This window comes from Pandoraea horticolens (assembly GCF_902459555.1).
GTDB lineage: Bacteria > Pseudomonadota > Gammaproteobacteria > Burkholderiales > Burkholderiaceae > Pandoraea > Pandoraea horticolens.
In genome coordinates, this window is the sequence record NZ_CABPSM010000006.1 from 230,687 (window position 1) to 288,357 (window position 57,671).

The following is a 57,671-nucleotide window of genomic DNA, read 5'->3' on the forward strand; positions in this document are numbered from 1 at the left end:
GCGCGCGTGAGCATTAGCAATCCCGCAAGCGTGAGGATCGTTTGCCGATCGATGCGCGCGAACAGTTCGCCGGCGCTCACGGGACGAAACATCTGCAGGATGACGAATCCGGCGAGCAGAATAACCAGCACCCAGTCGCTGCGCACACGTTCGTACGTCGCGCGCAAGATGCGCAAAGTGTGCAAGGCGTGCGTCGTGACGGCACCCCGCGACGGCACCGGAGCGAGGGCGTCGTCCGCTGCCTGCGACGCCGTTGGCTTTGCCTTGCCTACCGGTTCACCGGCGGGTTCGTTCACGGAAAAGTTAGGCAGTAGACCAAAATTACTCGGCACGAATGCGCGCGAGGATACCGTCGAGCGCATCGAGACTGCCGAAATCGATCGTGAGTTGTCCGGCCCCTTTCCGACCGACCTTGATCTTGACGTTCGACGCGAGCAGATCCGACAGCTCGTCTTCGAGACGCGTCACGTCGCGACCGCCCTCTTCCGCCGAGCGACGACGAATGCCGTCGCCCTGCGGCTTCAGCGACGCGTTGACGACCCGCTCGGTATCGCGCACCGACAAGCGCTTATTCACCACTTGATTGGCGAGCGTGATCTGTGTGGCGGCGTCGACGGCGAGCAACGCACGGGCGTGCCCCATGTCGAGATCGCCCGCCAGCAGCATGGTCTGCACCGGCTGCGCGAGATTGAGCAAACGCAACAGGTTCGACACTGCGCTGCGCGAGCGGCCGAGCGACTCGGCGGCCTGTTCATGCGTGTAGTTGAATTCGCCGAGAAGACGTTGAATGCCTTGCGCTTCTTCGAGCGGATTCAGGTCTTCGCGCTGAATGTTCTCGATAAGCGCCATTGCGGCGGCGGCTTCATCGGAGACGTCGCGCACGAGCACCGGCACTTCGGCCAGCCCGGCGATGCGCGCGGCGCGGAAGCGTCGTTCGCCCGCAATAATTTCGTACTTCTCACCATCGACACGACGCACCAGAATCGGCTGCATCAGGCCCTGCGCGCGAATGCTCGCTGCAAGTTCCTGCAATGCCCCTTCATCCATGCGCGTACGCGGTTGATACTTACCGGCCTGAAGACGCTCGAGCGACATGACCGACGGCGCGCCGTCGGCACCGGCTTCGGCCGCGCCGTTGTGGTTATCGGCGTGCGCGCCGAGCAGCGCTTCGAGGCCGCGGCCCAGGCCCTTTTTTTTCAGTGCGTTGGTCTTGGTCGCCATGACAATGCGTTCCTGCGCGATTGCGCCTTACATAGTTTGAATGCGCGCGATCATTTCCGCGCCGAATTGGAGATACGCCTTCGCACCGCGCGACGCGGGATCGAAAACGACACCCGGCATACCGTAGCTCGGCGCTTCGGCGAGTCGCACATTGCGCGGAATGATCGCGTTGAACACCTTGTCTCCGAAGTGCTCCTTGAGCTGCTCCGAGACTTGTTGCTGTAGCGTGATGCGCGGGTCGAACATCACGCGCAACAGCCCTATCACTTTCAGGTCGCGGTTCAGATTCGCGTGCACCTGCTTGATCGTGTTGACGAGATCCGACAGCCCTTCCAGCGCGAAATATTCACACTGCATCGGAATGATGACGCCATGCGCCGCGCACAACCCATTGAGGGTCAGCAACGAGAGCGTCGGCGGGCAATCGATGAGGACGAAATCGTAGGCATCGTCGACCTTGGCGAGCGCTTGCTTGAGTCGCGTGTCGCGGTTCTCGAGCGAGACGAGTTCCACGTCCGCACCGGCCAGTTCGCGATTGGCGGGCAGCACGTCGTAACTCCCCGACTCCGAGCGCTGGCAACTCGTCGTGACATCGGCACCGTCGACCAGCACTTCGTACACGCTCGACTCGAGTGCGGCCTTGTCGATACCGCTGCCCATCGTCGCATTGCCCTGAGGATCGAGGTCGACCAACAAGACCCGCTGCCCGTGCGACGCCAGTCCGGCAGCGAGGTTCACCGTGGTGGTCGTCTTGCCGACGCCGCCCTTCTGATTGGCCACGCAGAAAATTTTCGCCATGCCGATGTAGTCCTCCGAATGCTGCCGTGTTGATGCCATTGATGCAGATGATGCCGGGATTACACCGGTCAGGCGAACCCACCGTACCGCCGGTGAGCCGATACATCCCGCAAATTCGATTTTCTGAGTAAAGCTCAGTTCTTGCGCTGACTGGCCGGCGTCAGATGCGCCGGCGCTGTGCTCAGGGGACGCTCGCCTTCTGGGGCGTCAACACCAGTTTGTCGGTGTCGTAGCCCTGCTTGCGCAACTGGGCACGGACTTGATTCAGTGCATTTTCGTCGAGCGTCGGCGTGCGCGAAAAGATCCAGAGGTACTCGCGGCTTGGCTCCCCAACAGCGGCAAACTGGTAGTCGCCGTCGAGAACGATAACCCAGTAGTTCGCCCAAAGCCAGGGAATCCAGCGTAACCAGTCGGGCGCAAAGGTGACTTTGAAGCGAGCCGTGCCGGTGCCTTGCCCGTCGGTGCGAGCCAGACCGGTGTCGCTGACCCAGGTACCGTCTTCTTTACGGCACTTGTTCGTGACGTCGATCCTGCCGTCCGCTCGTGCCACGTAATCTGCGGTCACGTCCGACGCACATTTTCGCTCGAAGAAATTCGGGTAGCGTGCTATTTCGTACCAGGTGCCGACATATCGCTCTTTGTCGATTTTCGGCACCGGGCGTACACGGGTCGTCAGCGATTCCTGCCCGGACTGCGCCCAGGCGACGGCAGCCACCATCGACAAACCGACCATGGCGGCCCCTATCCAGCGGGTGACGGTATTCATGCCGTCACCTTCACGCGGAGCAAGTGACGCTCGGCGTCGAGAAACGGCACGTTTAACGGCAGGCGTTCGACCAGCGCACAGCCGGCCGGCAGCGCAAGCTCGCTCTCGGCGGCCACGCCTTTCATGGCCCAGAAGCTGCCACCGGGGGCGAGCAGATTGCGAGCCAGCGTAACGAAATCGGACAATTCGGCGAAGGCGCGCGAGACGATGGCATCGAACGGTGCGGGCACTTCTTTGCCGACGACGAGTGACTCGACCCGGCCGGTCACAACGGTCAGGTTGGTGAGTTTGAAGGTCGCGCGGGCTTGCGTGAGGAATGCCGTCTTCTTGTGAACGATGTCGTTGACTGTCACCTGCCAGTCGGGACGAACCATGGCAAGCACCACGCCGGGCAACCCACCACCTGAGCCGACATCAAGCACGCGTGAAATTGGCTCACGATCGAGACGAGGCAGTATCGAGAGGGAATCGAGCAAGTGCTTGATGACCATCTGCCGCGGATCACGGATCGAGGTCATCTGCAACGAGGCGTTCCATTTGGCCAGCAGTGCCTGAAAATCGAGCAGACGGGCCTGTTGCTCGTCGCTGATGGACAGGCCCAGTTGCCGGATACCGTCGGCCAATAACGTGCTCAACTCATTGCCGCCGTTGGTGGCAGCCTTTCGCGGATCAATCATGAGGTCTCCGCGTCAGGCTGCGTGCTGGTCGCCGTCATCGGCGGCAGTGGCATCGGCAGTCGTGTCCTCCGACGCACGGCGGCGTCCGAGACCTTTCTTGAGGTGGATCATCAGCAACGAGATCGCGGCGGGCGTCACACCGGAGATACGCGATGCCTGCCCCAGTGTCTCCGGCCGCTGTGCATTGAGCTTCTGGCGGACTTCGATCGACAGACCCCTGACATCGTTGTAATCGATGCTGGCGGGCAGCACGGTATTCTCGTTGGCTTCCTTGCGCACGATTTCATCGGCCTGACGATCGATGTAGCCCTGATACTTGACCGCAATTTCGATCTGTTCGCGAATCAGGTTGGCCTGCAATGGATCGTCGGACAACTGCCCTTCGGGCGCGAGACGGCCGCCCTGCACGGCCATCAATGCGTCGTACCCGACTTCCGGGCGGCGCAGCAGATCGGCCAGCGAGTACTCATGATCGATGGCCTTGCCAAGCAACGGCACGGAATCTTCGGCCGGGAAGGTCTTCGGATTCACCCATGTGGATTTGAGACGTTCTGTTTCACGTGAAACAGCATCGCGTTTGCGGCAGAACGCTTCCCAGCGAATATCGTCGACCACGCCGAGTTCGCGGCCGATTTCCGTCAGTCGCATGTCGGCATTATCCTCGCGCAGCGACAGGCGATACTCGGCGCGGCTGGTGAACATTCGATACGGCTCGGAGACGCCACGCGTGATCAGGTCATCGACCAGCACGCCGAGGTATGCCTGATCGCGCCGCGGACACCAGGCATCGCGCCCTTGTACCTGCAGCGCGGCATTGATACCGGCGAGCAGCCCCTGAGCGGCAGCTTCTTCGTAGCCGGTTGTGCCATTGATCTGGCCCGCAAAGAACAGACCGGAGATCACACGGGTTTCGAGTGAGCTACGCAGTCCGCGCGGATCGAAGTAATCGTATTCGATGGCGTAGCCGGGCCGCAGGATGTAGGCATTCTCCATACCTTTCATGGAGCGGACGAGTTCCAGTTGCACGTCGAAAGGCAAGCTGGTGGAGATGCCGTTCGGGTAGAACTCGTTGGTCGTGAGGCCTTCGGGTTCGAGATAGATCTGGTGCGACGTCTTGTCGGCGAAACGATGGATCTTGTCTTCAATGGACGGGCAATAGCGCGGACCCACCCCTTCGATAACGCCGGTATACATTGGCGATCGGTCGAGTCCAGCGCGGATGATATCGTGGGTGCGCTCGTTGGTATGCGTGACCCAGCATGGCACTTGGCGCGGATGTTGTTCCGGGCGGCCGAGGAACGAGAACACGGGTACCGGATCGAGATCGCCGGGCTGTTCTTCGAGAACGGAGAAGTCGATGGAGCGACCATCGATGCGGGGTGGTGTACCGGTCTTCAACCGGCCTTGGGGCAACTTCAACTCTTTGAGGCGTGCCGACAAGCTGAGCGCAGCCGGATCTCCTGCGCGACCACCCACGTAGTTGTTCAGTCCGACGTGGATCTTGCCGTCGAGGAAGGTGCCTGCCGTCAACACGACGGCGCGAGCGCGGAAGCGCAATCCGATCTGGGTAATAGCGCCGACAACCCGCTCACCCTCGACGATGAGATCGTCAACGGCTTGTTGGAACAGCCAGAGATTGGGTTGATTTTCCAGCCGGTGGCGGATGGCTTGCTTGTAGAGAAGGCGATCAGCCTGCGCACGAGTGGCGCGGACGGCCGGCCCCTTGGACGAATTCAGAATACGGAACTGAATACCGCCCTCGTCAGTCGCGGCGGCCATGGCACCGCCCAGTGCATCAACCTCTTTGACGAGATGGCCTTTGCCGATCCCACCAATGGAGGGATTGCAGCTCATCTGGCCGAGCGTCTCGATGTTGTGGGTGAGCAGAAGTGTTTTACAGCCCATACGGGCCGAGGCGAGTGCGGCCTCGGTGCCGGCATGGCCACCACCCACCACGATCACGTCGAACTCGGTTGGATAAAGCATCGCAATTTTGCCGCGTGCGGCAAACTCTCTGGATTCGGTAATTGCGGAATTATAGCGGCATTGCGGTGCATCATTTGTAACTGCCGCAGTGTTTCACGTGGAACGTGCGTGGAAAAGTACGGTTTTGGGGACTGTTTCACGTGAAACGTTGAGGGCGGACGAGTTATCCGCGGACTCCACCTCGTCGGAGCGACGGCATTCCACCACTGCTTCCCCGAACACCGGCGTCGCCCTCTCCCACTTCCGGGCGACGAAGATTGCCGGATCGATTGCCCCAGTACAACCATCGAAGCATCGGTAAGTGTGTTTCACGTGAAACGTTGGGGATGAATGGGCTACCCGTGGGCACCGCCACCTCGTCACAGCAACGGCACTCCACCACCACTTCCCCCAACACCGGCGTCGCCCCCTCCCACTTCCGGGCAGCGAAGATCGCCGATACCCTGACTGCGCTCCACTTGAAAGTCGCTCCGTCAGGGCACCGACAATCTCCGCCAGCTCAGCATCCGAGTACAACCATCGAAGCATCGGCAAGTGTGTTTCACGTGAAACGTTGGAGATGAACGGGCTACCCGTGGGCACCGCCACCTCGTCACAGCAACGGCACTCCACCACCACTTCCCCCAACACCGGCGTCGCCCTCTCCCGCTTCCGGGCAGCGGAGATCGCCGATACCCTGACTGCGCTCCACTTGAAAGTCGCTCCGTCAGGGCACCGGCAATCTCCGCCAGGTCGATGCCCGAGTACAAACATCGAAGCATCGGTAAACCTGTTCCACGTGAAACGTTGGGGATGGACGGGATACCCGTGGGAGTCGACACCTCGTCGCAGCAACGGCACTCCACCGCCACTTCCCCCAACACCGGTGTCGCCCCCTCCCACTTCCGGGCAGCGAAGATCGCCGATACCCTGACTGCGCTCCACTTGAAAGTCGCTCCGTCAGGGCACCGGCAATCTCCGCCGGGTCGATTGCCCGAGTACAACCGTTAGCGACGTCCCTTTGTTTCACGTGAAACGTGCCGGAATGCGATGCGTGAACGCCGATGGCCGTAGGACTCCAGAAAAGCAGTGCATCATCCGGCACCGGAGTTTTCCACGGACGAATCTCCATTACGGGAATGGCGGACGACGGACGGTGGGTATCCCAGCGGATTAATGCCACCCCGGGTCGGAAACTCGGACGTTTGAGAAGTGGGGATTGGCGGTGCCCTGAAGAGCGACTTTGAGGTGGAGCGCAGTCAGGGCGCCGCCGCCGGGATCGCGGGATGTGGCGTCTCAAGGCTGCTCGACAACCCACCGTTTCACATGAAATCACGAAACGAAGAATGAAGGACGAAGCCCAAAGCCCCTCCGGATCCCCCCATCGGAGTACCTTATCCACATACACGCACTGCGGTATCCAACCGGCCTTCGGGAATTTGCTTTTCTGTGGATAACCTTAAGCGACTTTTCCTCAAGATTTTCGAGGAAATCGCGCAACCCCTTATTGTGGCGGTGCGCCAAAGATTTTGAATATCCACAACTATCCACAAGCAACTGTGAATAAGTGAGTCCGGCCCATATCGTGAATAAGGCTTTGACGTCACTCTCCAAAAATGGGGCCGGATATCCTCCAACGGATGCACACATGTCCTGGCACAAAAGAAAAAAAGCCCGCCGAACTGGCGGGCCTTTCCGTCAAAGCAGTCTGACAAACAACGCGCGTCAGGCTGCCTTCTTCGCCAACCCCAGATAGGTCTCGATGACTTTGGGATTGCTGGCCAACTCCTGCGCCGGGCCTTCCAGCGCCAGCTCACCTGTCTCGATCACGTAGCCGTAGTCGGCCACTTGCAACGCCGCACGCGCGTTCTGCTCGATTAGCAGCGTAGCCACGCCCGTCTTACGCAAGTCATTGATGATATGGAAGATTTCCTTCACGATCAGCGGCGCCAGTCCAAGGCTCGGCTCGTCGAGCATCAGCAACTGGGGCTTTGCCATCAACGCACGGCCCACCGCCAGCATCTGTCGCTCCCCCCCCGACAGCGTCCCCGCCTGCTGTACACGCCGCTCTTTGAGGCGCGGGAATAGCCCGTAGACTACTTCCATCTGGTCCAGGAAGTTCTTCTCCCCCGCCCGCTTGCGACGGTAGGCGCCGAGCAGCAGATTGTCCTCGACGGTCATTGTCGAGAACAGCTCGCGCTTTTCGGGCACCAGGCACATGCCGCGCGACACCCGGGCTTCGATGGTCAGCGCCGACATCTCATGACCGAGATACGCCACGCTGCCCTTGCTCGACCCGTTGTGCGGCAGCGCCCCCATGATGGCGTTGAGCATGGACGACTTGCCCGCACCGTTCGGCCCGATCACCGTCACGATCTGGCCCGCCTCCACCCGCAGATGCGCACCGTGCACTGCCTCGACTTTGCCGTATGCAACGGCGAGGTCCTTGACCTCAAGAATCGCGTCTGCCATTACTCCACTCCTCCAAGGTACGCCTCGAGCACCGCCGGGTTTTTCTGCACGTCTTCAGGCAGCCCCTCGGCGATCTTCGTGCCGAACTCCATCACCACCAGGTGATCGGTCAGATTCATCACGAAGTCCATGTCGTGCTCGACCAGCAGCACGCTCATCCCTTCATCCTTGAGCTTCCTGAGCAGATCGCCCAGCGCCTGCTTCTCTTTGTAGCGAAGGCCGGCCGCCGGCTCGTCGAGCAGCAACAACGTCGGGTCGCACGCCAGCGCGCGGGCAATTTCCAAAATACGCTGTTGACCCAGCGCCAGACTGCCCGCCTCGTCGTACATATGTGCGCCAAGGCCCACACGCTCGATCTGCATTCTGGCTTCGTTCAACAGCATCGCTTCTTCGTGGCGATCCAGACGCAGCACGCTCGACCACACGCCCGCTTGCGGACGGCGGCGCAGCCCGTTCTTGTCGCGCAGATACGCACCAATCGCCACGTTCTCGAGTACGCTCATGTGCGGCATCAAGCGCACGTGCTGAAAGGTGCGGCCAATCCCGCGCTTGACGATTTCACGCGACGGCAAACGATCGATGCGCTCCCCAAGGAACGAAATCTCGCCCCGGGTGGCTTGCAGCACGCCCGTCACCAGATTGAATGTCGTCGATTTGCCCGCCCCATTCGGCCCGATCAAACCCACGATCTCGCCGGCCTTCACCTCGAACGATACGTCGTTCACCGCGACCAGACCGCCGAACTCCTTGCGTGCCTTTTCGAGCTTGAGCACCACCTCGCCCAGCGCAGGCTTCGCACGATGTCCCAGCGGATCGGCATGCTCCGGCGCCTTTGCGACGCGTCGCGCCGGGAAGATCTTCCCGAAGAACGGCCACACGCCGTCACGCGCGTATTGCAGCAGCAGCACGAGCAGCACACCGAAGACGATGGTCTCGAAATTGCCATTGGCGCCCAGCAGCACCGGCAGAATATTCTGCAGATAGTCTTTGAGCACGGTCAGGATGGCCGCGCCGAGCACCGCGCCCCACACGTGCGACACCCCGCCCACCACGGCCATGAAGAGGTACTCGATGCCGTGGTTCAGGTTGAACGGCGTCGGATTCACGGCCCGTTGCAAGTGCGCGTACAGCCAGCCCGAGATCGCCGCAAGCACGGCGGCATACACGAACACCACGACCTTCATCCACGCGGTGTTCACCCCCATGGCCTCGGCCATGACGCCACCGCCCTTGAGCGCGCGAATGGCACGCCCCGGACGCGAATCGAGCAAGTTCTTGATCGACACCACCGCCAGCACCACGACGATCCAGATCAGATAGAACATCTGACGCCCGCTCGCCAGCTCGATGCCGAACAGGTTGATGGTCGGGATGTCGTTCAGGCCGTCGTACTTGCCCAGGAACTCGAGGTTGCCGAACAGGAAGTACAGCGCCAGCCCCCAGGCAATCGTGCCCAACGGCAGGAAGTGGCCGGACAGACGCATGGTGATCGCACCGATGACCAGTGCCGCGGCTGCCGTGATCGCCACGCCGACGATCAAACCCAGCCACGGCGATGCACCGTAGGCGGTGGTCAGATACGCGGTGGCATACGCGCCCAGGCCGACGAACGCCGCCTGTCCGAACGACGTCATGCCGGCCACGCCCGTGAGCAAAACGAGGCCGATGGCCACGATGCTGTACAGGCCAATGTAGTTGAGCAGCGTCACCCAGTACTCAGGCAAACGCACCGGCGCAGGCAGGACCGGCAACACGGCCAGCACTACCAGGAAAATCAGGAAGTATTTGTTTTTCATTCTGTGGTCCGCCCCGGCTTATTCCTCGTCTTCTTCCACATGCTTGCTCGTGAGCGACAACCACAGCAGCACCGGAAGGATCAGCGTGAAGACGATGACCTCTTTGTATGCACTCGCCCAGAACGACGAATACGACTCCAGCAGGCCCACCAGAATGGCCCCCAGCGCTGCGACCGGATAGCTCACCAGACCGCCGATGATGGCGCCCACAAATCCCTTCAGGCCGATCAGGAAGCCCGATTCGTAATAGATGGTCGTGATCGGTGCGATCAGAATGCCGCACAGCACGCCCAGCACCGCCGCCAGCGTGAACGCCAGCCGACCGGCCTGCACGGTGCCAATGCCCACCAGACGCGCGCCCAGCCGGTTCACGGCCGTGGCTCGCAGGGCCTTGCCCGAGAGCGAGCGGTCGAAGTAGAAGTACAGCGCCAGAATCATCACGAGCGAGACGCCCAGCACCCACAGGCTCTGACCCGACACCATCACCGAACCGATGTTGAAGCTCGCGTCGGAGAACGCCTGCGTGCGCGAGCCTTCGGCCCCGAACATCACCAGCCCCAGCCCCGTGAGCGCAAAGTGCACCCCCACCGAGACGATCAGCAGCAGCAGCGTGCTCGCCTCGGCCAGTGGCTGATAAGCCAGGCGATAAAGCATCGGCCCCATCGGCACGACCAGCAGCAGCGTAATCGCAATCTGCACGAGCATCGGCAGTGTCATCGTCGCCAACGCTTTGACGACAAAGAACACGGCGATCGGAAACACCAGATATTTGCCCGCAAGCACCGGCATCAGGCGGCCCGCCAGCTTGCGACGCTCGCTATGACGCAACACGCCAGCCGTCTCCACGACGAACGTGCATACGCCCATCGCCACGAGCAACCAGCTCGTGAGCGGAAACTTCTGGGTTTGCAGTGCCGCCAGCGTAAGCGCGCCATACGACACGAACTCACCCTGCGGAATGAAAATGACGCGGGTGACGGAGAACACCAGCACGAGCGCCAATGCCAGCAAGGCATAAATCGCACCCGTAGTGATGCCGTCCTGCGCCAGGATGGCTGCAATCGAAAGATCCATGCTCCTCTCACTTCGTTTGAGTACTTCTTGAACCGGCTGGCGAGACAGCCGGTGTGATGCACGACGCGGCACGCGGCCACCCCGTTCCCCTTCACATCGATACACCCCGCACGATCCCCGTGTCGCAGCGCAGCGAATTATGAATTGTATAAATGGTTATGCATTGGTAAAACCCGGGCGACTACTGAGTCGGCGAAATCTTGTCTCCTGCTATTTCGCCGTCTACACCGTCCTGCCTGCCGCGCCTGACTCGGCGCGCCCCGCATCACCCGCTCCTGCTCAACACTGCTGCTGGCGACTCTCGACGCCCATCCTCGCTGCATCGGGCACGATGCCTACCCTTCCGCCACCGGCTTGCGACGGCGACGCGCCTTGGTCGGCAACGACGGTGCTTCTGCCAGCACTTCGGGCGGCAACGCCTCACGTACGACGTCGAGCAACCGGTAGATTTCGGCGAGCGTGTCGCGCCCAACCTTGTCTTCCAGGTAGCGATAACGTTCCTCGACCAGCGGGCCGAGCTTCTTGCACAGTGCGCGGCTCGACGGCGTGAGCGACACCATCACCCGTCGCTGATCGGCGGCCACGCGACGGCGCAAAATGAGGCCGGAGACCTCCATTCGCTCGAGCATGCCCGACAGGCTCGGACTGAGAATGCAGCACTCGCGCGCGACCTGTCCGATTTCCATTTCCCCGGATTCGCTATCGTTGACGGCCCGTATGACACGCCATTGTTGTTCGGTGATGTCGTAACAATTGAGCAAGGGCCGGAACAGCCCCATCACCGCTTCACGCGATTGCAGCAATACCAGAGATAGATTGCGGTGTTCGAATTCACCCGTCATGGATTTACGCTCGAAAGGATCGCCTGGTCAGCCCCCGGGCTGTGGCGATCAGGTTGGGACAATACGGCCTCTCGTGTGCCGCTCGTTTCGCATGTCCTGCCGTCTCTTTGCGAAGCGCGAAATTACCACGCGCTCAAAAAAAACGGGCGCGAACGCCCGTTCTTCCGGCCCGATCGGTCCGACCGGGCGCAGATACCGCAGATACGACAACGGGGCATGCCAGCGTACTACTGGTGCTATAGGCAGCCCCGACCCGTATCAGTTCGCCAATTTCCACTTGCCGTCGACGATTTGCACCATCACGCGCGAGCGTTGATCCAGACCGTTGTGGTCGTTCTTGCTCATATTGAAGATACCGGCGGTGCCCGGCATGTCCTTCACGTTCTCCAGCGCCTCGCGCAGCGCGGCGCGGAATTCGGCCGTACCGGGCTTGGCCTTCTTCAGCGCCACCGGAATGGTCGCCTGCAACAGCAGACCGCCGTCCCATGCGTGACCGCCGAAGGTCGAGATCGAACCAGCGCCGTAAGCCTTCTCATAAGCCGCCTTGTATGCGGCGGCCGACTTCTTCACCGGATTGTCGGCAGGCAGTTGCTCGACCACGAGCAGCGGGCCAGCCGGCAGATACGTGCCTTCGCAGTCTTTGCCGCAAACGCGCAGGAAGTCGTTGTTGGCCACGCCGTGGGTCTGATACAGCTTGCCCTTGTAGCCGCGCTCCTTGAGCGTGCGCTGCGGCAACGCCGCCGGCGTGCCCGAACCGGCGATCAGCACGGCGTCCGGGTTCGCGCCCATGACCTTCAACGCCTGGCCCGTCACCGACGTGTCGGCACGGTTGAAGCGCTCGTTGGCCACCACCTTGATCTTGTTCAGATCGGCAGCCTTCTGGAATTCCTTGTACCAGCCTTCGCCGTACGCATCCGAGAAGCCGATGAACGCCACGGTCTTCACACCGTGATCGGCCATGTGCTTGGCGATGGCGGTGGCCATCAGAATGTCGTTCTGCGGGGTCTTGAACGCCCACATACGCTTGGCGTCGACCGGCTCGACGATGGCGGCGCCCGCGGCCATCGAAATCACCGGCGTCTGCGTCTCGGCAGCCACGTCGACCATCGCCAGCGAATTCGGCGTGACGGTCGAGCCGAGCACGGCGTCGACGTGATCTTCGGTGATCAGCTTACGCATGTTCTTGACGGCGGTCGTGGTGTCGGTCGCGTCGTCGAGCACGATGTACTGCACCGACTGGCCGGCGATCGTCTTCGGCATCAGCGCAATGGTGTTCTTCTCGGGAATACCCAGCGAAGCCGCCGGGCCGGTCGCCGACAGCGACACGCCAATCTTCACTTGAGCGTTCGCAACGCCCGCGGCAAGCATCATCGCCGATGCCATGCACAGCAACTTCAATTTCATTTGGGTCTCCTCACAAAAATTTCGAATTCGTTTTTTTGACATTAACCGACCGCTCAGTCGGTAAATTGTCGCCCATCTTACGGGCACCGGTGCCTTCTCGTAAAGTGCGGTTTCCCCACATGTGGTTTCGACCGCATCTGCCCTCGACGCACCAGCCTTCCTTATTGCCCGAACCTGCCGGAACGCCGCCGGCCGCCCTGCGCGATCTTCACGATCCCGCAATCCCATCTCACGCGCGCAGAAACGCGTCGTAGCCGGTCTTCACGATCAGCACCGCGAGAACGCACAGGAACATACGCCGCACGAAGCTCACCCCGTGCTTGAGCGCTAGGCGGCTACCCACCTGACTGCCGAGCACGTTCATGATCGCCATGCCGAGGCCGACCTGCCACCACACGTGCCCGCCCATGCCGAACAACAGCAGCGCGGCGAGGTTGGTCGCCACGTTCACGATCTTTGACGACGCCGACGCGTTGATGAAATCCTGCCCGAACAGCCGGACAAACAAGAATACAAGGAAGCTGCCCGTACCAGGACCGAAGAAACCATCGTAAAAGCCGATGGCGCCGCCCACGGCAATGGCCATGAGGGTCACCCCTGTCCCGCCCTTCACAGGGGCGTGGACGGTCCCGAAATCCTTCTTGCGCAACGTGTAGACCGCCACCCCCGCGAGCACGAACGGCAGCAGCTTGCGCAGCACGTCGGCGGGAATATGAGTGACGGCGTACGCACCGCAGAACGAGAACACGAACGCCGCGATCGTTGCCGGCACCAGAATGGCCCAGCGAAGCTGGATGCCGCGCGCGTAGCGCAACGCGGCGGACGCCGTGCCCCAGATGCCGGCCATCTTGTTGGTACCGAACAGCACCGGCGGCGCGGCGTTCGGGAAGACGGCAAAAAGCGTCGGCACGGAGATCAGTCCGCCGCCACCGACCACGGCATCGACCAGACCGGCGAGGAACGCCCCGCCCGCGAGCATCACCAAGTCGGTCAGCGCCCAGCCCATCAACATACATTCCCCGCACGGGCCGTACCGGCCATACAGACGATACAGGCCATAAGGACCACACAGACCCTTCGCACTTGCGACGGCCACCGGGGGAAGTCACCGGCCAGAAAGCGCGAGTGCGCGCATTGCGGAACGTGAAGCGTGCTAGACATACGACTGCGACTACCGGGTAATCGTAATGGCCAAATGGAACGAGCCGAATGAATGAGATTGACACCCCAATGGAATTGACCGAATTGGACGACACCATCGAAAGCGCACAATGAAACGGCGAGCATAGCGTCTTTAGGCCGCATTGCGCGAATTTAAGCGACGCAATTCTCGCGATACGGCGTGAATCGCGCGTAAAACACTGTGCAAAGGGATATCGTGCAGACTGCCGGGCTCCGGCGGCTGGTGGCCTCGTGCCGAGACGAAGCGCAATATAAAAAGCGCTGTTGGAGCATTCTCCAACAGCGCTTCCTTTTTGGCGGTGCGCGTTATCGCGCTTATTGTCTCCTCGTTCCTCGCCCCTATATCCTGCTGTGACGCGAACTAGGGGAGAGAATAAAGGAGCACCCGATGCACCACAAGTCAGCATTTACCCCTACGAATTAGCTTTTTTCCGACATTCATGCGCCAAGGTGATAAGCGGACGCCCCAAGCCGGTGCGTCCGCGCCTTTATCACGACGGTTGCGAGATGGTCCGGAAGAACCGGCTGCGCGCCACCAGTTCGCCCACCAGACCGCGCCGGAAGGCCAGCACGCAGATGATGAAGATCGCGCCGATAACGATGGTCACCGACTCGCCAAGCGTCTGGAACCAGGGCACGCCGGTAACCGTCGCGAGCCAGTTGCCGATATCGCCGAGTTTGTTCTCCAGCACGATGATCACCACCGCGCCGACAACCGGCCCGAGCATAGTCCCCAGACCGCCCACGAGCGTCATCAGGATCACCATGCCCGACATGGTCCAGTGCACGTCCGTCAGCGTCTCGAAGCCCAGCACCACCGTCTTGGTCGACCCGGCCAGTGCCGCCAGCGTCGCCGAGAGCACGAACGCCAGCAGCTTGAAGCGATCGACGTCGTAACCCAGCGAAATTGCCCGCGGCTCGTTCTCCTTGATCGCCTTGAGCACCTGACCGAACGGCGAGTGCACAATGCGCATGATGAGCAGGAAGCCCAGCGCACAAATGGCCAGCACCACGTAGTACAGCGTGAGGTCGGAATCGAGCGGCAGCACGCCGAAGAGACTGCCGCGCGGCACGCCTTGCAGGCCGTCTTCGCCGCCCGTGAACGGCGCTTGCAGACAGAGGAAGTACAGCATCTGCGCCAGTGCCAGCGTAATCATCGCGAAGTAGATCCCCTGGCGTCGAATCGCGAGCAGGCCAATGACAAGGCCCAGCACCGCCCCGGCGATCACCCCCGCGAGAATGCCGATCTCCGGAGTGAATCCCAGATTGCGGATGGCGTAGCCGGTGATATAGCCTGCGCTGCCGAAAAACGCCGCGTGGCCGAACGACAGCAGCCCCGTGAAGCCCAGCAGCAGATTGAACGCGCAGGCGAACAGCGCGAAGCACAGCACCTTCATGACGAAGACCGGGTAGGCGCCGGCGAACGGCGCGACGATCAGCGCGAGCAGCAGAAGGGTATAAAGCACCCGTTGTTGCGTCTGTTGTTGCATGGTTCTGCCCCTTACTTTTGTTTGCCGAACAGCCCAGCCGGGCGCAGCAGCAACACGATCACCATGATGACGAACACCACGGTCGCGGACGCTTCCGGGTAAAACACCTTGGTAAAGCCTTCGATCACGCCGAGCATCAGACCGGTCACGATCGAGCCCATGATGGAGCCCATGCCGCCGATCACGACCACCGCAAACACGGTGATGATCATCGACTGCCCCATGAGCGGCGAGATCTGGATGACCGGCGCGGCGAGCACCCCGGCGAACGCGGCCAGCGCGACACCGAAGCCATACGTCAGCGTAATCATAAGCGGGACGTTCACACCGAACGCTTCCACCAGCTTCGGGTTCTCCGTGCCGGCACGCAGATACGCCCCGATCTTCGTCTTCTCGATGACGAACCACGTCAGGAAGCACACGATGAGCGACGCCACCACCACCCACGCACGGTAATTCGGCATGAACATGAAGCCGAGGTTGGTGGCGCCGGAGAGCGCCTCGGGGGCGTCGAAGGGCTGGCCCGACACGCCGTAGATCGAACGGAATACGCCCTCGAGCACGAGCGTGATGCCGAACGTGAGCAGCAGGCCGTACAGGTGATCGAGTTTGTAAATCCAGCGCAGCATGGTGCGCTCGATGACAATGCCGATGACGCCTACCACGAAGGGGGCGAGAATCAGCATGACCCAGTAATTGAGGCCGAGATAGTTGCCGCCCATCCAGGCAAGCATGGCGCCCAGCATGAACAACGCGCCGTGCGCGAAATTGATCACGTTGAGCAAACCGAAAATCACCGCCAAGCCGAGGCTCAGCATGGCGTAGAACGAGCCGTTCACCAGTCCCAGCAGCAGTTGGCTCAACAGCGCCGGCAGGGGGATGCCTAGAAATTCCATCGAAATCGATTCTCTGGGAGAAAGGTCGCGACGGGACACACGTCCCGCCGCTTTCGTTGCATCGCTTTCAGATCGCGCCGATTACTTCGGGAGCTTGCAGGTCGATTCCGCCTCGGTGGTGAAGGCCTTCTCACCCGGAATCGTGGCCACGACCTTGTAGTAGTCCCACGGCGACTTCGATTCCGCCTTCGACTTCACCTGCATCAGGTACATGTCGTGGATCATCGTGCCGTCGCGGCGGATATAACCCTTGCTGAACATGTCGTCGATCTTGATCTTGTGCAGTTGCTCCATGACCTTGTCGGCATCGGTGGTGCCGGCGGCCTGCACTGCCTTCAGATAGGTCGTCGCTGCCGAATAGTCGCCGGCCTGCAGGCTCGACGGCATCTTCTTCATCTTGTCGAAGTAGCGCTTGGCGAAAGCACGGGTCTTGTCGTTTTTATCCCAGTACCAGCTATCGGTCAGGTACATACCCTCGGTGTTATCCAGACCGAGCGAGTGAATGTCGTTGATGAACACGAGCAGACCGGCGATCTGCATCTTGCCCTTGATGCCGAACTCCTTCGCGGCCTTGATCGCATTGATGGTGTCGCCACCGGCGTTAGCCAGGCCCAGCACCTGCGCGCCCGACGATTGCGCCTGCAGCAGATACGACGAGAAGTCGGACGCCGAGAGCGGGTGACGTACCTGCCCCTTCACCGTGCCGCCGTTGGCCTTGACCACGTCGGCCGTTGCCTTCTCCAGCGCGTGACCGAACGCATAATCGGCCGTCAGGAAGAACCACGACTTGCCGCCCGCCTTGACGACGGCCGAACCCGTGCCGCGTGCGAGCGCGACGGTATCGTAGGCGTAGTGCACGCCATACGGCTGGCACTGGTCGTTCGTCAGCGCATCCGAACCGGCGCCCACGTTGATGTAGACCTTCTTCTTCTCGGCCGAGACCTTGTTCATCGCCAGACCGGTACCCGAGTTGGTACCGCCGATGAGCATGTCAACGCCGCCACGGTCGAACCATTCGCGCGCTTTCGACGCCGCAACGTCCGCCTTGTTCTGGTGATCGGCGGTGACCAGTTCGATCGGCTTGCCGAGGACCTTGCCGCCGAAATCGGCGATGGCCATCTTGATGGCTTCCGCACCACCTTGCCCGTCGATATCGGTGTACAGGCCCGACATATCGGTAATGAAACCGATCTTCACCGTATTGCCATCGGCATGGGCCTGCGAGGCCATTGCCGCAAAACCGAACGCCGCCGCAACGGCCAACGCCTTCATCCGCATCGTCATCTTCGTCTCCTTCGTGGATTTGATCGCCTGGGTCCATCGCCCGGAACGCGTGTGTGCGCCGGGTAGCTCACCTCATACGCCCAACAACTCGTGCAGCACCGGCATCTTCGTCTCCAGCTCCTGAGCGCCGAAGCGCTCCACGATCTTGCCGTGCTCCATCACGTAGAAGCGATCGGCCAGCGGAGCCGCAAAACGGAAATTCTGTTCCACCATCACGATGGTGTAGCCCCGCGCCTTGAGCGTGGTAATCATGCGCGCCAACGTCTGCACGATCACCGGCGCAAGACCTTCGGAGATTTCATCGAGCAGCAGCAGGTTGGCCCCCGTGCGCAGAATGCGCGCCACGGCCAGCATCTGCTGTTCGCCACCGGACAAACGCGTGCCCTGACTGTGACGCCGCTCTTTCAGGTTGGGGAACATGTCGTAGATCTCGTCGAGCGACATGCCTTGCCCGCCATCGTCGCGACGATTCCCGCTCACGCCGATATACGGCGGCAGCAGCAGGTTTTCCTCGCACGACAGGCTCGCGAAAATGCCGCGTTCTTCGGGGCAATAGCCTACGCCGTGGTGTGCAACTTTATACGTCGGCAAGTGAATCGTTTCTTCCCCGCCGATGCGAATCGACCCCTGACGCTGTCCGGTCAGGCCCATGATGGCGCGCAGTGTCGTGGTGCGTCCGGCGCCGTTACGCCCGAGCAGCGTGACGACCTCGCCACGCCCCACCGTCAGATCGACGCCATGCAGAATGTGCGATTCGCCGTACCACGCCTGAAGTCCTTCGACTTCCAGTGCCGGTACGTTCGAGCCTCCCTTCCCACTACCGTTGCCGCCTCCATTCCCGTACATAGCCGTCCTCACCCGTGGGCTCCCTGCATTTCGCCGTCCGCGGTGCCCATATAGGCTTCCATCACCTGCGGATTCTTCGAGACTTCGTGATACGGGCCTTCGGCGAGCACCTCGCCGCGCTGAAGCACGGTGATGGTGTCGGAGATACCCGCGATCACATTCATGTTGTGCTCGACCATCAGAATCGTGCGACCTGCCGACACTTTCTTGATGAGTGCGGTGACACGATCGACGTCTTCGTGGCCCATACCTTGCGTGGGCTCGTCGAGCAACATTAGTTCGGGCTCCATAGCAAGTGTGGTTGCAATTTCGAGCGCGCGCTTGCGGCCGTACGGCAGCTCCACGGTGAGCGTATTGGCGAACTCGGTAAGACCGACCTCGGCGAGCAGTTCCATCGCACGGGTGTCGAGCTTGCGCAATGTGCGGTTGCTGCGCCAGAAGTGGAACGCGGTGCCAAGGTTGCGTTGCAGACCGATGCGCACGTTCTCGAGCACGGTGAGGTGCGGGAACACGGCAGAGATCTGAAACGAGCGGATGATGCCGCGACGCGCAATTTGCGCCGGCGCTTCGCGGGTGATGTCTTCACCGTTGAAGGTAATCGCTCCCGCGCTGGGCACCAGGAATTTGGTGAGCAGGTTGAAGCAAGTGGTCTTGCCTGCGCCGTTCGGTCCAATGAGCGCATGAATGGTGCCGCGTGCGACGCGCAGGTCGACCCCGTTCACGGCGGTGAAGCCACGAAACTCTTTCGTGAGTCCGCGGGTTTCGAGAATGTAATCGTTGTTCGCCATGTCTCCTGCCACATTCCTGGTTGGCGGTGCGAGGCCGTCAAGCGCCACGGCACCATCGTCTGTGACAACCGCAAGGCAGGCAGACGCGCGATGGTCGGCGTCGTCGGCGAGATGCCCCACGTCCCGCATATGGTGCCGAATTCTTGGTTCGGTCGCACATAGGGAAACGTTATTGTGTGTGGTTTGCTGCAACGCGATCATTGGGATTTGCACTTAGCTTCGCATCCTCCGAAACACGCATGCTCACTCGTGTTGCAGTACGTTCGATGGCACTACCCGGAGGTGCCACAAGCCCTTATGGCAAAAGGCTTTTGCGGCACACGCAAATGTGCGCCCGATAGCTTTTGGCGATGGCCTCGCGTCGTTCGCGCAACCGACATTAGGTATTACTACGTAAGTTTTAGCGCCGCGGTCCGGATTTCCGGAAGGCGCGCGGTCATGGCCGTGGCCGGAACCTGCGCTTCTCCTTGAACGGCGAAGCGCAGGCACGGTCGATATCGCGTTCGCTCACTGCCCGGCTTTACGCCCCGCCCGAATCATGTCGCTCGCCCGCTCGGCGATCATGATCGTCGGCGAGTTCGTATTGCCCGACGTAATCGCCGGCATGACAGAGGCGTCGACCACGCGCAGGTTCTGCACGCCGCGCACGCGAAGCTGTGCATCGACCACCGCATCGGGATCGTCGGCGCGTCCCATGCGGCAGGTGCCGACCGGATGGAAGATCGTCGTGCCGATCTCGCCCGCCGCGCGCATCAGTTCTTCGTCGCTCTGGAACGACGGACCCGGCAGATACTCACGCGGCTCGTAACGCGCAAATGCCGGTGCCCCCACGATGCGACGCGTCAACCGGATGGCATCCGCCGCGACACGCAAGTCCGCTTCCGTCGACAGATAGTGCGGAGCGATGTTGGGCGCGACGCGCGCATCCGGCGACGTCAGATGCACGTTGCCGCGCGACGTCGGCCGCAGGTTGCACACCGACGCCGTGAACGCGTTGAACTTGTGCAACGGCTCGCCGAAGCGCTCAAGCGACAACGGCTGCACGTGGTACTCGAGATCGGGCCGCGCCACGTCCTCCCGACTGCGGGCGAACGCGCCCAATTGCGACGGCGCCATGCTCATCGGCCCACGCTGCGCAAACGCATATTGCATGCCGATCTTGAGCTTGCCGAACAGACTGTTGGCCGTGAGATTCAGTGTCGTGACACCGCGCAGTTTGTACACCGTGCGCAGTTGCAGATGGTCCTGAAGGTTCTCGCCCACGCCCGGCAGATCGGCGACGACATCGATACCGAAACCGCGCAGCCGCTCTGCGTTGCCGACGCCCGAGACTTCGAGCAGATGCGGTGAATTCACAGCCCCCGCGGCGAGAATCACCTCGGCACTCGCGAGCGCCGTGAAGTCTTCATTGCCGCCGCGATACACCACGCCGGTGCAACGTGTGCCCTCGAACGTCAGGCGACTCACACTCGCCCCCGTGATGACGGTCAGATTCGGACGCTGCATCGCCGGACGCAGGAAACCCTTCGCCGCACTCCAACGCACGCCACGCCGCTGATTCACTTCGAAATAGCCAATGCCGAAGTTCTCGCCGCGATTGAAATCGTCCGTTCTGGGAATGCCGATCTGCTCGGCGGCATCGGCAAACGAATCGAGCACGCGCCACGACAAACGCTGCTTCTCGACGCGCCATTCGCCCCCGCCACCGTGAAATTCGGTACCGCCCTTGTAATGATCCTCGCTGCGCTTGAACAGCGGCAACACGTTGTCCCAACGCCAGCCGTCGTCACCGGTCGCGTCGGCCCACGCGTCGTAATCCTCGCGCTGACCGCGCATATAGATCATGCCGTTGATCGACGAACTACCGCCCAGCACCCGCCCGCGCGGATACGCGAGCGAACGGCCGCCAAGGCCGGCTTCCGCCTGCGTGCGATACAACCAGTCCGTGCGCGGATTGCCGATGCAATAGAGATAGCCGACGGGGATGTGAATCCAGTGGTAGTCGTCCTTGCCGCCCGCTTCGAGCAGCAGCACGTTGACGTCGGGGTCCTGCGTGAGGCGATTGGCCAGCACGCACCCGGCCGAGCCGGCCCCCACGATGATGTAATCGAAGCGCTCATGCTTCGCTGCCTGCTTGCTCATTCCCGCATGTCTCCGTCAATGGCGCGGCACTCGCCATGGTGCGGTGCCGGCGCGGGTGCAGCACCCGACTGGGGTGGACTGCCGCCCACCGCTTCAGGTTCATTTTGTCAGCGCTGCCCGAATATCAGCATCGCTCATGTTTCATACCCCGAATCCCTCCTGCCCGCGACACGCTCAACGACACGCGCGCCGGTAAAGACCAAGCGTACTGCGGCACACCAGCACAAGCCAATGAGAAATTATCAAAAGCAATATAAGATCCGCTTATATTGCTCGTGACCCTCCACCGGGTAACGATTGCTGATTGCTAACGGTCGTCCCATGGAACTCGCCCATCTTCGCGCCTTCGTCGCCATCGCTCACGAAGGCAACCTTACCCGTGCCGCTCAACGGCTGCATCTGACGCAACCGGCGGTCAGCCTTCAGGTCAAGGCGCTTCAGGAAGCGCTGCGTCTGACGCTCTTCGCGCGCACGGCGCAGGGACTGGCCCTCACCCGCGACGGACAAGCGCTGTTGCCGCTGGCCGAGCGCATGCTCGCCGCACTGAGCGATCTTCAGCAGGCCGCCGGCGCGCTACGGGAAACGGTGCGCGGACGATTGCGTATCGGCACGATCCTCGATCCCGAATTCACCCGGCTGGGCGCGTTTCTCAAGCGTCTGGTCGAGTCGTATCCGCACATCGAGACGGCGCTGCGCCACGGCATGTCCGGCTCGGTGCTTCAGCAGGTGGGGCGCGGCGAACTCGATGTCGGTTTCTATCTCGGCCGCCCCGACCCGGCGCGCTATCACACCATCACCCTCACGCCGTTCTCGTATCAGGTGCTCGCGCCCGCCGGCTGGCGCGAGCGGGTGGCCCGGCGCGGATGGCGCGACCTCGCCGCACTGCCCTGGATCTGGACACCGCCCGAATCCGCTCACCACCGTCTGCTGTCGGAACTGTTCGGCGCGCTCGGGGTGTCGCCCACCCGAGTTGCGGAAGTGGATCAGGAACTGTCGATGCTCGATCTGGTGAAGTCGGGCATCGGGCTATCGCTCGTACGCGACTCGATTGCGCTGCGCGAGGCCCGCGCCCACGGCCTGGTGATCGCCGACGGCGTGAGCGTGCCGACCGAACTCACGTTCGTCACGCTGGCCACGCGGCGCGACGAACCCGCCATCGCCGCCGCCCTGCAATTGGTGGCGGCCGTATGGGCCTGAGCGATCCCGCAACGGCCGGTGTGCGCCGGCATCTCCTGCCTCGCGTCACAATTCCGGCGCATAATCCATGCCTGCTCAGGCCTTCCGTTCACGGCATTCGAAATGGCCGCTCTCCCCGCAATTCATTCCCACGTCATGGCACGTCACCCCCGTGCTGCCATGCCGGAACCGTACTAAAGCTCTAGAATTCAAATCTCTCTTCGAGGAGTCGATCATGTCTGTGAGAATGGAACGCGATACTTTCGGCGAAATTGCGGTGCCCGCCGATCGTCTGTGGGGTGCCCAAACGCAGCGCTCGCTGCAAAACTTCAAGATTTCCACCGAAAAAATGCCGCGCGAACTCGTGCGCGCGCTCGCTCGCGTGAAACGCGCCGCCGCTCAGGTCAACAAGGACCTGGGCATGCTCGACGCGAAGAAGGCCGACGCCATCATCAAAGCTGCCGACGAAGTGATCGATGGCCAGCATGACGACGAATTCCCGCTGGCCGTGTGGCAGACCGGCTCGGGCACGCAGTCGAACATGAACATGAACGAAGTGCTTGCCAATCGCGCCAGCGAACTGCTTGGCGGCGTGCGCGGCGAAGCGCGCAGCGTGCACCCCAACGATGACGTGAACAAGGGCCAGTCGTCGAACGACGTGTTCCCGACGGCCATGAGCGTGGCCGCCCTCGACGCCCTCGTCAACCATCTCAAGCCCAACGTCGGCCAACTGCGCGACACGCTCGCCGCCAAGGCTCACGCCTATGACGACATCGTCAAGATCGGCCGCACCCACCTTCAGGACGCCACACCGCTCACGCTCGGCCAGGAAATTTCGGGCTGGGTCGCGCAGATCAATCACGGCCTGAAGCACGTCGACGACGCCCTGCCCCACTTGGCGGAACTCGCACTCGGCGGCACGGCCGTCGGCACGGGCCTGAACGCGCATCCGGAATTCGCGAAGAAGGTGGCCGACGCGCTCGCACGCGACACCGGCCTGCCGTTCGTCACCGCGCCGAACAAGTTCGAAGCGCTCGCCGCCAACGACGCCATCGTCAACGCGCACGGCACGCTCAAGACGCTCGCCGCCAGCCTGATGAAGATTGCCAACGACGTGCGCTGGCTGGCCAGCGGCCCGCGTTGCGGCATCGGCGAACTGATGATCCCGGAAAACGAACCGGGCAGCTCGATCATGCCGGGCAAGGTCAACCCGACCCAATGCGAAGCGATGACGATGCTGTGCGCTCAGGTGTTCGGTAACGACGTGGCGATCAACATCGGCGGCTCGATGGGCAACTTCGAGCTGAACGTGTTCAAGCCGATGCTCATCCACAACTTCCTGCAAAGCGTGCGCGTACTTGCCGACGGCGCCGTGAGCTTCAACGACAACTGCGCCATCGGTATCGAACCGAATCGCGCCCGCATCGCCTCGCTGCTCGAAGAGTCGCTCATGCTCGTGACCGCGCTCAACCCGCACATCGGTTACGACAAGGCCGCGCAGATCGCCAAGAAGGCACACAAGGAAGGCACCACGCTCAAGGCGGCCGCCCTCGCCCTCGGCCACGTGACGGACGAGCAGTTCGACGCGTGGGTTCGCCCCGAGCAAATGGTCGGCAAGCGCTGATTCCTCGTTAGCGCCACATCGCCCCCGTCACCAACGCATGCCCATTTCGCCGTTGCCTCCGCTGCATTGCCTGATTGCTTTCGACGCTGCCGTGCGGCACGCAAGCTTCACCCGGGCCGCGGCGGAACTCCATCTCACGCAAAGCGCCGTGAGCCGGCAGATCGCGCAGCTCGAGGAATTCCTCGGGCGTGCGCTCTTCACGCGCGAACATCGCACGCTGCGGCTGACAGTGGCCGGACAACGCTACGCCGAGCAGATTCAGCGTCTGCTCGGCGAGTGCGCCGAAGCCACCGCCGATCTGATGAAGCGGCGCGGCGATCTCGATCTCACCGTGGCCTGTTCGTCCGGTGTGGCCGTGTTGTGGATGACACCGCAACTCATGCGCTTTCGCGCCGCCCATCCCGACGTCAAGATTCGCGTGATCGTGAAAGACGGCATCACGTCGCTTTCCCCGTCGGAGTTCGATCTCGGCGTGTATTACGTGCGTAACGATCTGCCGCCGGACTTCGCCGGGCGGCATCTGTTCGACGAGGAGGTCTTCCCCGTCTGTTCCCCCGCCTACCTCAACGCACGCAAGCTCACGCCCGCCGATCTCGTCAACGAGACGCTGCTTCTCGTCGAAGACGGCCAGCGCAAGTGGATGTCATGGCCCGACTGGTTCGAGCTACAAGGCGTCAGTGCCCGAAAATTCCCGCGCATGGTGAGCGCCAACCACTATCCGCTGCTCGTGCAGATGGCCATCGAAGGCGGCGGCATGGTGATGGGATGGCGTCACATGATCGACTCATGTCTCGACGCCGGCTTGCTCGTTCGCGCGTGCGAAGCGACCGCGAGTCTGGGCGGCGGCTACTACCTCATATGGCCTGCCGAGCGCCATGAGCATGCCGCAGCGCGAATTTTCCGCAACTGGATTTATTCCGAAACTCGTTTCCCATCATAGGGGTTACGCGCTGTTTTGAAAGTTGCCATGCGCTACACGCATGGCAACATGCGGAATTATCGTTTGGCCTGTCATTTTGTCTGCACTACTTTGTGCTCTATCCGCGCACGTATGCCGAGGCCGTCGGGCCGCTTGTGCCCGGCTTCGGCAGACGTGATCCGACAAAAGCAGGCGTATTACCGGCATGACGTGAAAGCAAAGCACGCAACGGACGCCACCTATCCTCCGGGAGACCCAGATGCAGGCGACCTACGCAGTGCCTCAAGACAACATGGCTCGTCAGCGCCGTCACGCGATCGTGGCGACGGTGATCGGCAACGGTCTTGAATGGTTCGACTTCACCGTCTACAGCTTCTTCGCGGCCATCATCGCGAAACAGTTTTTCCCCACCGGCGACGATCTGTCGTCGTTCCTGCTCGCTGTCGCAACCTTTGGCGTGGGCTTCTTCATGCGCCCGGTCGGCGGCATCGTGCTCGGTATCTATTCCGATCGCGTGGGCCGCAAGGCAGCCCTGTCGCTCACCATTCTGCTCATGGCGGCCGGTACCGCGATGATCGGCCTGGCCCCGACCTACGATCAAATCGGTCTGGCCGCCCCCCTCATCATCGTGCTGGCGCGTTTGCTGCAAGGCTTCTCGGCCGGCGGCGAAATGGGCGGTGCAACGGCCTTCCTGACCGAATACGCCCCCGCCAATCAGCGCGCTTACTACTCGGCATGGATTCAATCGAGCATCGGCTTCGCCGTGCTGCTTGGCGCTGCGGTGGGTACGTTCGTCACGACGGAACTCGATAAGGCCTCGCTCGAATCCTGGGGCTGGCGCGTGCCGTTCATCGTCGGTATGCTGATCGGCCCGGTGGGTTTCTACATCCGTAACAAGATCGACGAAACGCCGACGTTCCAGCACGCCGAGAAGTCGGATACGCCGCTGCGCGATGTGTTCTCGCAGTATCCGCGCGAGACGCTCGCCAGCTTCTCAATGGTCGTGCTGTGGACGATCTGCACCTACGTGCTGCTGTTCTACATGCCGACGTATGCCCAGCGCGTGCTCAAGCTGCCCGCCTCCTACGGCTTCACGGCAGGCATGGTCGGCGGTGCAATGATTCTCGTGTTCGCGCCGGTGGTGGGACGTCTGGCAGATCGCTACGGCCGCCGTCCGTTCCTGTCGGGTTCCGCACTGTCGATCCTGTTGCTCGCATGGCCGATGTTCACGTACCTGAACGTGGCGCCGGGTCTGCAATCGCTGCTCACGTTCCAGATCGTCTTCGGCCTGCTCATCGCCTGCTATACCGGCCCGATTCTCGCGGCGTTCGCCGAGCTGTTCCCGGCGAAGGTGCTCTCCACGGGTCTGTCGGTGGCCTATAACTTCGCGGTGACGATCTTCGGCGGCTTCGCTGCGCTCATCATCACGTGGCTGATTGCCCGCACGGGCAGCAACATGGCCCCGGCCATCTACGTGATCGTCGCGGCCACCATCAGCCTGATCGGCACGCGCTTCGTGAAGCCACTGCCCAAGGCCTGAGTTTTCTCTCATCGAGGCGCGCCCTTACCGGCGCGCCTTGTGTCTTTTGCAAGGAACTCCCCCATGTCCGTTACCCTGCTTCGCGGCGGCAATGTGCTCGATACGGCCGCCGGTTGTCTGCTCGAGCGTCACGACGTTGCTATCGAAGGCAATCGCATCACCACTGTCAGCGCCACACCGCTCGATATCGATGGCGCAACGGTGATCGACGTCACCGGCAAGACGGTCATGCCCGGCATGATCGACTGTCATGTGCACGTGCTCGCCTCGCATCCCAACCTCGGCACGAACGCCAGCCAGCCGAACGTGCTCACCGTGCTCAGGTCGCTGCCGATCATGCAAGGCATGCTGAATCGCGGCTTTACGACCGTGCGCGACGCCGGCGGTGCCGACTGGGCACTGCAACAAGCCATCGAGCAAGGCGTGATTCCCGGTCCGCGCATCTTCCCGTCGGGCAAAGCGCTCTCGCAGACGGGCGGTCACGGCGACTTCCGACCGCGCAGCGACACGCTCGAGCCGTGCTCGTGTGCGTTTCGCGCCGGGGCGATTGCCCGCGTGGTCGACGGCGTCGACCCGATCCGCCTCGCCGTGCGCGAAGAGATTCAGAAGGGCGCCACGCAGATCAAGCTGATGGCCTCGGGAGGGGTGGCCTCGCCGGTCGATCCCATCGCCAATACGCAGTACTCGGAAGATGAAATCCGCGCCGCCGTGGCCGAAGCCGAAGCAGCGCAAACCTATGTGATGGCGCACGCCTACACGCCGCGCGCGATTGCTCGGGCCGTCCGTTGCGGAGTGCGCACCATCGAGCACGGCAATCTGTGCGACGCCGAGACGGCGAAGCTCATGGCCGAGAAAGGCGCCTATGTCGTGCCCACGCTGGTCACGTACGACGCCCTGGCCAAGGACGGTGCATCGCTGGGCCTGCCGCCGGAATCGGTCGCGAAGGTGGAAAGCGTGCAGCGCGCCGGTCGCGAATCGCTGTCGATCTATCGCGACGCGGGCGTGAAGATGGGCTTCGGCTCCGACCTGCTCGGCGATATGCACAAGTACCAGTCGGACGAACTGACGATTCGTGCCGACGTACTGGGCACGGCCGACACGCTGCGCTCGGCCACGGTCATCAGTGCGGAGATTCTGAATCGCGTGGGCGAACTGGGGGTGATCGCACCAGGCGCACTGGCCGATGTGCTGGTCGTCGATGGGAATCCACTCGAATCGATCGAGGTACTCACCGGTCAGGGGGAAGGTATTCGCTGGGTCTTCAAGGACGGCAAGGTCGCCAAGCAACCGTAATCTGCGGCACCCACTGCCCCGCGTAATCGCGTAACGGGCATAGCACCGCTATATGGGGCGCCTCTGCTGGGTTGGACCGGGTAACTCGGTTTAGCACGGCTTAACACGAATAACGCCGCGATGTCTCGCACATCGCGGCGTTTCTTTTTTCCTCGCCGATACCACCGTCGCTCAAGACCACGCGACACCTCGTTTACAACAATCCGTCGAACGAATGAAAAGCGCACGCGGGCGGCGCTGCCTAGACTTCGGGAAATGTTGTCGACGGAGGGTCCCCCCAATGAAGCTCGTTCCGCAAAACTACATATCGCTTGGCTTCGACACCGTCGCCCCGCCATGGCCGACTGCCGATTCCACGACCTCACCCGAATGGAAGCATGTTGGCGTTCGCCAGCATATGCCGATCCTTGGTGCGCTATCGCCACCTGCCGACACCGCGCCCACCATCGAGACCCTGCGCGAGGGCATCCTCGAGAGCTTTGCCACCATCAAGCGCGACTGGAACGCCGCAGCACAAACCGTCGCCCCCGACGCAGTCCGCGGGAAATTATCCAACGAGTACGACGTCATCGTCAGATTGTCCGAAGCCGTCTCCACCCATCAGGCGTCCGATCTGCTCAGCATCGATAAGCTGGTCGAGACGTTCGAGAGCGCGGTCGAAGAAATCTGCAATGCCCGCGATATTTCCCTGACGTCGCTCAAGATCAAGAGCGTCGACGCGCAACGCTCGATCTCCGACCCCGAACAATTGATGCCGAAAGCACGGGCCGCACTCGAAGCGCTGGGACACTTGAAAGCGGCGCTCGACACGATGGTGTGCGCGTCGTCCGCGCGACGGCTTCTGGAAGACAAGCGTCAGGGCCTGAACGGCGCCAACATGACGCCAGAGGCGCTCAAACAGGCCAAGGCAGAGTTGCACAAAGCGTTCGAAGTCACGGGCGACCTGCTCAGCAAGACCGAGCCGCTGATTCATCACTATCTGACGCAAGCGCAGGTCGCCATTCCGGGAGAGAAACGGCGATGGAAGACGAAAATCGCGATCCTTGTGACGTTTCTCGTCGTCACCGTATCGTTGGGTGTCGCGTCGATAGCGGTTCCCGCGCTGCTGCCTGCGCTTGCGGGCCTCGCACTCGGGTTGAAGATCGCCACGACAGGGGTCGGCATCCTGACCGCACTCAACGGGATCTGCAACGTCTTCGCGTACGCACGCAATCGCGGCTGGGGTCAGCTATCTAACGAAATCACCGCAGTCAAGAATCTGAACGACGCCATCAACCGGGGAATAGAAGCCAGACACGGGATTCATCAGTCCGGCGCGACCACGCAGATACAAGAGCGCCTCGACAAGATCAATCACGAAATCACGCACGCCACACGCAATCAACGCACACTGAACCAAAAGTTCGAGAATTTCGACCGCGACGACATCAAGACCCATCTTTGACGGCGGGCCACGGGGGTCGGAGACGGTCTAGTCACCAAGAGGAGAAAAATCAATCATGCGTCCTACCAGCAACGCGTATTTCGCGCCGGCGGTCGATCCGGGGCAAAGCTATCGAGCCGCCGCCGCAGAAGGCCGGATCATCGACACCCTGACCGACATTGAGACCGGACTGTCGGAGCTTCTGAGTATGCAGAACGCAGCACTCTCGCGCATCGACCACCTCATCGCCCAATCGAATACGCGCCCCGTGACGCGAGCGGCCTCCGCCGACAATACGCAATCCGCGCAACGCGTCGAATCGCTAAGGAGCGACATCACGCGCTGCCGGTCGTGCGGCAACCTCGATACGATCTCCACACCGCTCTGAGACACTCACCGGGCACTGGTTTGCAGCGTCCCGGCACAAACAAGCGCGTGCGGCCACACAAAAAAAGCAGCCCGGATGGGCTGCTTTCTTCTTTGCCGATAGCGCCGTTGGGCGAGTCGGCATGCCTTACTTCTTCCACCCCGGCGTGACGAACACCGAGCGCACGTCGTCGAGCGTTTGCGAGACCGTTTCGCGCGCGCGTTCGGTGCCCGCACGCAACATGTCCCACACAAAGTCCGGATTCCTGGCGTATTCCTCACGACGCTCGCGCATCGGGCGGAGCATCTCCTGCAGTCGCTCTTCCAGACGCGCCTTCACTTTCGAGTCGGCCAGACCACCGCGCACATAGTGTTCCTTGAGCGCCTGCAACCCTTCCTTGTCCTCGTCGAAGGCGTCGAGATAGGCGAATGCGACGTTACCTTCGAGGTGCCCCGGATCTTCCACCTTCAGATGCAGCGGGTCGGTGTAGCACTTCTTCACCGCAGCGCGGATCTCGTCCGGCATCGACGAAATATTGATCACGTTGCCCAGCGACTTGCTCATCTTGGCCTTGCCGTCGATGCCCGGCAGCCGTCCGATCGGCGGCACCAGCGCCTTCGTTTCGACGAGGATCTCGCGATCGGCCAGACGGTTCAGACGGCGCACGATTTCGTTCGTCTGCTCGATCATCGGCAACTGATCTTCGCCGACTGGCACGAGCGTGGCGCGAAACGCCGTGATATCCGCCGCCTGGCTCACCGGATACGTGAGGAAGCCAGCCGGAATGTCACGCTCGAAGTTGCGCAGACCGATTTCCTGCTTGACGGTCGGGTTGCGCTCCAGACGCGCCACGGTCACCAGATTCAGGTAATAGAACGTGAGTTCGGTCAGCTCGGGCAGCCACGTCTGCACGCAGATGGTCGTCACCGTCGGATCGATGCCGACAGCCAGATAGTCGAGCGCCACTTCCGAGACGTTGCGGTGAACCTTGCCGCGATCGTCCGTATTGTCGGTCAACGCCTGCGCGTCGGCGACCAGAATGAACTGCTTGTACTCGTGCTGATACGCCACGCGGTTTTTCAGACTGCCGACATAGTGACCCAAATGCAGCGGGCCGGTCGGGCGGTCACCCGTGAGGATCACCTTGCGATCCGCAGGTGCCTTCGAAACACTCATTTTCCTCTCCGTAATCAAGCGCTTATGGCAATTCCCGACGCCTCGCGGGCAGTTGACGGCTTCCCGTCGTCACGCCCTCCGCAGCATCCGGTTCACCCAGTTGCGTCAACCGTAACCCCCGAATGGTAGCGCGTCGGCCGGATGACGGTACAGAAACGCGCTCGGTGCGGGTCGGCACATCCAGCTACGACGCGTGCGCGCGCCCATGAAAAACGGGGGCCGCAGCCCCCGTTCCGTACGTCAACGCCAATCCGAAACCGGCATCTCATCCGATCCCCCGGGCGACTCAGCGCGACGTCACCACCGGAATGCCCGCCAGCGACTTGCCGCGCTTGCGCGCGTGCGCCAGCGCCTGCTCGACGGCGTCACCGGTGGCCGGCGTCACGTCCAGCCGGCCGGCGATCGTGGCTTCGACACGCTTGGCCATCGCCAGATTCGCGAGCTTCACATGACCGTAGCCGCGAATCTTCGCCGGGGCTTCGGCCAGCGCCACCACATCGGCCAGCGTATCGACGGACAGACCGGCCAGCGCACGTTCGATCGTCGTGCGGTAGTCCGCGATCAACTGACGCTCCATGCGGCGCTCCAGCGTGTAACCGAAGACGTCGAGCGCCCCGCCGCGCAACCCGCGCAGCTTCGCCATCCCCCGCAGCACCGGCCACAGCCACGGCCCGATGGTCACCTTCTTCGGCGCCGCGCCGTCCTTGCCGCGTGCGACGAGCGGCGGAGCCATATGGAACTCAAGGCGGAAGTCGCGGCCCGGCTTGCCTTCGAAGGTCTCGCCCAACGAATCGGCAAACGCCGTGTGCGCGTACAGGCGAGCCACTTCGTACTCGTCCTTGTAAGCCATCAGACGCGACAGTTGCTGCGCGACGGCACGCGAGAGGCGTCCCGGTGCACCGGACACCCGTGTTTCCGCATCGGCCACCCGCTTCACGAAGCTCGCGAACTGCGCCGCATACGCCGCGCTCTGGTACTGCGTGAGCAGATCCACACGGTGTGCAACGAGCGCATCGAACGCCATGTCGTCGGCGACCGGCGCATGCACCGGGGCGTGCGCCGCCTTGGCCGTGGTCTGCGTCAATGCCGTCGGATCGCCTGCGGCCAGCCGGCCGATCGCCAGCGCCAATTGGTTCATCGGCACCGCCACATTGTTCAGTTCGATGGCGCGTTGCAGCGCGTGCAGCGATACCGGCACCAGACCCAGTTGCCATGCGAAGCCGAGCATGATGATGTTCGCGCCCATCGTGTCGCCAAGGAAACGCTGGGCGAGCGCTTGCGCGTCGCAGGTGTCGAGCTTGGCGTTGCCTGCGGCGTGATGCATCTTCGCGAGCAGCGCGTCGGCGTGAAGATTCGCGTCGGGGTTCTGCACGAATGTCGCGTTCGGAATCGCGTGCGTGTTGACGACCACGCGCGTGCGGTCGCGACGCACGGTTTGCAGCGCGTCGGCGCTCGCGCCCACCACCATGTCGCAGGCGAGCAGCACGTCGGCCTGCTGCGTGTCGATACGCACCTGATTGAGCGCTTGCGGCGTGTTGGCGAAACGCACGAACGACAGCACGGCGCCGCCCTTCTGCGCGAAGCCCATGAAGTCGAGCACCGAAGCGCTCTTGCCCTCGAGGTGCGCCGCCATCGTGATGAGCGCGCCGATCGTCACCACACCGGTGCCGCCCACGCCCGTGACCATGATGTCGAACGGCACGTCGCCCGCGAGCGCGGTCGGTTGCGGCAGGGCATTCAGACGCCCTTCAAACGCCGCCTGATCGAACGCCGCTGCGAGCGCCTTCTTCAACTGCGCGCCCCTGACCGACACGAAGCTCGGACAGAAGCCGTTCACGCAGGAGAAGTCCTTGTTGCACGACGATTGATCGATGCGGCGCTTGCGTCCCAGCGCCGTTTCCACCGGTTCGACCGACAGGCAATTCGAAGCCACGCCGCAATCGCCGCAGCCTTCGCAAACCGCCTCGTTGATGAACAGACGACGATCCGGATTCGGGAATTCGTTTTTCTTGCGGCGGCGACGCTTCTCGGCCGCGCACGTCTGATCGTAGATGAGCACGGTCGTGCCCGGAATCTCGCGCAGCTCGCGCTGTACAGCGTCGAGTTCGCTGCGATGGTGGAACGTCGTGCCCTTCGGAAACTGTCCTTCGTGACCGATGTATTTTTCCGGTTCGTCGCTCACCACGACGAGTTTTGCGATGCCCTCGGCTTCGACCTGACGCGCAATCTGCGGCACCGAAATCGAGCCGTCGACCGGCTGGCCGCCCGTCATCGCCACGGCGTCGTTGTAAAGAATCTTGTAGGTGATGTTTGCCTTCGAGGCCACGGCCTGACGAATCGCGAGCAGGCCCGAGTGGAAGTACGTGCCGTCGCCCAGATTCTGGAAAACATGCGCACGTTTGGTGAAGTGCGAATGCGCGGCCCAGTCCACACCTTCCCCCCCCATCTGGATCAGCCCCGTGGTATCGCGGTCCATCCACGACGCCATGAAGTGACAACCGATACCTGCCTGCGCGATGGAGCCCTCAGGCACCTTCGTCGACGTATTGTGCGGACACCCCGAGCAGAAATACGGCACGCGACGCACACCGTCGGCCGCATTCGACAGAATCTCGTGCGCGACGAGATCGACCACACGCTCACGGCGATCCAGTGCCGGGCGATGCTTCGCCAGCCATTCGGCGAACACCGGCAGCACGCGCGACGGACGCAACTCGCCCAGTGCGGAGAGCAACGCGCGGCCTTCGGCGTCGGTCTTGCCGAGCACGATCGGGCGCGTGCCCATTGTGCGATTGTAGAGATATTGCTTGATCTGCTGCTCGACGACCGGGCCCTTCTCCTCGATCACGAGGATTTCCTTCAGACCGGCGACGAAGATGTCCAGACGCGACAGGTCGAGCGGGAAAGACAGCCCCACCTTGTAGATGCGCACGCCGGCGGCGGCGAGATCGTCGACGGTGATGTCCAGGCGGCGCAGCGTCTCCATCAGATCGAGATGTGCCTTGCCGCACGTCACGATTCCGATGTCGGCCTCGGGGGCGGGGGCGATCCACTTGTCGATGCTGTTCACACGGGAGAACGCACGCACTGCGTCGAGCTTGTCCGCCAGACGCGCTTCGAGCGCGAGGCTCGGCAAATCGGGCCAGCGATTGTGCAGGCCACCTGCCGGCGCGACGTAATCGAGCGGCTCGGCCCAGTCGGTGCGGATCTTGTCGAGGTCGACGGTGCCACGCGACTCGACCGTCTCGGAGATCGCCTTGAGGCCCGCCCACGCGCCCGAGAAACGCGACAGCGCGTAGCCGTACAGGCCGAATTCGACGAGTTCGCCAATGTCGGCCGGGTTGAGCACGGGCATGCTCCACGACATCATCGTGAAGTCGCTCTGATGCGGCATCGACGACGACACGCAGCCGTGATCGTCACCCGCGACCACGAGCACGCCGCCGTGGCGCGATGCCCCGTAGGCGTTGCCATGCTTGAGCGCGTCGCCGGCACGGTCCACACCCGGGCCCTTGCCGTACCACATGCCGAACACGCCTTCGACAGTGCGCTCGGGGTCGGCTTCCACGCGTTGCGTGCCCATGACGGCAGTGCCGCCTAGCTCTTCGTTGATCGCCGGCAGGAACTTGACGTTGGCCGCGTCGAGCAGCTTCTTCGCCTTCCACAACTGCTGATCCACCCCACCGAGCGGCGAGCCGCGATACCCGCTGACGAAGCCTGCGGTGTTCAGGCCACGGGCGGCGTCGAGTTGGTGTTGCATCAGCAAAATGCGCACGAGCGCCTGCGTACCGGTCAGGAAAATCTGACCGCAGCGGGCCGTGAGCGCGTCGGAGAGCTGGTAATCGGGATGGGCCAGGGGGTTGGCCGTCGGCGTCGCAAGCGCGGCGCGCATGGGGGCATTCATTGGGTATCTCCTGATCCCCGCAGCCAGCACCGGGCGGATGTGACCGGGCGTTGGCCGTGCTTCGGGGGAGCTTCTGTTCTGTTCGTCTCAACGCACTGGCCGCATAGCGCGGCCACGCGTTGGTATGCAAGCAGTGTATGGGGAGGCAGGAGAAAGATTTTTACTATTTCACTCATTTTGTCGCACAATTAGAAACGTTCATTTCGCAAAAGGTGATTTAAAGAAATGGAATTGCTCGATAATTTTGCCCGTCAGATCCTGCGCCTATTGCAGATCGACTCGCGCCGCTCGGCGCAGGAACTGTCTGAAAACGTGGGCCTGTCGGCGACGCCATGCTGGCGACGCATCAAGGACATGGAGCAAAGCGGGGTGATCCAGCGCTACACGGTGCTGCTCGACCGCGAAAAGCTGGGCCTGCATGTGTGCGCGCTGGCCCATGTGCAACTTACCCGCCATACCGAGGGCGGCACGGAACAGTTCGAGCGCGAAATCCGCACCTGCCCGGAAGTCACCGAGTGCTACAGCACGACGGGCGAGGCCGATTACATCCTCAAAATCGTGGCGCCGGACATCAAGGCCTACGACGCGTTCCTGCACGAGCACATCTTCCGTCTGCCCGCCGTAGCCAACGTGAAGACGAGTGTCGTGCTGCGTGAGATCAAGTTCGATACGAGTCTGCCGATCTGACGTCGCCCTTGCGCCGCCGTCCCATTTGTCGACATCGCGCGACACATCCCCTTGACGTGCCGTCACTTCTCCGTTAAAAATGCAAATGATTCTCATTTAAGTTCTTCGTCCCAAGGCCGAGTCTGTCCGGCCGGGTGGCACGAGATTTTCGCCAGCCGCGCCTGCCTGCGTGTTCCTCAGCGTCGATAACGATGCTGCCAACACGTCGATTGCCACGAGCGCTTGCCAGCCAGAAACGGGGTTTTCTTGCACTGGGAGCCAGCAGTGAAGCAGTCGTCGAGCGGCGGGGGCCGCACCTTTGTCATGTCCATGCGCCGGGAATACGGCGCCAACGGTTCGATCCGTGCCATTCGTAGCGACAGGAATCGAGCCGAAGACTCGCAGCGCCAACCTGCGCGCGAGCCTCGCCGGCATCTGCAACCGCTCGCCGGCGCGGTGCTTGCCGCGTTCTGGTTGCCTGCCGCTTTCGCACAACAGCTTCCGGCCGAGGGTGCGGCTCAGCCGCCCGGTCCGGCCCAGACGATTCGGCTCGCGCAGGCATCGCCCAACCCGCCGTTGCAACTCGCCGACGCCAATCTGCGAGAGGTGAACGTGACAGCAACGCGCACACCGACCGAAGCGGAACGCACACCCGCGTCCATCTCGGTCATCACCGATCAGGATCTCGAAGAACAGCAAGCGCAGGACATCAAGGAAGCACTGCGCTACGAGCCAGGCGTCACGGTACGCCGCGCGCCGTATCGTCCCACATCGGCTGCCGTAGGTGGAGGTCGCGACGGCAATTCGAGCATCAACATTCGGGGTCTCGAAGGTAACCGCGTGGCGCTCTTCGAAGACGGCATCCGCATGCCCTCGTCCTACTCGTTCGGCCCGCTCGAAGCCGGCCGTGGCGACTACATGAGCATGGACGTGCTGCGCCGCATCGAAATCCTGCGCGGCCCGGCATCGTCGCTGTACGGCAGCGACGGCCTGACGGGCGTCGTCAACTTCCTCACCAAAGATCCGCAAGACCTGCTCGACGTGTTCGGCAAGTCGACCTACTTCTCGCTGCGTCCGTACTACAACTCGATGGACCGCAGCTTCGGCACCACCGCGCAGGCCGCGTGGGGTGGTCAACAGTGGCAGGGCATGGTGATCGTCGACGGCAACAAGGGTCACGAACTCGACGGCAAGGGCACCAACAACTCGGCAAGCACGTCACGCACGAGCGCCAACCCGCAGGACGCCAACGGCGACTCCGTGCTCGGCAAGCTGGTCTTCAAAGCCACGCCCAGCTCGACGTTCAAGCTCACCGGCGAGACCGTGCGCCGCCGCGTGGACTCGAATGTGCTATCCGCCGTCAATCCGCCGACGACACTCGGCCTGAACACGAGCGACCGTCTCGAGCGTAATCGCGTGAGCCTCGATTACGACTTCAACGACACCACGCAGGCCTACCTCCAGAATGCTCACGCGCTGCTGTACTTCCAGGATGCGAAGAACAATCAGTACGCATACGAGAAACGCACGGCGGGCGACCGCACGCGCGACAACACGTACAAGGAGCGCACCGTCGGCGGGTCGCTGCAAGCGCAAAGCAACTTCACGACCGGCCCGCTCGCACACAAGCTCGTGTATGGCACCGACGCGAGTCTCGCGTACATCACCAGCTATCGCAACGGCACGCTGCCGGGCGTAGGCGAGTCGTTCCCGAACAAGGCGTTCCCGGACACGGATTACACGCTCTTCGGCGCGTATTTGCAGGACGAGATCCGCTACGGCGCGCTTACCGTCACGCCGGGAATTCGCTACGATGCCTACTGGCTCTCGCCGAAGCAGAACGACCCGCTGTACGTTTCGCAAAAGACCTCGGGTGCACGCGTTCAACCGACGTCATCGAACGACTCCGCGTTCTCGCCACGTCTGGCGATCATGTACGAGATCGCACCGTCGCTGATTCCGTACGTGCAATACGCACGCGGCTTCCGCACACCGACCCCGGATCAGGTCAACAACGGCTTCTCGAATCCGCTCTTCGGCTACATGTCGATCGCGAATCCGAACCTCAAGCCCGAGACCAGCGACACATTCGAGTTGGGGTTGCGCGGACGTCTTGCCACCACGCTCGGGCCGGTCACGTACAGCACGGCGGTCTTTGCGGGCAACTATCGCAACTTCATCTCGCAGCAGAACATCGGCGGCTCGGGCCGTCCGAACGATCCGCTCATCTATCAGTACGTGAACTTCAGCCGCGCGCGCATTCAGGGTTGGGAAGGACGTGCCACGTGGGCGCTCAAGGGTGGCGTGACGTTGCGCACTGCCATGGCCTACACGCATGGCACGACCGAAGACAACGGCGCCGCCAATCAACCGCTGAACACCGTCAACCCATTCTCGATGGTGCTCGGCGCGCGTTACGAGCCGAACAGCACGTGGTTCGCACAAGCCGACCTGCTCTTCCAGGCCGCCAAGTCGCAAAGCCAGATCGCGAAGACCTGCACATCGGGCACGCAGCAGAACCAGAATTGCTGGGCACCGCCGTCATCGATCGTGCTCGATCTGTCCGGCGGTTATCACATCAACAAAAACGCCACGCTTTATGCCGGCGTCTACAACGTGTTCGATCGCAAGTACTGGAACTGGTCGGACGTGCGCAACATCGCCGATAACTCGACCGTCAAGGACGCGTATTCGGCACCGGGCCGCAGCGTGGCTGTGAGCCTGAAGCTCCAGTACTGATCTCTCAGATCGATCGTCAGAACCGCGCCGACGCGCCCGCACTTCGTTAGTTCGACGCCCGCCGGCGCATGCCAGCCACTGCCAGCAAACCCGCAACAAAGGACTCGTCATGATGAACGCTCAAAACGCTATCCCAGCCGCCCGTCCGGCATTCCCCGCGCTCGCCGATGTCACCCGTCTGCGTAGCGAATTCCAACGTGTGAAGACCGAGCAGAACCTGCGCGATCGCGACGCCGCGGCCGCACTGGGTGTGTCCGAAGGCGAGACGGTCGCCGCTTTCGTCGGTGAGCACGTCGTGCGTCTGCGCCCGGAGTTCACCGAGATCGTCGAAGCGCTGCCCGCACTGGGCCGCGTGATGGCGCTCACGCGCAACAACGCCGCCGTGCACGAAAAGGACGGTCAGTACGAGAAGCTCTCGCACTCGGGCACCGTCGGCCTCGGTCTCGGCAAGGACCTCGACCTGCGCATCTTCTATCACCAGTGGGCCTTCGGATATGCCGTCGAAACGCCTGCGGAAAACGGTCCGCGCCGCTCGCTCCAGTTCTTCGATAAGGCCGGCACCGCCGTGCACAAGATGTTCCTGCGCGATCACAGCGATGTGGCGGCGTTCGAGGCACTGGTCGCGCGCTTTCGCGCCGACGACCAGACGCCCGGCCAGCACGTCGTCGCGGCCGACGCACCGAAGGCCGAGACGCCCGACGCGGATATCGATGTGGCGGCCTTCCAACGCGACTGGCTCGCCATGACCGACACGCACCAGTTCTTCGACTTGCTCAAGCGTCACGGCGTATCGCGTGCACAGGCGCTGCGTCTCGCCCCCGAAGGTCATGGGCGGAAAGTGCCGGCTGCATCGGTCCGCACGCTGCTCGAAGACGCCGCAGGCACCGATCTGCCAATCATGGTGTTCGTCGGCAATGCGGGCATGATCCAGATCCACACCGGCCCTGTGAAGCACATTCGCGTGATGGGCCCGTGGGTCAACGTGCTCGATGCAGGTTTCAACCTGCATCTGCGCGAAGACCTCGTCGACGCGGCGTGGATCGTGCGCAAGCCGACGTCGGACGGCATCGTCTCGTCGCTCGAATTGCTCGACGCTTCGGGCATGGTCATCGCCATGTTCTTCGGCGAGCGCAAACCGGGTCAGGCCGAGCGCGAAGATTGGCGCGAGACGCTGGTGCGCGTGGAGGGTGCCGCGGGTTCGCAAAGCGTAGCGGAGGCATCGACGTGAACGAGCCATTCGACGCGCGCGACGCGAGGCGTCGCGCGCTGCTGACCGGAGGCGCTGCGCTGGTCGCTGGCGCGTGGCTGGGCACGCTCGTGCCCGCAACGCTCGCCAACGCGGCCTTGCCTGCCGTGCCGGGTAATGGCGGGCCCAAGCGCGTCGTGGTCGCTGGCGGCGCGCTTACCGAGATCGTCTACGCACTCGGTGCGCAAGACCGTGTGATCGCCAACGATCTGACCAGCCTGTATCCGGAAGCGGCCACCAAGCTGCCCAAGATCGGCTATCTGCGCACGCTGTCGGCCGAGGGCGTGCTCTCGCTGCATCCCGACCTGTTGCTGGCGGGCGCGGAAGCAGGCCCGCCCAACGTGCTGTCGCAGATCGCGGCGGCAGGGGTTCCGGTCAAACGCTTCGCACACGGCTACACCGCCGAATTGGTGCGCGACAGCATTCGTGACGTTGCCGCCGCCCTGCGGATGAACGATGAGGGGCTTCGCGTGGCGGGCCGCTTCACATCGGACTGGCTGCGCATTCGTGAGCAGATCGAACAGCGATATGGCATTGCGCGCCGCCCGCGCGTGCTGTTCATCCTTGGTCACACGGGCAATCAGGTCATGGTCGCGGGGCAGGACACCGCCGCCGACGCCATGCTCGCGTATGCAGGTGCCGAGAACGCGCTGCACGGCTTCAACGGATACCGGCCCCTCACCGCCGAAGCGGCAGTTGCGGCGCAGCCCGATGTGCTGCTCACGACGACGACCGGGCCATCGGCCGCCGATCCTGCGGCAACGTTGCTCGCACAGCCAGGACTGGCCAACACGCCCGCCGGACGCGCCAAACGCGTGGTGAGTTTCGATGCGTTGTACCTGCTCGGCTTCGGTCCGCGTCTGCCGCAGGCGGTGGCCGATCTCGCGCAGCGCGTGCACACCATGTGAATGTGACCCGGTGCGTCGCTATGCATGGTTTGGCGCTGCACGCCAGGGCCATCCAGAAATCCGCCATTCGCCAGTGAACGAAGACATGTCAGCCGCGCCTCCGATTCCGAAGCCATTGCCGTCCCACAGCGCTGAGACGACGCCCGCCTCGGCCACCGCCTCCGCTTTGGTTCAAACCGGCGCAGCGCGCCGCCGCCCTGCGCAATGGATCGTCATGGCGGTGCTTGTCGGCTTGCTTGCTGCCGCCGTGCTCGCCGCCCTGTGCGGCGGGGCCTATCGCATTGCGCCGGGCGAGGCCATCATGGCGTTGTTCCGGGGGGCCACAGGCGACTTCGCGCAGGATCAGGCGCGCAACGTCATGTTGCAGATCCGGCTGCCGCGCATCGTACTCGGCATGCTCGTCGGTGCGGGATTCGGTGCCGCAGGCGCCGCGCTGCAAGCCCTCTTTCGCAATCCGCTCGCCGACCCCGGCCTGATCGGCGTGGCCAGCGGCGCCGCGCTGGGCGCGGTCGGTGTCATCGTGCTGGGCGGTGTCATGCTGCCCGCCGCGCTCGCTGCATCGCTAGGCCTGTGGCTGCTGCCTGTGGCAGCATTCGCCGGCGCGCTCGGCGTCACAGCGCTCGTCTATCGGCTGGCAGCGGGACGCGGACGTCTCGCCTTGCCCCTGCTGTTGCTCGCGGGCATCGCCATCAATGCCGTTTCGGGAGCCGCCATCGGTCTGCTCACCTATCTCGCCAACGATACGCAGTTGCGCACACTCACATTCTGGACGCTCGGCAGTCTCGGCGGCGCGCAATGGTCGATGCTTGCCGTGATCGTGTGGCCGGTCGCGCTGGGCGTCATTGCACTTGCCGCGCAGTGCCGTTCGCTGAACGCGCTGTTGTTGGGCGAGGCGGAGGCGCTGCACCTCGGTGTTGCCGTACAGTCAGTCAAGCGCCGCGTGATGGTGGCGTGCGCGCTTTGTGTCGGTGCGCTTGTGGCGTCGAGCGGCATGATCGGGTTCATCGGCCTGATTGCTCCGCATATCGTGCGTCTGGTGGTCGGTCCCGATCCGCGCGCGGTGCTGCCGGCGGCGGCGCTCTTCGGTGCGATCCTGACGCTGCTCGCCGATCTCGTCGCGCGTACGTGGGTGGCGCCGGCCGAGTTGCCGCTGGGTATTCTCACGGCACTGCTCGGCGCCCCATTCTTCCTCATGCTGCTGTGGCGACGCCGCGGACAGTTCGGGCTGTGACGAAACCGGACCGACAAGACCGACGATACCGACGACAAAGGACATCGCGATGCTCAGTGCACACGACCTGACGATTGCTCACACCGATTCGCCCGTGCTCGACGGGTTGTCGCTCGACATCCGTCCCGGCGAACTACTCGTACTGCTCGGCCGGAACGGCGCGGGCAAGAGCACCTTGCTCAAGGCGCTCGCGGGGGAACCGCTGCCACCGCGCGCATATCTGAGCGGCGCTATCACGCTCAACGGCGCGCCGCTCTCACAGTATTCGACGGCGGCGCTGGCGCGTCTGCGTGCAGTGCTGCCGCAAACGGCCCAGTTGTCGTTTCCGTTCAGCGCACTCGAAATCGTGACAATGGGACGTTTGCCGTTCCCAAGATCGCGCGGACGTGGCGCGGCAAGCAAGATCGCAAGGAGCGACACGGAAATCGCGACGCTCGCGCTGGAGCGCGTTGGCGCACTGCCGTTGCTGCATCGCGACGTGATGACGCTTTCGGGTGGTGAATGGGCGCGCGTGCAATTCGCGCGTGTGCTGGCGCAGCTTTGGCCGCACGACGATGCGTTGGCGCCATCGGTGCCGCGCTATCTGTTGCTTGACGAACCGACGGCGGCGCTCGACCTCGCCCATCAGCATCACCTGCTTTCGCTGACGCGCGAACTTGCCAGCACGTGGGGATTGGGCGCGATGGCCATTGTGCACGACATCAACCTCGCGGCGCGTCATGCCGACCGCATGGCGTTGCTTGCCAACGGACGCATTCTTGCCACAGGCACACCGCGCGATGTGATGCGCGCCGACCTCATCGAGACGACGCTGGGTCTTCCGGTCCACGTCATTACGCCGCAGACGTCGCCGGGCTATCCGGGGCTTGCCGGTGCCTCGGCAAGCGTACCCTTCGCGCTACCGGCCTGAACCCGCGATGCGATCGCCCTTCGGCGTGATCCGCATCTCGCCGTCTCTCGGTCTCGCCGCGGCATCGCTGCATGGCGTATGCGTGGCCTTACGACACCGGCACACCGTCCTTCGCGAGATTGGCACGCGCGCACAGCACGGCGGCCAGATCCCACAACGCGTAACCCACGCTCTTGAAAAGCACAGGCCCGCTCGACCGGAAACGATCGGGCGTGATGATCGCATCGAGGAGCGGCACGGCACGGCCCCAGTCGATGGCGGCATGCAGCAGATCGCCGGCTTCGTGCTTGACTTCCCAGGTGTCGACGACGAGCGTGCCGCGCACAGCGGCGTCGCGGCACAACTGCGGCGGCAACTCCCGCATGTCAGGACGGAACGACCCCACACCGGCAACGAAGATGTCATCGCGCCAGCGATGCACGTCGCTATCCGGCAGCACAGGCTCGCTGCTGGTTGTCGCGGCAATCACGATGCTCACGGTATTCAGCACCGGCTCGATGGCGTCGATGACCGTCGCTTCCACGCCGAGGGTGGCGGCGTGATCCGCGAGCGCGTGCGCGCGTTCGGGGCTGCGCGAGAAGATCATGAAGTGACGCGTGCCCATCCCTGCGGCAAATGCCTCGAGATGCGCACGAGCCTGCACGCCGGCGCCAACGATCAGCACCGGGCCCTTCGGGCGAGGCGCAAATTTGCGGGCAGCAAACAGTGTCACGGCGGCAGTGCGACGCCCTGTAATGGTCGGTCCATCGAGCAACATGAGACGTTCGCCCGTATGCGGATCGAACACCATCACCTCACCGATGATGGACGGTTTGCCCGCACGGCAATTTTCGGGATGAACGGTGATGTGCTTGGTCATCGCCACATCGCGATTCGTGGCAGGCATCACCAGCAGCACGCCACCACGGCGGCCGCGTTCTGGTTCGGACAGGGAAAAATGCAGACGCTCAGGCGCACGCGCGGTGCCCGAGCGCATCTCCATGAGCATGGCCTCGATACCGTCGGCCAACTGAGGATAAGGCAGCAACTGCGCGGTTTGGTGCGCGTCCAGCGTGATCATCGATATGTCTCCGCTCCGGGGCGTGCGCCGTCGGCGGCAGGATCTGAACTCGTCGCCTTCACATCGCGTCACGCATTGCCAGTCTCATTTCAGTGTAGCGTGCATCGCGTGGACGCGTCTGCCACATCAAAAATTAATCCTGACCAATCCTATTGAGCGCACATGCGCTCAGCGACTCGCATTGCGCATGCGCTTGCCATCGGTCAACGTCGCACCGCGTACCTCGAAGCGTATGCTGTCGCGAACGACTCCGGCAGCGTCGACAAGTTCGAGCGTGTGACGCCCCGGCCACGGCAGCCAGCCCGTGCGCGCGCGCCCCACAAGCGGCTTGCCGTCGAGCCGCCACGCTGCCCCTTTGGGCCATGCGGCTGCCACCTGAAACCACAGTCGCTGGTTGGCGGGCGGGATGTCGGGGTCCAGTGCCACGATGGTGCCGTCGGCTGGCCCGGCAATTCGCCAGAGCGGCCCGCCGGGCGCTTTGGTCGCGAGTGACGACAGGGCAATTGTGCTTTGCGAAGTGCCGGGAAGAAACCACTCTTCGCGTGTGGGTTCGACATGCTCCGCGTATTGCACCGCAACATGCTCGAGGCCCGGCGGCGGCGCTGGCGGCAGGCTTGCCGTCTGACGATGCAGATAGTCCATCACGCGATGCCAGATGGGCGCTGCGCCCGACACCCCGGAGACATCCCACATCGGCGCACCGTCCGCGTTACCGACCCAAATGCCAACGGTATAGCGCCGCGAGTACCCGACGGCCCAGTTGTCGCGCATGTCCTTGCTGGTGCCGGTCTTCACGGCGGTCCAGTAACGCGTGGAGAGCGGACTATCGAGGCCAAGCGTGCGAGTGCGCGCCTGCCGGTCGGCGAGCATGTCCGACACGATGAAACTCACCTGCGGTGAAAAGACGGCCGTATACCCCTCGGCACGGGCAGTTCCCTTGGCGTTGTCGCCGCGCGTGCGGACCGTCTCGGACGTACGTTCCTTCACACCGCTGGCAGCACCGCCGTTGGCCAGTGCACGATAGGCGTTCGTTAGCGAAAGCAGCGTGACGTCGGCGCTGCCGAGCGCGAGACTGTAACCGTAGTAGTCGCCGCTCTGCGTGAGCGGCAGGCCAAGCGCGACGAGCGTCCGGGCAAACCGGCGCGGTGTGACCATCACGAGCGTGCGCACGGCGGGCACGTTCAGCGACGAACCCAGCGCGGTGCGTGCGCTCACCCATCCCTTGAAATGCCGGTCGTAGTTCTGCGGAATGTACAGGCCGCCGCCCGTGGGCAGGTCGATGGGCGAATCGTCCAGGAGCGACGCCGCTGTCAGACGCTGCTCGGCAATTGCCTGAGCGTAGAGAAATGGTTTGAGTGTCGAGCCGGCCTGCCGTAACGACGTGACGCCATCCACCTGTGCGGCGGAGGACAAAGCGCCCGACGATCCCACCCAGGCGAGAATGTCGCCACTTGCGTTGTCGATGACGACAATGGCCCCGTCCTGAACGTTGCGCGAGCGGCCCGGCGTGCCCAACTCGCGCAGAGTCTGCTGCAAGGTGGTGACGGCTACGCGCTGGAGGTTCGCATCCAGCGTGCTGGTGATGCGCGTGCCCGCTGGCGGGCGGCTCGCGCTGAAGACGCGACGCGCGAAATGCGGCGCGAGGTTGACGGCGTCGCGCGTCGTCATCACGTTTGCCGGTCTCGAGAACACGAGTTGCGCATAGCCGTCCAGACCATTGCAATCGGTGGCCTGCCCCATGTCGCGCAGGATGCCGCAGGCGCGTTGCGACACTCGCGAGGCGGCCGCATTCGGCGCACGCAGCAACGCAACGGCCAGCGCTGCCTCACGAGCATCAAGGCCGATGGGCAGCTTGCCGAAGAGCGTTTGCGACACTGCCGAGATGCCAACGAGTTCGCCGCGAAACGGCACGAGGTTCAAATACGCCTCGAGAATCTGATCCTTGCGCCAACGCTGCTCCAGCCATACCGCTGTCGCCGCCTGACCAATCTTCTGAGTGACGGACCGATTGCGCGTACTGGGGCGCAGATCGTCGTCAAGCAGCCCCGCCAACTGCATCGTCAGTGTGGACGCGCCGCGCGTGCGCGAGTGCCAGAGGTTACCCCACGCGGCGGCGGCCACCCCTCGCCAGTCGACGCCGCTGTGCTCATAAAAGCGCTTGTCTTCAGAGGCGATCAACGCCTGACGAAAGGCCGGAGACACCTCGGCGAGCGTCACCCAATCGCCGCGTTGCGCCTGCATGTCGGCCCGCAGGCGTTGCAGAGGTTCACCCCGGCGATCCAGCAGAATCCAGTCGGAAGCGCGCCAGTCCTGCCGTACCTCGTCAAACGACGGCACCGCGCATGCCGGTGCCGACGCCTGCAACAACCCAAGCGCCAACCCGACGCTCGATACGACACGACGCGCAACACCCCAACCACGAACGTCAGACACTGCGCGCATGCTCCTCGCCCTCTTGCGCCAGTCGCGGCACACGCACTGCCATGATCCCGGCGGTCAGCAGCAGTTGCGCAAGCGCGTAGAGAATCCAGATGGCGTACTCCTGCGCCGGAATCGTGCCAACGAAGCGCGTGGTGCCGATAAGCGCATCCGAGATCGTGAAGAGCAGCGCGCCGACGGCGGCCCACTCTCCGCGCACCTCGGCGAGCAGCGCCGCCGACGCCATCATCGCCAGCACAATCACGTAACACGCCACAGGTGCCTTGAGTTCCCCCATGCCGGGCCAGTACATCGCGTATGCAAGCGCCGCCGTCACCCACACCAGCATGATCGCGACGCGATGCCAGCCGGGCACCTGCGCCCAAGGTCGCCGCAAACGCCAGAAGAGCGCGAAATAAGCGAGGTGAGCCAGCAGGAAAGCACCGAGCCCCAGCACGAAGCCCTGTGCCAACGTCGGCAACGCGAGCAAGACATCGCCCGCGCCGGAAAAGAACAAGGCTGCACACAACCACACCCGCTCGCGCGGCATTCGGTGGTGCAAGGCGGCGAACAGGAGCAACGCGCACAACAGCGCCTTCGCGACGGCCTGATCGGCGTACGGCGCCCCGCGCAACGACAGCGCATAGGCGGCTCCCGCAATGGCGGCCAGCCACCAGAAGCGGCGTGCCTCGCGGGGCAGCGCCGCCGCCGGTGCCAAGAAGTTCGACGTCATATCTGCCCGGCTCCCACTCGTCACGGTTTCGCAGGCACCACTTGCACGGGCGCGTTGGGCGTCTCGCCGTACATCGCAGGCTCGTACATCGCTTCGACACGCGTCGGCGGCGTAGCGAACTTGCCCACGTTGTTCAGACGCACCGTGTACTCAATCCGATGCTGGCCCTTTGGCAGGTAGTCGTAATACGCCCGATAAGCGTCCTGCGCTCTTTCCTCAAACGCCGGCATCGCGCCTTCACTCTTCTCCCCTTGTGTGGCGATAGCCGAGTCTCGTCCCAACCCGCCGCCGAGCACCGTCGCCCCGCCGGGCAGCGGATCGCTCACCACGACCCAGCGCATATCGGCCTGTGCGTCGATATCCAGCCGCACACGCAGCACGGCACCCCGCACGAAGCTGTCGCCCGAACGATCCGCAGCGTCTTGCACCTGAACGCTGCGCGTCACGCGGTAGCCGGCCGCGAACGGTGCTTTGAGCGGAACGGCAGCCAGGCTCTGGATCGTCGCCCATGGCTTACCCGCCCCCGTCTGCTCGAGACGCAACACATCGCGCGCGCTGTCCGTTCCGGCGGTAGAGCGGCTCAGCCACGGCAGTGCGACCGTGGGCGGCACGGTGCCCGCCTTGAGCTTGTCCCAGTCGACGGTTTGCACGGCGCCGCTCGTCTGGTTGTCGCGCTGCCACTGAATGGCGGTTTGCCCGGTCGGTGTGTCGCGCTCGAAGCGTGCCGAGAAGCGATCCACCGCCAATCCACCCCACACGTTGGCCGTTGTCGTCGACCAGGCGCCGCGCGATTGCAGCCCCAGCAGCCCGATCACGAGACGGGGCATTTCGTCCTTCCAGGCCGGGTTCGCGTTCATCAGCAGCGCCAGACGCGCGGCGTTGGTCTCCGGGCCGACCATCAACCACCAGAGCCCGTCGCTCGCCTGCGTCGAGAAGCCCACCCGCGTGCCCTGATACGACAGGCGCGCGCGCAGGATCTGCTCGGCCTGCGTCAAACGCTCGGCACGCTGCGGCGCATCGGGCACGCGTTGCAGGATGGCATACCAATCGATGACCGCCGACGTCGGCCAATCGTTCGGCGCGATGGTAAGCGAACTCAGCATGCGCGCGTTTGCCCGTCCATATCGAGACAATGCTTCGATCGCGGTGAGCTTGCGCAGTGTCAGATCGTCACGCGGTGCCCAGAAGCGACGCGTGAGACGTCCTTCCACGAACGCCGCCAGGCCGTCCTCCATGCGAGCCAGCGCGTCGTCCGGCAGAACGTACGCCGGGTCGAGCGCCTTCGCTTCATTGCTCACGGCCAGCAGATAAGCGGTGAGCGTATCGCTGCCCTGATTGGCAAAGCCCTCTTGCGGCGGGAAGTAGCTCGCCAGCCCGTCTTCATCGAGATACGACGGCAGCATGCCCGTCACCCGCTTCCATTGAGCGACGTCACGCAAGCCGAGCGCCTTCGACGCCTGTTGCTCCAGACAGGCATACGGATACAGCTCGAACCAGCGCTTCACGCCGGGCAATCCCTGCGACAAACGCGGCTGCATGCTGATGCGCACCCCGCCGCGCAGCTTGCCGGTGCTGTCCGCCACGGCGCCAGACGGCGGTGCCATCGGTAACGTCAGACTGCCTTCGACCTGCGTGAGCACCGACTGCTGGACGCTCGCAGGCAACGATGGCTGAATGTCCTGCCCGACCTTGATCGTGTCGCTCGCGGCGGGCGCCCCACCCGCCGCCGGGGCTTGAGCACTCACCTCCCATAGCAATCGTTGAGCACGCGTGTCAGCCAGCCCGGCAGGCGCCGTGACTTCCCACGCCACTTCACGCGACTCGCCGGCCGGCACGTCAACGCGTTGCGGCGCCAGCGTCAGTTGGGTCGCCTGTGCGCTCAACTGCACCTGCATGGCGTGCTGCGTCGTATTGCGCACGGTAAACTGGGCACGATAGTTGTCACCTTCGCGCACCAGCGGCGGCAATCCCGAGATCAGTTGCAGATCCTGTGTGGTGCGGATAGTCGCCGTCCCCGTGCCGAACCAGCCAAGCGCCTGCGCACCAGGCTTGCCATCATCGGCAACCGCCACGATGCGGAAGCTGGACAACGAGTCGTTGAGCGGTACGTCCACGCTCGCCTCGCCCTTGTCGTCGAGCACTACACGCGGCTGCCAGAGCAATAGCGTGTCGAACAGCTCGCGCGTCGGACTCTTGCCCCCGCCCCCCCCTGCCGGTACCGCCTTGCGGCCGTAATGCCGGCGCCCGATGATCTCCATCTGCGCGGTGGCGGTCGTCACGCTATAGCTGCGGCGTTGCCACATGGCGTCGAGCAGACGCCAACTCGTATTCGGCGCCAGTTCGAGCAACGCCTCATCAACCGCAGCAACGGCAACTTCCGATCCCGCCGCCACCGGCTTGCCGTCCGGCTGCGTGACCTTGATGCGCACCTTGGCATGGCCTCGCACCGGATAGGTCGCCGCATCGGGCTTCACCTCCACGCCGAGACGTTGTCCCGCCGTGCCCACGCGCAACTCGGTCAGCCCGAAGCGATAGGCAGGTTTGCCCAGATCCACCAGCCCCGTCGGCGCCTGATATTCCCGGCCTTCGTACCAGAAGGCGCGGAACCACTCTATTGGCTGCTTCCAGCCCCACTGGAAGAACGAGTACCAGGGCACCTCATGGATGCGACCGCGCACCGCCAATACCGACACATAGACGTTCGGGCCCCAGGACGGATCGACCTTGAGGGAGATGTTCGGGTCCTTGCCCGAGATCTCCATCGTGCGCGTCTCCATCACCCCTTCGCGCTCGATCGCCACAAGCGCCGTCGCAGAGCGGAACGGCATGCGCACCTGCAGCTTGGCCGTCTCGCCCGGCTCATAGGCGCGGCGCTCCGGCAGCACGTCCATGCGGTCGGTGTTGTCGCCACCGAACCAGACCTCGCCACGTCCCGTCACCCATACACTCGTCGTCGAGGTGCTTAAATTGCCCTTGTCGTCCTTGGCCTGTGCAACGAGTGTGATCTCGCCCGGCTGAGAGAGAGATACGTCGCACGACAGCAGACCGCGCTCGTCCGTCTTCCCGCTGCACACGGTTCCGAGATCCTTGACCTCGGTGCGGTTGTCGTAGGCGTAGAAGCCCCCCACCATTCGCTTGCGGCTGCTGGTGGTAATTCGCGCCTCGGCACGCACATCCATCGCAACCCCGGCCTTCGGCTTGCCTTGCAGATCAAGCGCGAGTGCCTTCACCGGCAGCTTGTTCGTCACGGATACCCAACTCTCGCTGCGCACGCCAGTGATCAGATTTGCGGGCCAAAGCGTGGCGTTACCGCGAAGCGTCTGAATCTCGCCGTTCGGGTCTGCAAAACTGGCTTCAAGCACCAGATCGCTCGGACGATCGACCTTCGGCAGATCCTTGAGCGTCAGACTGCCGGCACCGTTTCGATCCAGCACAAGCCGTTGTTTGTCGGCCACCAGCTTCTGATCGCTCGACCCCGAACTCTCGTCGTTGCCCTGGTCGTCGTCGTCGGCCCCCGACTGAGCCGACGGCGGACGATAGGGCGCGAAGCTGAAATCGTCGTATCCGTCGAACGTCAGGTCGCGCACGCGCAACAACGCCGAGACGCGCACAGGCAAATTACCGGCGGGTCCCCCCGCGACGTAATTCACCTGCACGTTGACCGGTGCTTCCGTCTTGTTGACGAGTGGGGCCTTCCCCGCATCGCGCACGCCGATCGAGCCGGCGAGCACCGGCAGACGAAACGCCTCCACGCGGAAGTGCCCTGCGTCGAGCGACGAGGGATACGACTTCGGGCGCGAATCGGAATCCGTGTAGTCGAGCGTTACCGCATACTCACCGAGTTTCGCGCCTTGCGGAATCTGGAAGGTGTTCTCGGCCAACCGCCCGTTGCGCCACTGGATCGGCTGTGTGTAGGTTTGTCCCGAACCTTGGTGCGTGATTGTCAGTTGAGACGGCAGACTCGCCGGCAATGCCAGCCCCTGCATGGTTTCCTGACGAATGAAGTGCTTCATCGACACCGTTTCGCCAACACGGAACAGCATGCGGTCGAAAACCGTCTGCGCGCGCACGGTCGGACTGCTGCCACCATCGGTCGGCACATGGAAGCGCCACGGCTCGATGCCGCGATCCCAGTCGGACGATACGAACGCCATGTCGGGATCGTTCCCTTGCGTGCGCGCGACAACAAAGTACCCTGAGCGCATGGTCCTTTCGCAATACCGGTATCGCTCGAGCGATTTGTCGATCTTCGCGACCCCCGTCTTGTCCGTGACAGCGCTGGCGACTTCCGTACCGTCGCAATCGAGCACCCGCACCTTCGCATTGGCGACCGGCTGGCCTTTGTCGAGCGTCGTCACCCATGCAACGGCGTTCTCGCGGCCCATCTTGAAATGCACACCGAGATTCGTGACAAGCACCGTGGTGCGCACGTACATCGGCAACGACTTGCCGAGCAGCGCCGCCCCAAGCGACGGCGAAGCCAACTCCACAACATAGAAGCCGGGCTTCTGGAACGGAATGCCCACCACCTCGAACGGGCGCGGGTCCTTTTCCTTGGGCACAGGCAAGGTCAACGCCTGAACCCCCTGCAATCCCGACAGCAGCGACAGGCTACGCGTGTCGTAACGCGTGACCTTGTCCTCGACGATCACCGCCGCATTCGGGCCGAAAGCGTCTTTCGCCGCCGGGGCGGTTAGAATCGACGGCATCTCCTGCGCAATCTGCTTGCGCGTCATCGTCGTCTCATCAAAGCGACGCACGCGCGACATCCAGTTCATGACCTCGGCATCGTCGTCCACACGTAACTGCAAGGTGCGGCCGCCCTCATTCGCTTTGGCGGCCTCTCCGGCGACACCGAGTCCATTGATCTGCAGCACCGGCTCGACCTTGCGCAGCGTAACCGGCAACATCGGCGGCATGCCGGGCTCGGCAAAACGCTCCACGATCCCGAACGGTGCGGCGGCGAACTTGGCGAGCGGCGGCATCGTCGCGGTTTTCGTTTTCAACGGGAATTCGCCGGCGTTATCGAGCGCTCGGCCACTGTCGTCCGTAAATCCCTTCGGGAGCGTGATGGTCAGTTCGGTTTTCTCAGGGAACGGCGCATCGAACGTGATCTCGTTCACGCTCGAAGAGCGATCCGAATCACTGAACTTCGGTGAGCGCTCCGCGCCTGCGCCTTGCACGCGGATCTTGGCCGCCATATCGCGAGCGACCGGCGAGTTGAACGTCAGACGCAGCGGGCGCAACGGCGTGCACGGCGCGTTTGCGTTCTCACGTTCGCAGCTGAAGCTGGCGGTAAACGGCTCGCGCACGTCGTACTCGAAGCGTCGAGCCTGCTTGGTCGGTACCCCCGATGGCGTGCTGATGCCCGCCCCCCACACCAGATGCATCTTCGAACCTGCCGCCAGCGTCCGGTTGCATTGCAACATGACCACGCGCGCTGCCTGCTTATCGAGATTGAAGCGCTTGATCAGCGCGCTTCGCGTGTCACCCTCGATCCACTTCACGCCGATGCGCTCGCCAACGCCCTCCGTTTCGCACCAGGCGTTCTGGCGCACGCTGGCAGGGGTTGCCGCGCCGTTAAGTGTGAGGATGAATATCTGGTTTTCGTCGATGGCGCCGTACGATGGACGGATGGTCGTAACGGCCGGGCCACCCGTGTTGAACGCATAGCGTGTGGTGCCCGATAGCGCCGCACCTGAGACGGCGGACAAGCCGCTGCGTATCTCGACCGAACACTTCGCGCCAGGCGGGAGAGGTTGTCGGAAGTCGTAAACCCAGATCTTCGGTTCGAGCCAATGGCCCTCGCCGGTGAGCGAGGTATCGGCGCACCTCACGGTGGCCGGTGCCTGAGCGCGCGGATCACCCGCCGGCACGATGGCTTCGTCGAATTTGACGACCACCTGGTCTACGCTGGCAACCTCTCCCTGCGGACTCACGCTCGTGACACGCGCCGCCTGAGCCGGAGACGTCACCAACATTCCAAGACACAGCGCCGTCCACGCCATCGGCGCGGCCAGCCAGACGCGTTGCGTTCGACGATGCATGGCGGACTCCTCCCGAATTCTGGTCAGGCGATTCTAACCCGCGATCTTTGGCAATTCGAATTGTCTCCCCTCAAATCTGCGACGGGGCACGATATTTAGGAATGGCGGTATGGCCACACCGGAATCGTCTGCGCTGGGTTCGCGAGGACACCTATGTCACACTGGCATCCTTCATGGGTTCACCCCGTACGCCCCTCATGTCCCTCGCTTTTCTCCATCCGAAAAAGAACGCGCTGGTCTATCTGATCAAGATTCTCAGCGGTTCGCTGATCGTCTGGTTCGGCCTGCGAGCCGCAGGCTTCCCCGAGCCCTACTGGGCGATGATTTCGCTCATCATCGTGACGGAACCCGATCCGTTGCAGGCGCGCAGCAATTTCAAGGCGCGCTCGATCAACAAGATTACCGGGGCTATCGTGGCTTGTATCGTTTTGCTGCTCATAGGACCGGGATTGGTAGCAATGCTCGTGGGCATCACCATTGCCACACTGGCCGCGATGCTGGTGCAGAACTATCCGGCCAACTGGCGTCTGGGTCCGGCAACGGTGGTGATTCTGATGTCCGCGGCCCTGAGCGGGCAGGAGCAAGGCCTGCATGAAGAACTGAGCCTCGCCATGCTGCGCGTCATCGAAGTGTTGGTTGGCTCCACCGTCGCGCTTATCCAATCGTTGATCTATGGACGCTACGTGAAGCCGTGGCTGATGCCCTCCGACTGACGCGGACGGACTGCCGGGACGGGCCCAAGCGCCGCCGGCAAGCCGGGCCAATCCGGGGAACGCGGCAAAGCGAAGCGGCATGACGCCGCACCCGCTTAGCGTTGCGTTTGTTTGGTGACCACGTAGTGCAGCGGCAGCGCATTGCTGCGCTTGAACGCGCTCAACACAATGTTCGAGCGCACATTCTCCACACCGGGCACCTGCATGAGCCGTTTCATCACGAACGTCGACAGGGCGTTCAGATCCGGCACGACGATGCGCAGCAGGTAGTCGGCTTCGCCCACCACCGCGTGGCATTCGAGCACTTCCGGCAATAGTTCTATCTGCTTCTGAAAATTCTCAATGGGCTTGTCGCCGTGATGTTTCAGCCGCAGCGACGTGAACGCCGTCACCGTCAGGCCCAACGCCTCGGGACGCAGTACCACGCGGTACCCCTCGATAATCCCGTCCGACTCGAGCTTTTGCAGGCGACGACCGATCTGCGACGGCGAGAGCGCCACGCGCTCCGCCAACTGATGATGCGTTTCCCGACCGTTCCTCTGCAACGCGTCCAGAAGAGCCAAATCGAATTGATCCAGATCAAGCATGACGATTCTCCGCAACAAAGTACATTTTTTTGCGAGATTTATGCAAACGACTTCCACCACAGGCGCATTATGCGCCCATTTCGCATGCGATGCGCACTACACTTTTAACCATTGCAACTGCTTGATTGAGTCGTTCGTATCATGTCCATTACCGCCATGCTCCAGGAGCAATTCGATGCCAGTCTCACGACCCGGCCCGACTTCACCATCGATCAGCCCGTCGAACAATACGGCGCGATCGATCACGCGGTGTGGCAGCAACTTTACGCACGTCAAACGGCCATGCTTCCGGGTCGCGTCTGCGACGCCTTCATGGACGGCATTCGCGCTCTTGACATGGACGCGCGTCGCGTGCCCGAGTTCGCTCGCCTGAACGAAAAACTGATGGCGGCAACCGGCTGGCAAGTCGTGGCCGTGCCCGGCCTCGTGCCGGACCACGTCTTCTTCGACCATCTCGCCAATCGCCGTTTCCCGGCCACATGGTGGATGCGTCGTCCCAATCAGCTTGACTACCTGCAAGAACCCGATTGCTTCCACGACGTCTTCGGTCACGTGCCGTTGCTCGCGAATCCGGTGTTCGCCGACTTCATGCAAGCCTACGGCAAGGCCGGCAACGTCGCACAATCGCTGGGGGCACTGCCGCTGCTCGCGCGTCTGTACTGGTACACGGTCGAATTCGGTCTGATGCGTGACGGCGACGGCCTGCGCATCTATGGTGCCGGCATCGTCTCGAGCCGTGGCGAAACCGAGTTCTCGCTGACGTCGCCCGAGCCCAATCGCCTCGGATTTTCGCTCGAACGGGTGCTGCGCACGCAATACCGCATCGACACTTTCCAGCAGACGTACTTTGTGATCGATGATTTTGCCCAACTGTTCGACGCCGTGCGCGCCGACCTGCCTGCGCTGTTCAAGACGTTTGCAGAGCAGCAGGCTTTCGAGGCCAACGCCCGTCGTCCCGAAGACGCGCAAATCCTGTTGCCGGCATGATGGCATGGCCCGGTGCGTTCCGGGCCTTGTCTTCCCTAACGCCCGTCACAGCCCCGGCTTCCCGCGATTAGTCCTTTACGCGTCGCGCTTTCAGATACGGCTCACGCACACGCGACGCCCGCCTGTGGAACAATAGCCCGAATGAACCGGCAACCCTGCCGATTCATGGGCACTGCGCCCGGCTCAACCGACAATCCTCCTGACGCCGTGCGCAGTCATCACTGACGCCTGGCCGGCCCCAGTGGACTCGAATCCGCCCGATTTGCACTGAACGCTTTGAAAGGAATGCCATGACAACACGACTCTCATCCGAGGCACGCGCCAGTCTGACCGAAGTGCTGCCCGAGTGGCACCAGGTGATCGGACGCGACGCCATCCAACGCAGTTTCACGTTTCACGACTTCAACGAGGCCTTCGGCTTCATGGCACAGGTCGCGCTCAAAGCCGAGAAGATGAATCATCATCCAGAGTGGTTCAACGTCTACAACCGCGTGGACATCACCCTCTCGACGCACGACGCCGACGGATTGACGCAACGCGACGTCGATCTGGCGCTGGCCATCGACCAGTTCGCGGGCGATCGCGCCTCAGCTAACTAACCCGCCTAACCCGCCTGAAATCTCTTTGCCCCCCGTCACCGCATTCGGGGCATTTCCCTCAGCATCGGACGGCATCGCGGCCAGCCACCTCACCGCGGCCCGATCCGCACCGATGCCGCGATTCATCCCCCGCAGACTCAACTTACCGTGCCACCGGTAATGCCCGACGTGCTCAGCGCTTCGGCGCGAGCAATGTGCCGCGGCACGCCTTGCTGCCACAGTGGCAGGCATACTCGCGTTTGAGTTTTGCGGTGTAGCGCGCGTCAATCACCAGACCGTAATCGTAGAAAAGCTCTTCGCCCGGTTCGATCTCGCGCGTGGCGTAGATATAGACATGCTCGCCCTCTTCACGCGCTTCGCAGTTCGGCGAGCAGGCGTGGTTGATCCAGCGGGCATTGTTGCCGTCGACCTTGCCGTCGATGCAGCGACCGTCTTCCAGACTGAAATAGAAGGTATGCGTCGGGTGCGCCGGATCATGAGGATGGCGGCGCAAGGCCTCACGCCACGAAATGATCTCGCCCTTGTACTCGATCACGCGATCCCCTTTCCTGAGACGCTTGACCGCGTACACCCCCTTACCGTGGACGCCGGACTTCCTGACTTCGATTCTGCGCTTGGCTGCCATCTCTATGCGACGAGGTTTCGTGGATACAAAAAAGCGCAGTGTACAGGCAGGCGGCGATCATGTGCGTGACAACGCGTGACGAAAAAAAACGTCACCCGGTACCGGATGACGTTCTCCCCTTAGATCGCGCCACTTGTGCGCGACGCGAACGACGGTCTGCCGATCAGGTCTTGCTGTACAGCTTCCAGGCTTTGCGCTGCGTAGCGATGTCGGCAAGCTCGTGCGCGTTGCAGTCGAGCGGTAGGCGCGAATCATCATAATTCGCATTGAAGTGATTGCAGTGGTACGGTCCTTTGCTGCGTTCCACCACCGAGAAGTGGCTGCACGTCAGACACATGCGCTGCGGCGGCATGTCGCGACGCTCCTGCATCGTGAAGATCAGTTTGACGAGTGTCCGATAGAGCTGGGCAGACTCCTTCTCGCCGAGCGAGTCCGACGCCGAGGTCAGGAAGTTCGGCCATTGCGACGCCTTTTTGGCGGCCGTCTTGCCGCGCGCCGTCAGACGAAGCGCGAGAGCACGACCATCGTTGGCATCACGCCGTTTCTCGACAAGCCCTTTGCTTTCCAATGTACTCACGGCCTCGCTGACCGTGGCCGATGTGAGTGCGGCATCCACCGCAATCTCGCCTAATCGCATCGGCACGCCGCGCATGAGCAGAAGCGTAAGAATCTCGCCCTGCGTCGGCGTTAATCCAGCCATTGCCGCGCCAACCCAGGCGTGGCTCCGTAACGCGGTTCCCATGCGCAACAAACCTGCCGTTACGCGCTTGGAGAGCGCTTCATCTAGTGGGGTCGGAGTAGCCATGATTTTCGTTAGGATTTCTAAAAACTATACGTCGATAATACAGCTTGTCAAATGAACCCACGGGCGGTGCATCACACGTCTAAACATTGCAATCTCTTCATTTCGGCGCCCCGCCCGGGGGAAACCCTAAGCTACTTCCGTGTCGATACGCGACGGCAAGTCGCTGTTGAACTAGCCGCCCCACCACGATTCCATTGTGTGTTCTGAGTTTAATTTTGGCGTATCAGTTCTTGTACTGATCTCCCAAATCCTACTCACGATGTTTACAAAATATTGGTGTCCTGCGCACTCGTGGTGCGAAGCATTTTCCGTCGAAAAATGTTTCGCATCCC

The 57,671-nt window shown here is 62.9% G+C and carries 43 protein-coding genes (1 of these 43 cut by a window edge); 16 read left to right on the forward strand and 27 right to left on the reverse strand.

Features of this window, described 5'->3' with window-relative positions; genetic code table 11:
• The 18 genes from PHO31112_RS12605 to PHO31112_RS12690 form a co-directional block, all read right to left on the reverse strand.
• Positions 1 to 176, reverse strand: the beginning of a protein-coding gene (locus PHO31112_RS12605) for an SLC13 family permease (protein WP_150620883.1). 940 nt of this gene lie to the left of the window's left edge; the window shows 176 of its 1,116 coding nt (coding positions 1-176); the start codon lies at positions 174 to 176; its stop codon lies off the left edge, out of view.
• 145 nt (positions 177 to 321) lie between these two features.
• A complete protein-coding gene (locus PHO31112_RS12610; protein WP_150620812.1) occupies positions 322 to 1,221 on the reverse strand; it encodes a ParB/RepB/Spo0J family partition protein in 900 nt (299 codons plus the stop codon).
• 27 nt (positions 1,222 to 1,248) lie between these two features.
• On the reverse strand, positions 1,249 to 2,019 hold the full coding sequence (locus PHO31112_RS12615; protein ID WP_010807767.1) for a ParA family protein: 771 nt from the start codon (positions 2,017 to 2,019) through the stop codon (positions 1,249 to 1,251).
• Between the two features lie 181 nt (positions 2,020 to 2,200).
• Positions 2,201 to 2,785, reverse strand: coding sequence for a lipocalin family protein (locus tag PHO31112_RS12620; RefSeq protein ID WP_150620813.1), 585 nt, complete (start codon positions 2,783 to 2,785; stop codon positions 2,201 to 2,203).
• Positions 2,782 to 3,462 (reverse strand): 16S rRNA (guanine(527)-N(7))-methyltransferase RsmG, encoded by a 681-nt coding sequence (rsmG, locus tag PHO31112_RS12625; RefSeq protein WP_150620814.1) that lies wholly within the window; start codon positions 3,460 to 3,462, stop codon positions 2,782 to 2,784. The genes PHO31112_RS12620 and rsmG overlap by 4 nt, the downstream gene beginning before the upstream one ends.
• Positions 3,463 to 3,474: 12 nt before the next feature.
• Positions 3,475 to 5,448, reverse strand: coding sequence for a tRNA uridine-5-carboxymethylaminomethyl(34) synthesis enzyme MnmG (gene mnmG, locus PHO31112_RS12630; RefSeq protein WP_150620815.1), 1,974 nt, complete (start codon positions 5,446 to 5,448; stop codon positions 3,475 to 3,477).
• A gap of 1,704 nt (positions 5,449 to 7,152) precedes the next feature.
• Entirely contained in the window at positions 7,153 to 7,899 is a 747-nt protein-coding gene (locus tag PHO31112_RS12635) for an ABC transporter ATP-binding protein (RefSeq protein WP_150620816.1), read from the reverse strand.
• Positions 7,899 to 9,695 (reverse strand): branched-chain amino acid ABC transporter ATP-binding protein/permease, encoded by a 1,797-nt coding sequence (locus tag PHO31112_RS12640; RefSeq protein WP_150620817.1) that lies wholly within the window; start codon positions 9,693 to 9,695, stop codon positions 7,899 to 7,901. Before PHO31112_RS12640 ends, PHO31112_RS12635 begins: the two co-directional genes overlap by 1 nt.
• A gap of 18 nt (positions 9,696 to 9,713) precedes the next feature.
• On the reverse strand, positions 9,714 to 10,769 hold the full coding sequence (locus PHO31112_RS12645) for a branched-chain amino acid ABC transporter permease (protein ID WP_150620818.1): 1,056 nt from the start codon (positions 10,767 to 10,769) through the stop codon (positions 9,714 to 9,716).
• A gap of 335 nt (positions 10,770 to 11,104) precedes the next feature.
• Complete coding sequence (gene hpaR / locus PHO31112_RS12650; protein WP_150620819.1) at positions 11,105 to 11,611, reverse strand: homoprotocatechuate degradation operon regulator HpaR; 507 nt, start codon at positions 11,609 to 11,611, stop codon at positions 11,105 to 11,107.
• Between the two features lie 258 nt (positions 11,612 to 11,869).
• Positions 11,870 to 13,015: an ABC transporter substrate-binding protein gene (locus tag PHO31112_RS12655; protein WP_150620820.1), complete on the reverse strand. Its 1,146-nt coding sequence runs from the start codon at positions 13,013 to 13,015 to the stop codon at positions 11,870 to 11,872.
• Positions 13,016 to 13,244: 229 nt separating this feature from the next.
• Complete coding sequence (locus PHO31112_RS12660) at positions 13,245 to 14,027, reverse strand: sulfite exporter TauE/SafE family protein (RefSeq protein WP_150620821.1); 783 nt, start codon at positions 14,025 to 14,027, stop codon at positions 13,245 to 13,247.
• A 661-nt stretch (positions 14,028 to 14,688) separates the two neighbouring features.
• Positions 14,689 to 15,687, reverse strand: coding sequence for a branched-chain amino acid ABC transporter permease (locus tag PHO31112_RS12665; protein WP_150620822.1), 999 nt, complete (start codon positions 15,685 to 15,687; stop codon positions 14,689 to 14,691).
• Positions 15,688 to 15,698: 11 nt separating this feature from the next.
• Positions 15,699 to 16,583 (reverse strand): branched-chain amino acid ABC transporter permease, encoded by an 885-nt coding sequence (locus PHO31112_RS12670; RefSeq protein ID WP_150620823.1) that lies wholly within the window; start codon positions 16,581 to 16,583, stop codon positions 15,699 to 15,701.
• Between the two features lie 81 nt (positions 16,584 to 16,664).
• Complete coding sequence (locus PHO31112_RS12675; RefSeq protein ID WP_036664623.1) at positions 16,665 to 17,861, reverse strand: ABC transporter substrate-binding protein; 1,197 nt, start codon at positions 17,859 to 17,861, stop codon at positions 16,665 to 16,667.
• Positions 17,862 to 17,939: 78 nt separating this feature from the next.
• Entirely contained in the window at positions 17,940 to 18,713 is a 774-nt protein-coding gene (locus tag PHO31112_RS12680) for an ABC transporter ATP-binding protein (protein ID WP_150620824.1), read from the reverse strand.
• 8 nt (positions 18,714 to 18,721) lie between these two features.
• The gene (locus tag PHO31112_RS12685; RefSeq protein ID WP_010806616.1) at positions 18,722 to 19,501 is read right to left on the reverse strand and encodes an ABC transporter ATP-binding protein; all 780 of its coding nucleotides are present in this window, start codon (positions 19,499 to 19,501) and stop codon (positions 18,722 to 18,724) included.
• Positions 19,502 to 20,008: 507 nt separating this feature from the next.
• Positions 20,009 to 21,643 carry a GMC family oxidoreductase gene (locus tag PHO31112_RS12690; protein ID WP_150620825.1) on the reverse strand — a complete coding sequence of 545 codons (1,635 nt, stop codon included), beginning with the start codon at positions 21,641 to 21,643 and terminating at the stop codon, positions 20,009 to 20,011.
• A 321-nt stretch (positions 21,644 to 21,964) separates the two neighbouring features.
• Between PHO31112_RS12690 and PHO31112_RS12695 the strand changes: the two genes are divergently transcribed.
• The 7 genes from PHO31112_RS12695 (at position 21,965) to PHO31112_RS12725 (ending at position 30,006) form a co-directional block, all read left to right on the forward strand.
• A complete protein-coding gene (locus PHO31112_RS12695) occupies positions 21,965 to 22,840 on the forward strand; it encodes a LysR family transcriptional regulator (protein ID WP_150620826.1) in 876 nt (291 codons plus the stop codon).
• A 214-nt stretch (positions 22,841 to 23,054) separates the two neighbouring features.
• Positions 23,055 to 24,443, forward strand: a complete 1,389-nt coding sequence (gene fumC, locus PHO31112_RS12700) for a class II fumarate hydratase (protein ID WP_246178122.1) — start codon at positions 23,055 to 23,057, stop codon at positions 24,441 to 24,443.
• A 37-nt stretch (positions 24,444 to 24,480) separates the two neighbouring features.
• Positions 24,481 to 25,383: a LysR substrate-binding domain-containing protein gene (locus tag PHO31112_RS12705; RefSeq protein WP_150620827.1), complete on the forward strand. Its 903-nt coding sequence runs from the start codon at positions 24,481 to 24,483 to the stop codon at positions 25,381 to 25,383.
• Between the two features lie 238 nt (positions 25,384 to 25,621).
• Positions 25,622 to 26,902, forward strand: coding sequence for an MFS transporter (locus PHO31112_RS12710; protein WP_150620828.1), 1,281 nt, complete (start codon positions 25,622 to 25,624; stop codon positions 26,900 to 26,902).
• Positions 26,903 to 26,965: 63 nt separating this feature from the next.
• Complete coding sequence (locus tag PHO31112_RS12715; protein ID WP_150620829.1) at positions 26,966 to 28,195, forward strand: metal-dependent hydrolase family protein; 1,230 nt, start codon at positions 26,966 to 26,968, stop codon at positions 28,193 to 28,195.
• Between the two features lie 280 nt (positions 28,196 to 28,475).
• Entirely contained in the window at positions 28,476 to 29,639 is a 1,164-nt protein-coding gene (locus tag PHO31112_RS12720; RefSeq protein WP_150620830.1) for a hypothetical protein, read from the forward strand.
• A gap of 55 nt (positions 29,640 to 29,694) precedes the next feature.
• On the forward strand, positions 29,695 to 30,006 hold the full coding sequence (locus PHO31112_RS12725; protein WP_150620831.1) for a hypothetical protein: 312 nt from the start codon (positions 29,695 to 29,697) through the stop codon (positions 30,004 to 30,006).
• Positions 30,007 to 30,132: 126 nt separating this feature from the next.
• Here PHO31112_RS12725 and trpS read toward each other — a convergent pair whose 3' ends face one another.
• A complete protein-coding gene (gene trpS / locus PHO31112_RS12730) occupies positions 30,133 to 31,161 on the reverse strand; it encodes a tryptophan--tRNA ligase (RefSeq protein ID WP_150620832.1) in 1,029 nt (342 codons plus the stop codon).
• 286 nt (positions 31,162 to 31,447) lie between these two features.
• On the reverse strand, positions 31,448 to 35,053 hold the full coding sequence (locus PHO31112_RS12735) for an indolepyruvate ferredoxin oxidoreductase family protein (protein ID WP_425495187.1): 3,606 nt from the start codon (positions 35,051 to 35,053) through the stop codon (positions 31,448 to 31,450).
• A 237-nt stretch (positions 35,054 to 35,290) separates the two neighbouring features.
• Here PHO31112_RS12735 and PHO31112_RS12740 point away from each other — a divergent pair, with 237 nt between their 5' ends.
• The 6 genes from PHO31112_RS12740 (at position 35,291) to PHO31112_RS12765 (ending at position 42,765) form a co-directional block, all read left to right on the forward strand.
• A complete protein-coding gene (locus PHO31112_RS12740; RefSeq protein ID WP_010806630.1) occupies positions 35,291 to 35,752 on the forward strand; it encodes an Lrp/AsnC family transcriptional regulator in 462 nt (153 codons plus the stop codon).
• Positions 35,753 to 36,055: 303 nt separating this feature from the next.
• Positions 36,056 to 38,470 carry a TonB-dependent hemoglobin/transferrin/lactoferrin family receptor gene (locus tag PHO31112_RS12745; RefSeq protein ID WP_150620885.1) on the forward strand — a complete coding sequence of 805 codons (2,415 nt, stop codon included), beginning with the start codon at positions 36,056 to 36,058 and terminating at the stop codon, positions 38,468 to 38,470.
• 109 nt (positions 38,471 to 38,579) lie between these two features.
• Positions 38,580 to 39,698, forward strand: coding sequence for a hemin-degrading factor (locus PHO31112_RS12750; protein WP_150620834.1), 1,119 nt, complete (start codon positions 38,580 to 38,582; stop codon positions 39,696 to 39,698).
• On the forward strand, positions 39,695 to 40,624 hold the full coding sequence (locus PHO31112_RS12755; RefSeq protein WP_150620835.1) for a heme/hemin ABC transporter substrate-binding protein: 930 nt from the start codon (positions 39,695 to 39,697) through the stop codon (positions 40,622 to 40,624). The genes PHO31112_RS12750 and PHO31112_RS12755 overlap by 4 nt, the downstream gene beginning before the upstream one ends.
• Before the next feature lie 85 nt (positions 40,625 to 40,709).
• Entirely contained in the window at positions 40,710 to 41,855 is a 1,146-nt protein-coding gene (locus PHO31112_RS12760; protein ID WP_425495184.1) for a FecCD family ABC transporter permease, read from the forward strand.
• A gap of 49 nt (positions 41,856 to 41,904) precedes the next feature.
• Complete coding sequence (locus PHO31112_RS12765; RefSeq protein ID WP_150620836.1) at positions 41,905 to 42,765, forward strand: heme ABC transporter ATP-binding protein; 861 nt, start codon at positions 41,905 to 41,907, stop codon at positions 42,763 to 42,765.
• An 88-nt stretch (positions 42,766 to 42,853) separates the two neighbouring features.
• On the opposite strand, the gene PHO31112_RS12770 is transcribed toward PHO31112_RS12765, so the two are convergent.
• The 4 genes from PHO31112_RS12770 to PHO31112_RS12785 all read right to left on the reverse strand — a co-directional run bounded on the left by PHO31112_RS12770 (position 42,854) and on the right by PHO31112_RS12785 (position 53,023).
• Entirely contained in the window at positions 42,854 to 43,825 is a 972-nt protein-coding gene (locus PHO31112_RS12770; protein WP_150620837.1) for a delta(1)-pyrroline-2-carboxylate reductase family protein, read from the reverse strand.
• 168 nt (positions 43,826 to 43,993) lie between these two features.
• Entirely contained in the window at positions 43,994 to 46,267 is a 2,274-nt protein-coding gene (gene pbpC / locus PHO31112_RS12775; protein ID WP_150620838.1) for a penicillin-binding protein 1C, read from the reverse strand.
• Complete coding sequence (locus PHO31112_RS12780; RefSeq protein ID WP_150620839.1) at positions 46,251 to 46,976, reverse strand: lysoplasmalogenase; 726 nt, start codon at positions 46,974 to 46,976, stop codon at positions 46,251 to 46,253. The genes pbpC and PHO31112_RS12780 overlap by 17 nt, the downstream gene beginning before the upstream one ends.
• 20 nt (positions 46,977 to 46,996) lie before the next feature.
• Positions 46,997 to 53,023, reverse strand: coding sequence for an alpha-2-macroglobulin family protein (locus tag PHO31112_RS12785; RefSeq protein WP_150620840.1), 6,027 nt, complete (start codon positions 53,021 to 53,023; stop codon positions 46,997 to 46,999).
• 197 nt (positions 53,024 to 53,220) lie between these two features.
• Here PHO31112_RS12785 and PHO31112_RS12790 point away from each other — a divergent pair, with 197 nt between their 5' ends.
• Positions 53,221 to 53,736, forward strand: coding sequence for an FUSC family protein (locus PHO31112_RS12790; protein ID WP_150620841.1), 516 nt, complete (start codon positions 53,221 to 53,223; stop codon positions 53,734 to 53,736).
• A 95-nt stretch (positions 53,737 to 53,831) separates the two neighbouring features.
• Here the strand turns inward: PHO31112_RS12790 and PHO31112_RS12795 are convergent, their stop codons facing one another.
• The gene (locus PHO31112_RS12795; RefSeq protein ID WP_010806641.1) at positions 53,832 to 54,323 is read right to left on the reverse strand and encodes an Lrp/AsnC family transcriptional regulator; all 492 of its coding nucleotides are present in this window, start codon (positions 54,321 to 54,323) and stop codon (positions 53,832 to 53,834) included.
• A gap of 141 nt (positions 54,324 to 54,464) precedes the next feature.
• On the opposite strand from PHO31112_RS12795, the gene phhA reads away from it, so the two are divergent.
• Positions 54,465 to 55,310 carry a phenylalanine 4-monooxygenase gene (gene phhA, locus PHO31112_RS12800; RefSeq protein ID WP_150620842.1) on the forward strand — a complete coding sequence of 282 codons (846 nt, stop codon included), beginning with the start codon at positions 54,465 to 54,467 and terminating at the stop codon, positions 55,308 to 55,310.
• A 290-nt stretch (positions 55,311 to 55,600) separates the two neighbouring features.
• Positions 55,601 to 55,909 carry a 4a-hydroxytetrahydrobiopterin dehydratase gene (locus PHO31112_RS12805; protein ID WP_150620843.1) on the forward strand — a complete coding sequence of 103 codons (309 nt, stop codon included), beginning with the start codon at positions 55,601 to 55,603 and terminating at the stop codon, positions 55,907 to 55,909.
• A gap of 172 nt (positions 55,910 to 56,081) precedes the next feature.
• On the opposite strand, the gene PHO31112_RS12810 is transcribed toward PHO31112_RS12805, so the two are convergent.
• Together PHO31112_RS12810 and PHO31112_RS12815 are read right to left on the reverse strand one after the other, a co-directional pair.
• Positions 56,082 to 56,534 (reverse strand): SET domain-containing protein, encoded by a 453-nt coding sequence (locus tag PHO31112_RS12810; protein WP_150620844.1) that lies wholly within the window; start codon positions 56,532 to 56,534, stop codon positions 56,082 to 56,084.
• 163 nt (positions 56,535 to 56,697) lie between these two features.
• Positions 56,698 to 57,339, reverse strand: coding sequence for a MarR family winged helix-turn-helix transcriptional regulator (locus tag PHO31112_RS12815; protein WP_174995692.1), 642 nt, complete (start codon positions 57,337 to 57,339; stop codon positions 56,698 to 56,700).
• Positions 57,340 to 57,671 lie beyond the last annotated feature (332 nt).

Excerpts from the sequence above, each read along its gene's own strand:
- PHO31112_RS12610 (WP_150620812.1), bottom strand. The coding sequence starts at position 1,221 with ATGGCGACCAAGACCAACGCACTGAAAAAAAAGGGCCTGGGCCGCGGC.
- PHO31112_RS12615 (WP_010807767.1), bottom strand. The coding sequence starts at position 2,019 with ATGGCGAAAATTTTCTGCGTGGCCAATCAGAAGGGCGGCGTCGGCAAG.
- PHO31112_RS12620 (WP_150620813.1), bottom strand. The coding sequence starts at position 2,785 with ATGAATACCGTCACCCGCTGGATAGGGGCCGCCATGGTCGGTTTGTCG.
- rsmG (WP_150620814.1), bottom strand. The coding sequence starts at position 3,462 with ATGATTGATCCGCGAAAGGCTGCCACCAACGGCGGCAATGAGTTGAGC.
- mnmG (WP_150620815.1), bottom strand. The coding sequence starts at position 5,448 with ATGCTTTATCCAACCGAGTTCGACGTGATCGTGGTGGGTGGTGGCCAT.
- PHO31112_RS12635 (WP_150620816.1), bottom strand. The coding sequence starts at position 7,899 with ATGGCAGACGCGATTCTTGAGGTCAAGGACCTCGCCGTTGCATACGGC.
- PHO31112_RS12640 (WP_150620817.1), bottom strand. The coding sequence starts at position 9,695 with ATGAAAAACAAATACTTCCTGATTTTCCTGGTAGTGCTGGCCGTGTTG.
- PHO31112_RS12645 (WP_150620818.1), bottom strand. The coding sequence starts at position 10,769 with ATGGATCTTTCGATTGCAGCCATCCTGGCGCAGGACGGCATCACTACG.
- hpaR (WP_150620819.1), bottom strand. The coding sequence starts at position 11,611 with ATGACGGGTGAATTCGAACACCGCAATCTATCTCTGGTATTGCTGCAA.
- PHO31112_RS12655 (WP_150620820.1), bottom strand. The coding sequence starts at position 13,015 with ATGAAATTGAAGTTGCTGTGCATGGCATCGGCGATGATGCTTGCCGCG.
- PHO31112_RS12660 (WP_150620821.1), bottom strand. The coding sequence starts at position 14,027 with ATGTTGATGGGCTGGGCGCTGACCGACTTGGTGATGCTCGCGGGCGGG.
- PHO31112_RS12665 (WP_150620822.1), bottom strand. The coding sequence starts at position 15,687 with ATGCAACAACAGACGCAACAACGGGTGCTTTATACCCTTCTGCTGCTC.
- PHO31112_RS12670 (WP_150620823.1), bottom strand. The coding sequence starts at position 16,583 with ATGGAATTTCTAGGCATCCCCCTGCCGGCGCTGTTGAGCCAACTGCTG.
- PHO31112_RS12675 (WP_036664623.1), bottom strand. The coding sequence starts at position 17,861 with ATGCGGATGAAGGCGTTGGCCGTTGCGGCGGCGTTCGGTTTTGCGGCA.
- PHO31112_RS12680 (WP_150620824.1), bottom strand. The coding sequence starts at position 18,713 with ATGTACGGGAATGGAGGCGGCAACGGTAGTGGGAAGGGAGGCTCGAAC.
- PHO31112_RS12685 (WP_010806616.1), bottom strand. The coding sequence starts at position 19,501 with ATGGCGAACAACGATTACATTCTCGAAACCCGCGGACTCACGAAAGAG.
- PHO31112_RS12690 (WP_150620825.1), bottom strand. The coding sequence starts at position 21,643 with ATGAGCAAGCAGGCAGCGAAGCATGAGCGCTTCGATTACATCATCGTG.
- PHO31112_RS12695 (WP_150620826.1), top strand. The coding sequence starts at position 21,965 with ATGGAACTCGCCCATCTTCGCGCCTTCGTCGCCATCGCTCACGAAGGC.
- fumC (WP_246178122.1), top strand. The coding sequence starts at position 23,055 with ATGTCTGTGAGAATGGAACGCGATACTTTCGGCGAAATTGCGGTGCCC.
- PHO31112_RS12705 (WP_150620827.1), top strand. The coding sequence starts at position 24,481 with ATGCCCATTTCGCCGTTGCCTCCGCTGCATTGCCTGATTGCTTTCGAC.
- PHO31112_RS12710 (WP_150620828.1), top strand. The coding sequence starts at position 25,622 with ATGCAGGCGACCTACGCAGTGCCTCAAGACAACATGGCTCGTCAGCGC.
- PHO31112_RS12715 (WP_150620829.1), top strand. The coding sequence starts at position 26,966 with ATGTCCGTTACCCTGCTTCGCGGCGGCAATGTGCTCGATACGGCCGCC.
- PHO31112_RS12720 (WP_150620830.1), top strand. The coding sequence starts at position 28,476 with ATGAAGCTCGTTCCGCAAAACTACATATCGCTTGGCTTCGACACCGTC.
- PHO31112_RS12725 (WP_150620831.1), top strand. The coding sequence starts at position 29,695 with ATGCGTCCTACCAGCAACGCGTATTTCGCGCCGGCGGTCGATCCGGGG.
- trpS (WP_150620832.1), bottom strand. The coding sequence starts at position 31,161 with ATGAGTGTTTCGAAGGCACCTGCGGATCGCAAGGTGATCCTCACGGGT.
- PHO31112_RS12735 (WP_425495187.1), bottom strand. The coding sequence starts at position 35,053 with ATGCGCGCCGCGCTTGCGACGCCGACGGCCAACCCCCTGGCCCATCCC.
- PHO31112_RS12740 (WP_010806630.1), top strand. The coding sequence starts at position 35,291 with ATGGAATTGCTCGATAATTTTGCCCGTCAGATCCTGCGCCTATTGCAG.
- PHO31112_RS12745 (WP_150620885.1), top strand. The coding sequence starts at position 36,056 with ATGTCCATGCGCCGGGAATACGGCGCCAACGGTTCGATCCGTGCCATT.
- PHO31112_RS12750 (WP_150620834.1), top strand. The coding sequence starts at position 38,580 with ATGATGAACGCTCAAAACGCTATCCCAGCCGCCCGTCCGGCATTCCCC.
- PHO31112_RS12760 (WP_425495184.1), top strand. The coding sequence starts at position 40,710 with ATGTCAGCCGCGCCTCCGATTCCGAAGCCATTGCCGTCCCACAGCGCT.
- PHO31112_RS12765 (WP_150620836.1), top strand. The coding sequence starts at position 41,905 with ATGCTCAGTGCACACGACCTGACGATTGCTCACACCGATTCGCCCGTG.
- PHO31112_RS12770 (WP_150620837.1), bottom strand. The coding sequence starts at position 43,825 with ATGATCACGCTGGACGCGCACCAAACCGCGCAGTTGCTGCCTTATCCT.
- pbpC (WP_150620838.1), bottom strand. The coding sequence starts at position 46,267 with ATGCGCGCAGTGTCTGACGTTCGTGGTTGGGGTGTTGCGCGTCGTGTC.
- PHO31112_RS12780 (WP_150620839.1), bottom strand. The coding sequence starts at position 46,976 with ATGACGTCGAACTTCTTGGCACCGGCGGCGGCGCTGCCCCGCGAGGCA.
- PHO31112_RS12785 (WP_150620840.1), bottom strand. The coding sequence starts at position 53,023 with ATGCATCGTCGAACGCAACGCGTCTGGCTGGCCGCGCCGATGGCGTGG.
- PHO31112_RS12790 (WP_150620841.1), top strand. The coding sequence starts at position 53,221 with ATGTCCCTCGCTTTTCTCCATCCGAAAAAGAACGCGCTGGTCTATCTG.
- PHO31112_RS12795 (WP_010806641.1), bottom strand. The coding sequence starts at position 54,323 with ATGCTTGATCTGGATCAATTCGATTTGGCTCTTCTGGACGCGTTGCAG.
- phhA (WP_150620842.1), top strand. The coding sequence starts at position 54,465 with ATGTCCATTACCGCCATGCTCCAGGAGCAATTCGATGCCAGTCTCACG.
- PHO31112_RS12805 (WP_150620843.1), top strand. The coding sequence starts at position 55,601 with ATGACAACACGACTCTCATCCGAGGCACGCGCCAGTCTGACCGAAGTG.
- PHO31112_RS12810 (WP_150620844.1), bottom strand. The coding sequence starts at position 56,534 with ATGGCAGCCAAGCGCAGAATCGAAGTCAGGAAGTCCGGCGTCCACGGT.
- PHO31112_RS12815 (WP_174995692.1), bottom strand. The coding sequence starts at position 57,339 with ATGGCTACTCCGACCCCACTAGATGAAGCGCTCTCCAAGCGCGTAACG.